At 69.0% G+C, this 56,346-nt stretch carries 44 protein-coding genes (1 of these 44 running past the window's edge); 20 read left to right on the top strand and 24 right to left on the bottom strand.

The features are described 5' to 3' along the window. Positions 1-316: 316 nt before the first annotated feature. The gene (gene scpA / locus AC1U89_RS11645; RefSeq protein WP_479899859.1) at positions 317-2,467 is read right to left on the bottom strand and encodes a methylmalonyl-CoA mutase; all 2,151 of its coding nucleotides are present in this window, start codon (positions 2,465-2,467) and stop codon (positions 317-319) included. Next, on the bottom strand, positions 2,464-3,861 hold the full coding sequence (locus AC1U89_RS11640) for a methylmalonyl-CoA mutase family protein (protein WP_479899862.1): 1,398 nt from the start codon (positions 3,859-3,861) through the stop codon (positions 2,464-2,466). Before AC1U89_RS11640 ends, scpA begins: the two co-directional genes overlap by 4 nt. 220 nt (positions 3,862-4,081) lie before the next feature. Between AC1U89_RS11640 and AC1U89_RS11635 the strand changes: the two genes are divergently transcribed. The 5 genes from AC1U89_RS11635 to AC1U89_RS11615 all read left to right on the top strand — a co-directional run bounded on the left by AC1U89_RS11635 (position 4,082) and on the right by AC1U89_RS11615 (position 11,187). Then, positions 4,082-5,089 (top strand): NAD(P)H-dependent flavin oxidoreductase, encoded by a 1,008-nt coding sequence (locus AC1U89_RS11635; protein ID WP_029906998.1) that lies wholly within the window; start codon positions 4,082-4,084, stop codon positions 5,087-5,089. A gap of 91 nt (positions 5,090-5,180) precedes the next feature. Further along, positions 5,181-5,918, top strand: a complete 738-nt coding sequence (locus AC1U89_RS11630) for a DUF2793 domain-containing protein (protein ID WP_479899858.1) — start codon at positions 5,181-5,183, stop codon at positions 5,916-5,918. 252 nt (positions 5,919-6,170) lie between these two features. Continuing rightward, complete coding sequence (locus AC1U89_RS11625; protein ID WP_479899857.1) at positions 6,171-6,740, top strand: TMEM165/GDT1 family protein; 570 nt, start codon at positions 6,171-6,173, stop codon at positions 6,738-6,740. A 55-nt stretch (positions 6,741-6,795) separates the two neighbouring features. Further along, positions 6,796-7,422, top strand: coding sequence for a hypothetical protein (locus AC1U89_RS11620; protein WP_479899856.1), 627 nt, complete (start codon positions 6,796-6,798; stop codon positions 7,420-7,422). Positions 7,423-7,587: 165 nt separating this feature from the next. After that, positions 7,588-11,187 carry a hydantoinase B/oxoprolinase family protein gene (locus AC1U89_RS11615; protein WP_479899855.1) on the top strand — a complete coding sequence of 1,200 codons (3,600 nt, stop codon included), beginning with the start codon at positions 7,588-7,590 and terminating at the stop codon, positions 11,185-11,187. Positions 11,188-11,243: 56 nt separating this feature from the next. Here the strand turns inward: AC1U89_RS11615 and AC1U89_RS11610 are convergent, their stop codons facing one another. Continuing rightward, entirely contained in the window at positions 11,244-12,821 is a 1,578-nt protein-coding gene (locus AC1U89_RS11610; RefSeq protein ID WP_479899854.1) for an aldehyde dehydrogenase (NADP(+)), read from the bottom strand. 148 nt (positions 12,822-12,969) lie between these two features. Here AC1U89_RS11610 and AC1U89_RS11605 point away from each other — a divergent pair, with 148 nt between their 5' ends. Further along, positions 12,970-14,022, top strand: coding sequence for a LacI family DNA-binding transcriptional regulator (locus AC1U89_RS11605; protein WP_479899853.1), 1,053 nt, complete (start codon positions 12,970-12,972; stop codon positions 14,020-14,022). Positions 14,023-14,066: 44 nt separating this feature from the next. Here AC1U89_RS11605 and AC1U89_RS11600 read toward each other — a convergent pair whose 3' ends face one another. After that, positions 14,067-16,316 carry a beta-glucosidase gene (locus AC1U89_RS11600; protein WP_479899852.1) on the bottom strand — a complete coding sequence of 750 codons (2,250 nt, stop codon included), beginning with the start codon at positions 16,314-16,316 and terminating at the stop codon, positions 14,067-14,069. A 212-nt stretch (positions 16,317-16,528) separates the two neighbouring features. Between AC1U89_RS11600 and AC1U89_RS11595 the strand changes: the two genes are divergently transcribed. From AC1U89_RS11595 to AC1U89_RS11565, 7 genes are all read left to right on the top strand, one after another. Beyond that, positions 16,529-18,916, top strand: coding sequence for a TonB-dependent receptor (locus tag AC1U89_RS11595; protein ID WP_479899851.1), 2,388 nt, complete (start codon positions 16,529-16,531; stop codon positions 18,914-18,916). A gap of 285 nt (positions 18,917-19,201) precedes the next feature. Beyond that, positions 19,202-20,740: a tryptophan halogenase family protein gene (locus AC1U89_RS11590; protein WP_479899850.1), complete on the top strand. Its 1,539-nt coding sequence runs from the start codon at positions 19,202-19,204 to the stop codon at positions 20,738-20,740. 795 nt (positions 20,741-21,535) lie between these two features. Then, entirely contained in the window at positions 21,536-21,859 is a 324-nt protein-coding gene (locus AC1U89_RS11585; protein ID WP_479899849.1) for an ArsR/SmtB family transcription factor, read from the top strand. Then, positions 21,856-22,287, top strand: coding sequence for an SRPBCC family protein (locus AC1U89_RS11580; protein WP_479899848.1), 432 nt, complete (start codon positions 21,856-21,858; stop codon positions 22,285-22,287). The genes AC1U89_RS11585 and AC1U89_RS11580 overlap by 4 nt, the downstream gene beginning before the upstream one ends. A gap of 254 nt (positions 22,288-22,541) precedes the next feature. Then, complete coding sequence (locus tag AC1U89_RS11575) at positions 22,542-22,757, top strand: hypothetical protein (RefSeq protein ID WP_479899847.1); 216 nt, start codon at positions 22,542-22,544, stop codon at positions 22,755-22,757. 12 nt (positions 22,758-22,769) lie between these two features. Then, the gene (locus tag AC1U89_RS11570) at positions 22,770-23,177 is read left to right on the top strand and encodes a DUF1801 domain-containing protein (protein ID WP_479899846.1); all 408 of its coding nucleotides are present in this window, start codon (positions 22,770-22,772) and stop codon (positions 23,175-23,177) included. 20 nt (positions 23,178-23,197) lie between these two features. Next, positions 23,198-23,620, top strand: a complete 423-nt coding sequence (locus tag AC1U89_RS11565) for a DUF1801 domain-containing protein (RefSeq protein ID WP_479899845.1) — start codon at positions 23,198-23,200, stop codon at positions 23,618-23,620. A 77-nt stretch (positions 23,621-23,697) separates the two neighbouring features. On the opposite strand, the gene AC1U89_RS11560 is transcribed toward AC1U89_RS11565, so the two are convergent. Then, positions 23,698-24,093 carry an Ohr family peroxiredoxin gene (locus AC1U89_RS11560; protein ID WP_479899844.1) on the bottom strand — a complete coding sequence of 132 codons (396 nt, stop codon included), beginning with the start codon at positions 24,091-24,093 and terminating at the stop codon, positions 23,698-23,700. Between the two features lie 147 nt (positions 24,094-24,240). Here AC1U89_RS11560 and AC1U89_RS11555 point away from each other — a divergent pair, with 147 nt between their 5' ends. Next, positions 24,241-24,708, top strand: a complete 468-nt coding sequence (locus AC1U89_RS11555; protein ID WP_479899843.1) for a MarR family winged helix-turn-helix transcriptional regulator — start codon at positions 24,241-24,243, stop codon at positions 24,706-24,708. A gap of 206 nt (positions 24,709-24,914) precedes the next feature. Here AC1U89_RS11555 and AC1U89_RS11550 read toward each other — a convergent pair whose 3' ends face one another. The 16 genes from AC1U89_RS11550 to araD1 form a co-directional block, all read right to left on the bottom strand. Further along, entirely contained in the window at positions 24,915-26,162 is a 1,248-nt protein-coding gene (locus AC1U89_RS11550; protein WP_479899842.1) for an acetyl-CoA C-acetyltransferase, read from the bottom strand. 78 nt (positions 26,163-26,240) lie between these two features. Continuing rightward, positions 26,241-26,687 (bottom strand): helix-turn-helix domain-containing protein, encoded by a 447-nt coding sequence (locus tag AC1U89_RS11545; RefSeq protein ID WP_479899841.1) that lies wholly within the window; start codon positions 26,685-26,687, stop codon positions 26,241-26,243. Positions 26,688-26,803: 116 nt separating this feature from the next. Then, positions 26,804-27,727: a LysR family transcriptional regulator gene (locus AC1U89_RS11540; protein ID WP_479899840.1), complete on the bottom strand. Its 924-nt coding sequence runs from the start codon at positions 27,725-27,727 to the stop codon at positions 26,804-26,806. A gap of 83 nt (positions 27,728-27,810) precedes the next feature. Further along, on the bottom strand, positions 27,811-28,230 hold the full coding sequence (locus AC1U89_RS11535; RefSeq protein ID WP_479899839.1) for an Ohr family peroxiredoxin: 420 nt from the start codon (positions 28,228-28,230) through the stop codon (positions 27,811-27,813). A gap of 118 nt (positions 28,231-28,348) precedes the next feature. Then, entirely contained in the window at positions 28,349-28,825 is a 477-nt protein-coding gene (locus AC1U89_RS11530; protein ID WP_479899838.1) for a GNAT family N-acetyltransferase, read from the bottom strand. Positions 28,826-29,024: 199 nt separating this feature from the next. After that, the gene (locus tag AC1U89_RS11525; RefSeq protein ID WP_479899837.1) at positions 29,025-30,176 is read right to left on the bottom strand and encodes an aldose epimerase family protein; all 1,152 of its coding nucleotides are present in this window, start codon (positions 30,174-30,176) and stop codon (positions 29,025-29,027) included. 177 nt (positions 30,177-30,353) lie between these two features. After that, the gene (locus AC1U89_RS11520; protein ID WP_479899836.1) at positions 30,354-31,373 is read right to left on the bottom strand and encodes an arabinan endo-1,5-alpha-L-arabinosidase; all 1,020 of its coding nucleotides are present in this window, start codon (positions 31,371-31,373) and stop codon (positions 30,354-30,356) included. A 59-nt stretch (positions 31,374-31,432) separates the two neighbouring features. Beyond that, on the bottom strand, positions 31,433-34,180 hold the full coding sequence (locus tag AC1U89_RS11515) for a TonB-dependent receptor (RefSeq protein ID WP_479899835.1): 2,748 nt from the start codon (positions 34,178-34,180) through the stop codon (positions 31,433-31,435). A gap of 302 nt (positions 34,181-34,482) precedes the next feature. Further along, positions 34,483-35,991, bottom strand: coding sequence for an arabinosylfuranosidase ArfA (gene arfA / locus AC1U89_RS11510; protein WP_479899834.1), 1,509 nt, complete (start codon positions 35,989-35,991; stop codon positions 34,483-34,485). Positions 35,992-36,006: 15 nt separating this feature from the next. Continuing rightward, the gene (locus AC1U89_RS11505) at positions 36,007-37,320 is read right to left on the bottom strand and encodes an extracellular solute-binding protein (protein ID WP_479899833.1); all 1,314 of its coding nucleotides are present in this window, start codon (positions 37,318-37,320) and stop codon (positions 36,007-36,009) included. Beyond that, a complete protein-coding gene (locus AC1U89_RS11500) occupies positions 37,317-38,165 on the bottom strand; it encodes a carbohydrate ABC transporter permease (RefSeq protein ID WP_479899832.1) in 849 nt (282 codons plus the stop codon). Before AC1U89_RS11500 ends, AC1U89_RS11505 begins: the two co-directional genes overlap by 4 nt. Next, entirely contained in the window at positions 38,162-39,043 is an 882-nt protein-coding gene (locus tag AC1U89_RS11495; RefSeq protein WP_479899831.1) for a carbohydrate ABC transporter permease, read from the bottom strand. The genes AC1U89_RS11500 and AC1U89_RS11495 overlap by 4 nt, the downstream gene beginning before the upstream one ends. Then, positions 39,040-40,137, bottom strand: coding sequence for an ABC transporter ATP-binding protein (locus AC1U89_RS11490; protein ID WP_479899830.1), 1,098 nt, complete (start codon positions 40,135-40,137; stop codon positions 39,040-39,042). The genes AC1U89_RS11495 and AC1U89_RS11490 overlap by 4 nt, the downstream gene beginning before the upstream one ends. A 312-nt stretch (positions 40,138-40,449) precedes the next feature. Then, positions 40,450-41,988, bottom strand: a complete 1,539-nt coding sequence (locus AC1U89_RS11485) for an aldehyde dehydrogenase (NADP(+)) (RefSeq protein WP_479899829.1) — start codon at positions 41,986-41,988, stop codon at positions 40,450-40,452. A 10-nt stretch (positions 41,989-41,998) separates the two neighbouring features. Further along, positions 41,999-42,955, bottom strand: coding sequence for a Gfo/Idh/MocA family protein (locus AC1U89_RS11480; RefSeq protein WP_479899828.1), 957 nt, complete (start codon positions 42,953-42,955; stop codon positions 41,999-42,001). Continuing rightward, positions 42,952-43,947 (bottom strand): AraD1 family protein, encoded by a 996-nt coding sequence (gene araD1 / locus AC1U89_RS11475; RefSeq protein ID WP_479899827.1) that lies wholly within the window; start codon positions 43,945-43,947, stop codon positions 42,952-42,954. The genes AC1U89_RS11480 and araD1 overlap by 4 nt, the downstream gene beginning before the upstream one ends. Before the next feature lie 377 nt (positions 43,948-44,324). Here araD1 and AC1U89_RS11470 point away from each other — a divergent pair, with 377 nt between their 5' ends. Continuing rightward, positions 44,325-45,023, top strand: coding sequence for a FadR/GntR family transcriptional regulator (locus AC1U89_RS11470; RefSeq protein ID WP_479899861.1), 699 nt, complete (start codon positions 44,325-44,327; stop codon positions 45,021-45,023). A gap of 140 nt (positions 45,024-45,163) precedes the next feature. On the opposite strand, the gene AC1U89_RS11465 is transcribed toward AC1U89_RS11470, so the two are convergent. Continuing rightward, complete coding sequence (locus tag AC1U89_RS11465; protein ID WP_479899826.1) at positions 45,164-46,534, bottom strand: glycoside hydrolase family 27 protein; 1,371 nt, start codon at positions 46,532-46,534, stop codon at positions 45,164-45,166. A gap of 286 nt (positions 46,535-46,820) precedes the next feature. Between AC1U89_RS11465 and AC1U89_RS11460 the strand changes: the two genes are divergently transcribed. The 3 genes from AC1U89_RS11460 (at position 46,821) to AC1U89_RS11450 (ending at position 52,419) form a co-directional block, all read left to right on the top strand. Further along, positions 46,821-48,623: an IlvD/Edd family dehydratase gene (locus AC1U89_RS11460; protein WP_479899825.1), complete on the top strand. Its 1,803-nt coding sequence runs from the start codon at positions 46,821-46,823 to the stop codon at positions 48,621-48,623. A 67-nt stretch (positions 48,624-48,690) separates the two neighbouring features. After that, on the top strand, positions 48,691-50,268 hold the full coding sequence (locus AC1U89_RS11455) for an alpha-N-arabinofuranosidase (protein ID WP_479899824.1): 1,578 nt from the start codon (positions 48,691-48,693) through the stop codon (positions 50,266-50,268). Between the two features lie 78 nt (positions 50,269-50,346). Further along, positions 50,347-52,419, top strand: a complete 2,073-nt coding sequence (locus tag AC1U89_RS11450) for a family 43 glycosylhydrolase (RefSeq protein ID WP_479899823.1) — start codon at positions 50,347-50,349, stop codon at positions 52,417-52,419. A 48-nt stretch (positions 52,420-52,467) separates the two neighbouring features. On the opposite strand, the gene AC1U89_RS11445 is transcribed toward AC1U89_RS11450, so the two are convergent. Beyond that, complete coding sequence (locus tag AC1U89_RS11445) at positions 52,468-54,492, bottom strand: MGH1-like glycoside hydrolase domain-containing protein (RefSeq protein ID WP_479899822.1); 2,025 nt, start codon at positions 54,490-54,492, stop codon at positions 52,468-52,470. Positions 54,493-54,800: 308 nt separating this feature from the next. Here AC1U89_RS11445 and AC1U89_RS11440 point away from each other — a divergent pair, with 308 nt between their 5' ends. Next, positions 54,801-55,850: an aspartate-semialdehyde dehydrogenase gene (locus tag AC1U89_RS11440; RefSeq protein ID WP_479899821.1), complete on the top strand. Its 1,050-nt coding sequence runs from the start codon at positions 54,801-54,803 to the stop codon at positions 55,848-55,850. Between the two features lie 64 nt (positions 55,851-55,914). After that, on the top strand, positions 55,915-56,253 hold the full coding sequence (locus AC1U89_RS11435) for a YciI family protein (RefSeq protein WP_479899820.1): 339 nt from the start codon (positions 55,915-55,917) through the stop codon (positions 56,251-56,253). A 10-nt stretch (positions 56,254-56,263) separates the two neighbouring features. Here the strand turns inward: AC1U89_RS11435 and AC1U89_RS11430 are convergent, their stop codons facing one another. After that, positions 56,264-56,346 carry the end of an MFS transporter gene (locus AC1U89_RS11430; protein WP_479899819.1) on the bottom strand. Its footprint extends 1,495 nt past the window's final position, so only the last 83 of its 1,578 coding nucleotides appear in the window; its start codon lies beyond the right edge, outside the window; it ends in the stop codon at positions 56,264-56,266.

Here is a 56,346-nt window from a genome sequence, read left to right as displayed (position 1 = left end):
GGATCGGCGGACGCGGCAGGCCCGGGCTGAAATCGCCCGGGCGGTCCGGAAGGGGCGTCAACCTTCCGCCCGTCGGGGGCCTCCATCGGAGCGGGTTAAAAATCCGCGATCCGAAGGCTTCCGGAAAACGATCCGCGCGGAGCGTCCAGACCCTGTCGAAACGGTACTCTCCACAATCCTACGCCGGGCATGGCCCGGACGCTCCGCCGCCTCCCACCCGCCGGGCTCCCCGGTCGGGGACATGCGCTCGCGCGCGTCCCCAGGTCTTGGCGCCGTGGATGCTGTCGGGGACACGCCCAAGGGCATGTCCCCGGTCCTACGCCGCCTCTTGGGTGTAGCCCAACTGCTTGTTCAGCTTGTCCAGCAGCTCGATCACAGCTTCGGCGATCACCGTGCCGGGCGGGAAGATCGCGGCGGCGCCGGCGTCGCGCAGGGCCTGGAAGTCCTGGGGCGGGATCACGCCGCCGACCACCATCATGATGTCGCCGCGACCTTGCTTGGCCAGTTCGGCCTTCAGTTCGGGGGCCAGGGTCAGGTGTCCGGCCGCCAGGGACGACGCCCCGACGATGTGGACGTCGTTCTCGACCGCCTGCTTGGCGGCCTCGGCCGGGGTCTGGAACAGTGGGCCGATGTCGACGTCGAAGCCGAGGTCGGCGAAGGCAGTGGCGATCACCTTCTGACCGCGGTCGTGGCCGTCCTGGCCCATCTTGGCGACCAGGATGCGCGGCCGGCGGCCGTCGGCCTGCTCGAACGCCTCGACCATGGCCTTGGCCCGGGCGGCGGCGGGATCGGCGCCGGCTTCCTTCATATAGACCCCCTGGATCGACTGGATCGTGGCGCGGTGGCGGCCGAAGACGTTCTCCATCGCCAGGCTGATCTCGCCGACCGTGGCGTGGGCGCGGGCCGCGTCGACGGCCAGGGCCAGCAGGTTGCCGGTCCCCCGGGCGCCGTCCTCCAGCGCCTTCAGCGCCGCCGCCGTCTTCGCCGGATCGCGCTCGGCCTTCAACCGGGCCAGCTTCTCCAACTGCTGGTTGCGCACGGAGGTGTTGTCGACCTTCAGCACCGGGATGTCGTCGGCGATCTCGGGCTTGTAGCGGTTGACGCCCACCACGCTCTGCTTGCCGCTGTCGATGCGGGCCTGGGTCTTTGCGGCCGACTCCTCGATGCGCAGCTTGGGCAGGCCCTGCTCGATGGCCTTGGCCATGCCGCCCAGGGCCTCGACCTCCTCGATGTGGGCCAGGGCCTTCACGGCCAGGTCGTGGGTCAGCTTTTCGACGTAGTAGCTGCCGCCCCAGGGGTCGGCGACCCGGGTCGTGCCGCTCTCCATCTGCAGGAACAGCTGGGTGTTGCGGCTGATCCGGGCCGAGAAGTCGGTGGGCAGGGCCAGGGCCTCGTCCAGGCTGTTGGTGTGCAGGCTCTGGGTCTGACCGTTGACGGCGGCCATCGCCTCGACGCAGGTGCGGGCCACGTTGTTGAACACGTCCTGGGCCGCCAACGACCAGCCCGAGGTCTGGCTGTGGGTGCGCAGCGAGAGGCTGCGGTCGTCCTTGGGGTCGAACTCTCGCTTCATCAGCCGCGCCCAGAGCAGGCGGGCGGCGCGCATCTTGGCCACTTCCATGAAGTAGTTCATCCCGATCGCCCAGAAGAACGACAGGCGCGGGGCGAAGGCGTCGATGCTCATGCCCGCCGCCACGCCGGCCCGGGCGTATTCGACGCCGTCGGCCAGGGTGTAGGCCAGCTCCAGATCGGCCGAGGCCCCGGCCTCCTGCATGTGGTAGCCGCTGATCGAGATCGAGTTGAACTTGGGCATCTTCTCCGACGTGAAGGCGAAGATGTCCGAGATGATCCGCATCGAGGGGCCGGGCGGGTAGATGTAGGTGTTGCGGACMATGAACTCCTTGAGGATGTCGTTCTGGATGGTCCCGGACAGCTTGTCGGGGCTGACGCCCTGTTCCTCGGCGGCGACGATGTAGAGCGCGAGGATCGGCAGCACCGCGCCGTTCATGGTCATCGACACGCTCATCTTGTCGAGCGGGATGCCGCTGAACAGCGTGCGCATGTCGAGGATGGAGTCGATGGCCACGCCGGCCATGCCGACGTCGCCCTTCACCCGCTCGTGGTCGCTGTCGTAGCCGCGGTGGGTGGCCAGATCGAAGGCCACCGACAGGCCCATCTGACCGGCCGCGAGGTTGCGGCGGTAGAAGGCGTTGCTGTCCTCGGCGGTCGAGAAGCCGGCGTACTGCMGCACCGTCCACGGGTTGGTCACGTACATGGTCGGATAGGGGCCGCGCAGATAGGGCGCGACGCCGGGATAGCCGCCGGTGAAGTCCAGGCCCGCCGTGTCGTCGGCGGTGAAGGCCGGCGGCACGTCGACGCCCTCGGGCGTGTGCCAGATCGCGCCTTCGGGAGCCGCCGCGGTCATGCCGGCCGCGAAGTCGACGGCGGTGAAGTCGGGGAACTTGCTCATGCTTGCGTTCCCTCAAAGGCGGCGGCGAACCGGATGGCTGTCAGGGGCGGGCAACGGGAGTCCGGTCCGGGGGCGCGGGCGCTGGGCGGATCGACGGCGAAGTCGGCGGCCTTGGGCGTGGCCACCTCCACCGGCTTGTCGTCGGCGTTGGGGAAGGCGGTGACGCCCAGGATTTTGCGGCTTTTGTCGGCGAAGGCGGCCTCCTGCGCCGCGCGGGTGGCGCCGACGATGTCGGAGATCAGGCCGCTCTCCAGCGCCTTGACGATCCCGCCGGCCGCCTCGATGGCCTGGAAGCCGCCCCAGGCGGCGCGGGCCAGCTGGTCGGTCAGGCTGTCCAGGTACCAGGAGCCGCCGGCCGGGTCGGCGACGCGGCCCAGATGGCTCTCCTCCATCAGCACCAGCTGGGTGTTGCGGGCCTGGCGGCGACCGAAGGCGGTGGGCAGGCCGACGGCGTCGGTGAAGGCCCCCAGCACGATCGAGTCCGCCCCGCCGACCGCGCCGGCGAAGCCCGCCGAGGTCAGGCGCAGCAGGTTGGTCCAGGCGTCGGCTCGGGTCAGCATGCGCTGCGACGAGCGGGCCTCGATCACGGCGGGGACCGACACGCCGCAGGCGTCGGTGATCCGCGCCCACAGGGCCCGGGCGGCCCGGATCTTGGCCACGCCGGTGAAGTATTCGGCGTCCAGGCTGACGCCCAGGACGATGCGCGAGAACGCCTCTTCCATCGAGAGGCCCGCGCGGACCAGGGCCTTGGCATAGGCGAGGGCGCAGGCGGCCATCGTCGCCAGCTCTTCGGTGTTGGAGCCGCCTGCCTCGTGCACGGCGCGCCCCGTGGCCAGCATCAGGCTGGCCTTGGCGTAGGTTTGGGCCAGGCGGGTCCCCACCGTCGCGGCCGAGATCAGGTGGCCCTCGATCGGGCCGGGGCTGGTTCCCGCCTGGGCGAAGGCGGTCAGCGGGTCCATGTGGAAGGCCAGGGGCGCGTTCGGCGCGGCCTTGGCCAGACCGCCCAGCCAGTCGGCGGCCTTGGGGCCCAGGAAGCCGGCGTCCAGGGCGACGGGAGCCAGGTCCAGCAGCACGCCGTTCAGAGCCTGGGCCAGGTCCTGCAGCGAGCCGACGGCGACGCCGTTCACCCCGGTGGGGTCGATGGCCAGCAGCACCGAGGCCGCGCCGCCCTCCAGGTCCTTCATGATCTCGGCGGCGGTCTGGCGGGGATCGGGATGGGCGGCGCGCATGCGCAGGTCCCAGGGCCGGTCGGCGTCGCGGGCCCGCAGGTCGCGCGCCACCACCACGCCGTCCTCGACGGTGTAGAGCGGCCGGATGGCGATTCCGTCGGGGGTCTGGGTGATCAGGGCGTCGTCGAACGCCTGGCCCTTCAAGGTCTTCTCGACCAGGGCCATCCACTTGGACCGATCCGGGGCGCCAAAATCCTCGGCCAACGGGGTGGGCGGGTGATTCACGACGTCTCTCTCCTGCACCGCAGCATTTTCTTGTTTTGGCCAGCAGATGCGCCTCTGCCCTAAGGTAGGTCAAGCGCTTGCGTGCGGTGCGAACACGCGTTTAAGCTAACAGTGTTTACATGAGCGGCCCGGAGCGGCCGCCCCAAAGGAGACGTCTTCCATGGCCTTGCCGCCGATCCTGCGCGACCGCCTGCGCCTGCCCGTCATCGCGTCTCCGCTGTTCATCATCAGCAATCCGGACCTGGTGATCGCCCAGTGCAAGGCCGGCATCGTCGGCTCGTTCCCGGCGCTGAACGCCCGGCCGATCTCGCAGCTGGACGAGTGGCTGGCGCGGATCACCGAGGAGCTGGCGGCCTACGACAAGGCCAATCCCGACGCGCCCTCGGCCCCGTTCGCGGTGAACCAGATCGTCCACAAGACCAACAACCGCCTGGAGGAGGACGTCGCCCTCTGCGTGAAATACAAGGTCCCCGTGGTGATCACCTCGCTGGGCGCCCGCGAGGACCTGAACGGCGCGATCCACAGCTACGGCGGAATCACCCTGCACGACGTGATCAACGACAAGCACGCCCACAAGGCGATCGAGAAGGGCGCGGACGGCCTGATCCCGGTCGCGGCCGGGGCGGGCGGCCACGCCGGCGCCCTGTCGCCGTTCGCCCTGGTCCAGGAGATCCGCCAGTGGTTCGACGGGCCGGTGGCGCTGTCGGGCTCGATCGCCTCGGGCCGCTCGATCCTGGCCGCCCAAGCCATGGGCGCGGACCTKGCCTATATCGGCTCGGCCTTCATCGCCACGAAGGAGGCCAACGCGCCCCAGGGCTACAAGGACACCATCGTCGAGGCCCGGGCCAACGACATCGTCTATTCCAACCTCTTCACCGGCGTGCACGGCAACTATCTGCGCCAGTCGATCGTCCGGGCGGGCCTGGATCCCGAGAACCTGCCGGTCAGCGACCCGTCGGCCATGAACTTCGGCTCGGGCGGCAATCAGGAGGCCAAGGCCTGGCGCGACATCTGGGGCTCGGGCCAGGGCGTCGGCGCCATCGACGCGGTGCTGTCGGCCGGCGAACTGGTCGCCAAGTTCGCGGAGCAGTACGAGGACGCGAAGGCGGAGCTGGCGGCCAAGACGGCCCTGACTTCGGGAAACCGCTTGGCTTTCGCGGCCCAGTAGGCGGGGACGCCGCGGGGACCGACGCGCGTCGGTCCTCCAGGACTCCCGGCGGGGCGACACTGGAAGGCGTTGAAACCTTTCAGGAGCTCCCATGTCCAACGACGTCACGCCCCGCCTATCGCTGCCCTTCGTGGCCGCGGGCCAGGCCCAGAAGCACATCACCGTCAACGAGGCCTTCGGCAGGCTGGACGGCCTGGTCCAACTGGCCGTCCAGAGCCGCACGACCGCCGCCCAGCCGGCCTCGCCCGCCGACGGGGCGATGCACATCCTGCCCAGCGGGGCGACCGGCGCGGCGTGGCTCGGGACCGCCGCCGGCCTCCTGGCCCGCTACGCCGACGGAATCTGGGAAACCCTGACGCCCAAGGCCGGCTGGCTGGCCTGGATCATCGACGAGGGCCTAGCCCTGATCCACGACGGCGATGCCTGGACCCCGCTGTCCTCGACCTTCAAGGCCCTGACCGCCGCGCGCTCGCCGTTCCTGGCCGCCACCCGCTTCGAAATCCTCGAACAGGAGCTGACCCTGTCGGGCGCTTCGGTGGCGACCACGGTCACGATCCCCAACCGCGCCATCGTGCTGGGCGTGTCGACCCGCACCAGCGTGGCGATCACCGGGGCCACCTCGTACAGCTGCGGCGTGTCGGGCGACGCGGCCAAGTTCGGCTCGTCGCTGGGCGTGGCCAAGAACGCCAGCAATGTCGGGATCATCGGCCCGACGGCCTACTACGCCGACACCCCGGTGGTGATCACCGCCGCGGGCGGCGCCTTCACCGGCGGCAAGGTGCGGGTGTCGATCCACGCGATGCGGTTCGACGCCCCGGCCGCCGTTTAGGGGCTGCGGTCTAGGGCCGCACCGAGGTTGACCCCGCTCGCCCGGGCGTCTAGGTAGCCGTCACCTTTGGGGAGTAGCCGCCCGCGCCTATCAGCGGGGCCCGTCGTCAACACACTTGTCTTTCGAGACATGGCGCGGGTGAAGGAAGCACCAGCTTCCGCGGCGAGACCAATGGCGTCGGTTTCCGTTCCGGGCTGGGCGGGGTCTCCGATGCTATTGGCGTGCGCTCGGCCCGGATGGTGTTTTTAGATCATGGAATCCCTGCTCGTTTCGGCCCTCGTGGTGGCCATCGCCGAGATCGGCGACAAGACCCAGCTGCTGGCCATCATCCTGGCCACCCGCTTCAAGAAGCCCGTGCCGATCATCCTGGGCATCCTGGTCGCCACCCTGGCCAACCACGCCCTGGCGGCCCTGGCCGGCTCGCTGGCCTCCGACTTCTTTGGCGGCGTCTGGTTCAAGTGGGCCATCGCCATCTCGTTCATCGCCATGGCCGCCTGGGCCCTGATTCCCGACAAGGCCGACGACGACATGCCCGGCGGCAAGGGCCGCTACGGCGTCTTCCTGACCACCACCATCGCCTTCTTCCTGGTCGAGATGGGCGACAAGACCCAGATCGCCACGGTGGCCCTGGGCGCGCGCTTCCACGACGTGCTGTGGGTCGCGGCCGGCACCACCCTGGGCATGATGGCGGCCAACATCCCGGCCGTGTACCTGGGCGAGGCGGCGACCAAGATCGTGCCGCTGAAATATGTCCGCCTGGGCGCGGCCCTGATCTTCCTGGGTCTGGGTCTCTGGGCCGGGATCGAGGCCTTCAAGGGCTAAGGCAACGAAAGTCCGTCCGCTCCGTTCTTCCGCATCTGAACTGGGAGGACTGAAGATGAGCGACCTATCGCCATCGGAGTTTCACGAAGACGTCTATGCGCACCCGCTGATCTCGTGGGGCGCGGTGTTCGCGGGTGTGGCGGTGGCCATCGCGCTGGGGGCCTTGCTMAACCTGCTGGGCCTGGCCATCGGCGCGACCGCCGCCAACCCGTGGACCATGGACAGCGGCGACGCCAAGGCCCTGACGGTGGGCGGCGGCCTGTGGGTGGCGTTCTCCAACGCCGTAGCCCTGCAGGTCGGCGCCTTCATCGCCGCGCGCGCCGCCAAGTATCCGGACCACCACCGGGGCCTGTTCCAGGGCCTGGCGGTCTGGGGCGTGGCCTTCGTCCTGGCCTTCGCGGGCCTGGGCACCAGCGTAGGCGGCCTGCTGCACGGCGGTGACGCCGCGGTCACGGCCTACGCCACGGCGGCCGACGACGCCTCGGGCCCGGACGACCGGGTCAGTGACGCCGACGCCAAGGTCGCAGCCGAAAAGGCCGCCGACGTCACCGCCAGCCTGGCCTGGTGGGGCGTGGCGACCATGGTCCTGGGCGCGATCGGCGCCGTCGCCGGCGGTCGCCTCGGCGCCCGCCATCCCGTCTGGCATCGACGCGCCCGCGTCGTCATCACCCCCAGCGTCTAGGAGGCTTCGATGAAGGGCATTTTCCTCTGGCTGCTGGGCATCCCGCTGCCGATCATCCTGCTGCTGTACCTGTTCCACGTGCTTTGACGTGACGAGGCCCGCCCGCCCTTGATGCGGGCGGGCCTCAGCGCCAAAAGGGTTCCCGCAAGTGGGAGCCTTCGAGACATGACCGACCGCGGCTGGGAGTTCTGGATCGACCGCGGCGGCACCTTCACCGACGTCGTCGCGCGGCGTCCGGACGGGACCCTGCTCACCCACAAGCTGCTGTCGGAGAACCCCGAGCAATACGCCGACGCGGCCGTGGCCGGGGTACACGCCCTGCTGGAGGGCGAGGCCGGGATCGACGCGGTCAAGATGGGCACCACCGTGGCGACCAACGCCCTGCTCGAACGCCAGGGCGAGCCGACCGTCCTGGCCATCACCCGGGGCCACGCCGACGCCCTGCGCATCGGCTACCAGGCCCGGCCCAAGCTGTTCGACCGCCGCATCGTCAAGCCCGAGGCCCTCTACACCCGTGTGGTCGAGATCGACGAGCGGATCAGCGTTGAGGGGCAGGTGCTGCGCCCGCTGGACGAGACGGCCGCCCGCGCCGATCTGCGCGCGGCGTTCGGCGCCGGCTTCCGCGCCGTGGCGATCGTGCTGCTGCACGGCTTCCGCTTCACCGACCACGAGGCCCGCGTCGCGGCGATCGCCCGCGAGGTCGGCTTCACCCAGGTTTCGGTCAGCCATGAGGTCAGCCCGCTGATGAAGCTGGTCGGGCGCGGCGACACGACGGTGGTCGACGCCTATCTGTCGCCGATCCTGCGGCGCTACGTGGACCAGGTGGCCGGCGCCCTCCAAGCGAAGGAAGAGGGGGGCCAGGACACCCGGCTGCTGTTCATGCAGTCCAACGGCGGCCTCACCGACGCCCGGGCCTTCCGGGGCAAGGACGCGATCCTGTCAGGTCCGGCCGGCGGCGTGGTCGGCATGGCCAAGACCGCCGCCCAGGCCGGGTTCGAACGGGTGATCGGCTTCGACATGGGCGGCACATCGACCGACGTCTGCCACTTCGCCGGCGAGTACGAGCGGGCCTACGAGACGGTGGTGGCCGGGGTGCGGATGCGCGCGCCGATGATGAACATCCACACCGTGGCGGCCGGCGGCGGTTCGATCTGTTCGTTCGACGGGGCGCGGTTCCGGGTGGGACCGGCCTCGGCCGGGGCCAATCCGGGGCCCGCCTGCTACCGGCGCGGCGGGCCGCTGACCGTGACCGACTGCAACGTGATGCTGGGAAAGCTGTCGCCCGACTTCTTCCCGGCGGTGTTCGGTCCCAACGCCGACCAGCCGCTGGACCGCGACGTGGTGGTCGAAAAGTTCAAGGTCCTGTCCGGCGAGATCCTGGCGGCGACCGGCAAGGCGATGACGCCGGCCGAGATCGCCGAGGGCTTCGTGACCATCGCCGTCGAGAACATGGCCAAGGCCGTTCGGCAGATCTCGATCCAGCGCGGGTACGACGTCACCCGCTATGTCCTGGCCTGCTTCGGCGGGGCGGGCGGCCAGCACGCCTGCCTGGTGGCCGACGCCCTGGGCATGACCAAGGTGATGATCCACCCGTTCGCCGGGGTGCTCAGCGCCTACGGCATGGGCCTGGCCGACCTGCGCCTGATGCGCGAGGAGACGATCGAGCGGCCGCTAGATACGGCAGAAGACCTCGGCGGTCGCGCMCAGGCTCTCGGGCGCAAGGCCTGGGCGGCGCTCGAGGACCAGGGCGTGCCKATCGTTTCGGGCGATGTCGTGTCGAGCCTGCGGGTGAAATACGCGGGCACGGATACGCCGCTGCTGGTCCCGCTGGGCGACAGGGCGTCCGTCCGCGCCGCGTTCGAAGACCTGCACCAGCGCCGCTTCGGCTTCATCTCGCCGACCACCCCGCTGGTGGTGGAGACGCTGGTGGTCGAGGTCATCGGGCATGCCGACGCCGGCGCTTCGCCCKATCTGGGCTCCGGCGCCCAGGCCGAGCCCGAGCCGCTGGCGACCCTGACCGTTCGCATGGCCGGCGCCGAGCACGCCGCGCCGGTGTTCGACCGCGCCGCCCTGCCGATTGGCGGCGAGGTGGCGGGCCCGGCCATCGTCCGCGAGGCCACCGGCACCACCGTGATCGAGCCCGGCTGGCGCGCCGTGGTCGACCCGCATCTGAACCTGGTCCTCGAGCGCGTCGTGGCCCTGCCCAGGCGCCAGGCCGCCGGGACCAAGGCCGATCCGGTGATGCTGGAGGTGTTCAACAACCTCTTCATGGCCGTGGCCGAGGAGATGGGTTTCGCCCTGCAGAACACCGCCTATTCGGTCAACATCAAGGAGCGGCTGGACTTCTCCTGCGCCCTGTTCGACCGCGACGGCAACCTGATCGCCAACGCCCCGCACATGCCCGTGCACCTGGGCTCGATGGGCGACAGCGTGCGGGCCATCCGCGACGGGCGGCTGCACGACGGCCGGGGCCTTAAGCCCGGCGACGTCTACATGCTGAACGCCCCCTACAACGGCGGCACCCATCTGCCGGACGTGACGGTGGTGATGCCGGTGTTCGACGCGGCGGGCGACCTGACCTTCTACGTCGCCGCGCGCGGCCACCAGGGCGACATCGGCGGGATCACCCCCGGCTCGATGCCGCCGAACAGCCGCACGGTCGAGGAGGAGGGGGTGCTGATCGAGAACTTCCTGCTGGTCGAGGGCGGGCGGTTCCTGGAGGCCGAGGTCCGGGCCCTGCTGGCCTCGGGCGCGTGGCCGGCTCGCAATCCGGACCAAAACATCGGCGATCTCAAGGCCCAGGTGGCCGCCTGCGCCCGCGGGGCCGAGGCCCTGACCGGCATGGTCGCCGAGTTCGGCCAGGACGTCGTGGAGGCCTATATGGCCCACGTCCAGGACAACGCCGAGGAGGCCGTGCGGCGGGTGCTGGCGACCTTGGCGGACGGCGATTTCGTCTATGAGCTGGACGACGGCTCGGTGGTGAAGGTGGCGATCACGGTCGATCGCGCCGCCCGCACGGCGCGAGTCGATTTCACGGGCACCAGCAACCAGGTCCCGACCAATTTCAACGCCCCGGCCTCGATCTGCCGGGCGGCGGCGCTGTACGTGTTCCGCACCCTGGTCGACGACGAGATCCCGATGAACGACGGCTGCCTGCGGCCGGTCGAGCTGGTCATTCCCGAGGGCTCGATGCTGCGGCCGCGCTATCCGGCGGCGGTGGTGGCGGGCAATGTCGAGACCAGCCAGGTCGTGGTCGACGCCCTCTACGGCGCGCTGGGCGTGATGGCGGCCGCCCAGGGGACGATGAACAACTTCACCTTCGGCGACGACCGGCGGCAGTACTACGAAACCATCTGCGGCGGGGCCGGGGCGGGGCCGGACTTCGACGGCGCCGACGCGGTCCAGACCCACATGACCAACAGCCGCCTGACCGACCCCGAGGTGCTGGAAAGCCGCTATCCGGTGCTGGTCGAGGCGTTCCAGGTCCGGCGCGGCTCGGGCGGGGCAGGGGCGCATCGCGGCGGCGACGGCGTGGTGCGGCGGATCGGCTTCCGCGAGCCGATGACGGCGACCCTGCTGTCGAACCGCCGACGCGTGGCGCCGTTCGGGATGGCGAGCGGTGGTGAAGGCGCTCTGGGCAAGGCCCGGGTCGAGCGGGCGGACGGCTCAGTCGTCGTGCTGGGCGCGACGGACGCCGTCGAGGTCGCGGCCGGGGATGCGATCGTGATCGAGACGCCTGGGGGCGGGGGATACGGCCCGGGTTAGGCCGTGGAACGACCGGGGACAGGCGCATGCGCCTGTCCCCAACCCGTGCGTGAGGCTTAGGCCAGCTGAATTTTCCCATCCACCCGACGGGCGATGCCCAGCGGGTTTGCGTCCTGCAGTTCCGGCGGCAGCAGGGCGGCCGGCAGGTTCTGGTATGAGACCGGGCGCAGGAAGCGGAAGATGGCCAGCGAGCCGACCGAGGTCGAGCGGCTGTCCGAGGTCGACGGATACGGACCGCCGTGCACCATGGCGTGGCCCACCTCGACGCCGGTGCCGAAGCCGTTGACCAGCACGCGGCCGGCCTTCAGCTCCAGGGTCGGCAGCAGGGCGCGGGCCAGGTCGGTGTCGGCCTCGTCCATGTGCACGGCGATGGTCAGCTGACCTTCCAGGGCGGCCAGCACCTGGATCAGCTGGGCCAGGTCCGTGGCGCGGACCACCAGCGAGGCGGCGCCGAACACCTCGTCCTGCAGGTGCGGGGTGGTCAGGAAGGTGGCGGCGTCCACCGAGAACAGGGTCGCGCGACCCTGGCCGTGGCCGCCTTCAAGGCCGTGGGCCACCTGGGTGACGCCGGCGGTGTCGGCCAGCGCCTTCACGCCGCCGGTGTAGGCCTTGCAGATGCCAGGGGTCAGCATCTGGCCCGCCGGTGCCTTGGCGATCACCTCGGCGGTTGCCGTAAGGAAGCCGTCCAGCTCAGGGCCGTCGATGGCCAGGATCAGGCCGGGATTGGTGCAGAACTGGCCCGCGCCCTGGGTCAGGGCGGCGACGAACTCCGGCGCGATGGCCGCGCCGCGCGCCTTCAGGGCGTTGGGCAGGAGCAGGACCGGGTTGATGCTGCTCATCTCGGCGTAGAACGGGATCGGTTCGGGACGGCCCTGCGCGATGGCCGTCAGGGCCAGACCCGCGCGGCGCGAGCCGGTGAAGCCGGCGGCCCTGATGCGGTGGTCGGCGACCAGGCCCTGCGAGATCTCGATGCCGGCGTCGTGCAGCATGGCGAAGACGCCGGACGGCAGGCCGACTTCCTTCACCGCCGCCTGGACGGCGCGGCCGACCAGTTCCGAGGTGCCGGGGTGCGCCGGGTGGGCCTTGACCACCACCGGACAGCCGGCCGCCAGGGCCGAGGCGGTGTCGCCGCCGGCCACCGAGAAGGCCAGGGGGAAGTTCGACGCGCCGAACACGGCCACCGGGCCCAGCGGCACGTTGCGCAGGCGCAGGTCAGGACGGGGCAGGGGCGCGCGGTCGGGCTGGGCCGGGTCGATTCGGGCTTCCAGCCAGCCGCCGTCGCGCAGCACGCCGGCGAACATCTTCAGCTGGCCCATGGTGCGGCCGCGTTCGCCTTCGAGGCGGGCGCGGGGCAGGCCGGTCTCGGCCATGGCGCGGACGATCAGCGCGTCACCGATCGCCTCGATCTTGGCCGCCACGGTCTCCAGGAACACGGCGCGCTGCTCGGGCGAGGTGGCGCGGTAGGGACCGAAGGCCGCCGCCGCCAGGGCGCAGGCCTCGTCCAGATCGGCCTTGGTCGCGCCGCCGAAGGTGACATCCAGGGCGTTCCCCGTGCTGGGATCGACCGCCAGGATCGGGCCGCCGGCTCCGGGGCGGGCGCCGCCGTCGATCAGAAGTTCACCGGTGATGGTCAAGGCGCGTTCCTCGTGGTGTCGAAATGGGTTTGAATTGGCCGTGGCTCTTAAATGATACCGCTCCCATCGTCGTCAAGCGGGGTGGGGGCAGACAGACTGTTTCACGGAAGCTACGTTCGGCGCGAACCTTGGGGGGAACGGATTCTGAATGGCGAAGCGGCCGGCCACGATCATCCATGTCGCCGAAAAGGCGCGCGTGTCGGTCAAGACGGTGTCGCGGGTGCTCAACGATGAGCCCAACGTAACCCCGGACCTGAAGGCGCGCGTGCTCGCGGCCGTCGAGAAGCTGGGCTACAGCCCCAGCAAGGCCGCGCGGACCATGGCCGGGTCGCGTTCGTACCTGCTGGTCGCCTTCAACGACCGCCGCCTGACGCTGGACAACTGGCGCAGCGAGCGCGGCAACGAGTGGATCGACCAGATGCTGTACGGCGCCATGCTGCGCTGCGAGCAGTCTGGCTACCACCTGATGTTCGAGCTGGTGGACCGCGAATCGGACCAGCTGGAAAAGCAGATCACCGCCGTGCTGTCGTCGCTGCAACCCGACGGCGTGATCCTGACGCCGCCCAACTGCGAGAACCCGGTAGTGCTGGGGGCGCTGAAGAAGCGCAACATCCCGTTCGTGCGCCTGAACACCCCGGTGCGCGGGCAGGGGCCGCGGGTCTACATGGACGACCGCGCCGCCGCCCGCCAGGCGACCAAGCACCTGCTGGGCCTGGGCCACACGCGCATCGCCATGATCGCCGGCGACTACAAGTTCTCGTCCTCGATCCTGCGGGTCGAGACGTTCCAGGCGACCATGGAGGCGGCGGGTCATCCCGTGCCGGACGCGCGGATCTACAAGGGCGACTTCACCTTTGAGGCCGGGGTGGCGGGGGCGCAGGCCCTGCTGGACCTGCCCGATCCGCCGACCGCGATCATGGCGTCGAACGACCAGATGGCGCTGGGCGTGGTCAGCGTGGCCCAGGCGCGCGGCCTGGCCGTGCCGGGCGACCTGTCGATCCTCAGCTATGACGACACGATCGGCGTGCGCCTCAGCGCCCCGTCCCTGACGGCGGTGCGCCAGCCGGTGGCGAAGATGGCGGAGAAAGCCGCCGACATGCTGATCACGGCCAGCGCGGCGGGCGAGAAGCAGATCGCCGGCAACACCCTGGTGCCGTTCGAACTGATGGTGCGGGCCTCGACCGGGCCGGCGCCGAAATAGCGGGATCGGGGACAGGCGCAGGCGCCTGTCCCCGGCCGTAGGTCCTACTTGCCGTCGTACGACACCGGCAGCGTCTTGGCAGCCAGGGTCACGTCGGCCTTGGCGCCCAGGTCTCGGGACGAGGCGCCCAGCGACACCTCATAGGCGCCGGCGGCGATGTTCCAGGTCTTGGCCTTGGAATCKAACGTCKCCAGCAGGCGCGGATCGACGGCGACGCTGACCGTGGTGCTGGCGCCGGGCGCCAGGTCGACCTTCTTGAAGCCGCCCAGGCGACGCGGGGCCTCCCAGGTGGAAGCGCCCTTCGGCCCGACATAGACCTGGGGCACGTCCTTGCCCGCGGCCTTGCCGGTGTTGGTGACCTTGAAGCTGACGGTCAACTTGTCGCCGACGACGCTGGTCTTCAGGTCGCTATAGCCGAAGGTCGAGTACGACAGGCCATGGCCGAAGGCGAACAGCGGCTGGTGGCCCTTCTTGTCGAACCACTTGTAGCCGACCGCCGCGCCCTCGATGTCGTAGTTGGCGTCGACCATCAGCTCGGGCTTGCTGTTGTCGCCGTCGATGACGGGACGCGGCAGCTGGTCGGCGCTGGCGGGGAAGGTCACCGGCAGGCGGCCTGACGGGTTGACCTCGCCGGTCAGGACGCGGGCGACGGCCTCACCGCCGTTGGTGCCCGGGAACCAGGCCTCGACCACGGCGCCCACCTTGGGGAGCCACGGCATCAGCACGGCGCCGCCGGTTTCCAGCACGACGGCGGTCTTGGCGTTGGCCGAGGCCACCGCGTCGATCACCGCGTCCTGGTTGTCGGCCAGGGTGAGGGAATAGTCCTGCGACTCGGCGGCCCACTGGTGGGCGAAGACGATGACCAGGTCGGCGCCGGCGGCGGCCTTGGCGGCGGCGGCCGGGTCGGAACCGTCGTCATAGACGAACTGGGCGCCGGGATTGCGGGCCTGCAGCGCCTTCAGCGGCGAGTTGGGGTGGTAGACGATCGGGCCGGGGAAGCCCTTGGGGCCCAGGCCCTTCACCGCCATGCCGCCGATCGGGAAGACCTGCGACGAGCCGCCGCCCGACAGCACGCCGACGTCGGAATGCGAGCCGATCACGACGATCTTCTTGGCGCTCTTGGCGATCGGCAGCAGGCCGCCGTCGTTCTTCAGCAGGACGATGGCCTCTTCCGCGTCGGCCTGGGTGACCTTGGCGTGGGCGGCGAAGTCGATCGGGCCCTTGACCACCGGATGGTCGAACAGGCCGTGGGCGAACATCGAGCGGGTGATGCGCTTGGCCATGTCGTCCAGCCGGGCCTGCGGCACCGAGCCGTCGGCCACGGCGGCCTTCAGCGGCGCGCCGAAGAAGGGCTGCTTGTCGAAGGTGTAGGCCGACTCCTGGTCCAGGCCCGCATTGGCGGCCTTGGCGGTCGAATGGGTCGCGCCCCAGTCCGACATCACATAGCCCTTATAGCCCCAGTCCTTCTTCAGGACCTCGTTCATCAGCCAGTCGCTCTCACAGGCGTAGACGCTGTTGATGCGGTTGTAGGCGCACATCACCGAGCCCGGCTGCGACTGCTCGATGGCGATCTCAAACGCCAGGAAGTCGGACTGGCGGGCCGCGGCGTCGCCGATGTTGGAGCTGACCGTCATGCGGTTCGTCTCCTGGCCGTTCAGCGCCCAGTGCTTGATCGTCGAGATGATGTTGTTGGACTGGATGCCCTTGATCTGAGCCCCGACCATCGTGCCGGCCAGCAGCGGGTCCTCGCCGCCATATTCGAAGTTGCGGCCGTTGCGCGGGTCGCGGGCCAGGTTGACGCCGCCGGCCAGCTGGACGTTGAAGCCCGAGGAGCGGGCCTCCGAACCGATCATCGCGCCGCCCTTGAAGGCCAGTTCCGGGTTCCAGGTGGCGGCGGTGGCGATTCCCGAGGGCAGGGAGGTGCGCTCCAGATAGGGATCGCTCGACTCACGCTGGGTGGCCACGCCGACGCCGGCGTCGGTTTCCCACTGCGGGGGCACGCCCAGGCGGGCGATTCCGGGGATATAGCCGGCCGAACCCATGCGGGCCTCGGCGTGCGGCGTGAACTTGGGTTTCTCCTGGTTCGAACCGAAATAGCCGAACACCAGGGTCAATTTCTCGTCCTGCGTCATTTGCGCAACGATCAGGTCGGCGCGCTGATCGGCGCTCAGCTTGGGGTTCATCCAAGGTTTCGAGGCGCTCGCGGCCGCGGCCTGAGCGTGAGCGGCGGCCGTCGGCAGCGCCGTGCTCAGCATCAGAGCCATCACCAGGCTGCGCATTTGCTGTCGCTTCATTCTTTTTCCTCCCATTTACGTCTTAAGCTATACGCGTGGCGTTCTTTGTCAAATCTTGCCGTGCGGCGACTATTTTCAACTAATCACGACGAACGAAACGACGCTTTCAACTAAGTCGTAAATAGATAGCTGATTGACAACGTTGTCGTACTGTAGCTATTCACAAGACGCAAGTCGCGACCACAAAGGATCGCGCGCAGGGAGGGATGAAGATGAAGCTCCGCAAAACCCTATTGGCCGGCTCGTCGGCCGTGGCGGCGATGATCGCCGCGACCGCCGTCCAGGCTCAGACCGCTCCGGCGGCGGCCGACAACACCCAACTCGAAGAGATCACGGTCACCGCCACCAAGCGGGAGACCAATCTGCAGGACACCCCGATCGCCATCAGCGCGTTCGGCCAGTCCGCGCTTGACCGGCAACAGGTCAAGGACGTCACCGACCTGGCCAAGTTCGTGCCGTCGATGGCCATCAACCAGCAGGGCGACCAGGGCGCGATCCTGATCACCATGCGCGGCATCGGCAACGACACCGCCTTCACCGAAGTGGCCGACCCCGAAGTCGCCATCTATGTGGACGGCATCTACTCGCCGCGCGCCCAGGGCGCGGCCGTGCTGATGTACGACGTGGACGCCGTCGAAGTGGCGCGCGGTCCGCAGGGCACGCTGTTCGGCCGGAACGCCACCGTCGGCGCCGTGAGCATCCGCACCGCCAAGCCGACGCTGGGCGACTACTACGGCAACGCCGAGATCGTCGGCGGTTCGTACAACCGCCTGGGCGCCCGCGTGGCGGTCAACATGCCGGTGTCGGACACCTTCGCCCTGCGCGTGGCGGCGATCACCGAGCGCCACGACGGCTACGCCGACTTCCAGCGTCCGCCGAACGTCGTGGGCGTCAACCCGTCGGCCTTCGTCACCCAGGGCAAGAAGTACTACGCCCAGGACCAGCGCTCGGCCCGCCTGAGCGCCCTGTGGAAGCCGAACGACAACTTCACCTGGAACGTCAATGTCGAGGGCTACCAGGACACCGGCGCCCCGATCATCGCCCTGGCCCAGACCCCGCGCGCCGGCCAGAAGAAGTGGTCGGCCCTGATCGACACCGCTCCGGAAAGCGACCGCTTCTCGTACGGCGTGCGCAGCACGATGGACTATTCCATCAATGAGAAGGTCGGCCTGACCTACATCACCGGCTGGCAACGCGTGGGCGGCAGCGCCAACAGCGACGCCGACGCCGGCATCCTGGGCGTCACCCAGGGCGGCGTCCTGAGCAAGGGCGGCTTCGGCGAGAACCACACCGTCTGGTCGCGCAACGACGCCTGGAGCCATGAAGTCCAGCTGAAGTCGCAGGGCGACAACGTCGTCGACTGGATCATCGGCGGCTTCTACAGCCACGAAGACAACTCGATCCGCTTCGACATCGACCAGCGTGACGGCTATCGCGACGGTCCGATGAGCTGGTCGGGCAGCTTCATCCAGGCCAAGCGCACCGTGGAATCGAAGGCCGCCTTCGGCCAGGCGACCTGGCACGTGACCGACGCGATCCGCCTGACCGGCGGCGTGCGCTACACCGACGACACCAAGCAGGACCAGGGCGGCCGGAACGTCACGTTCAAGGGCTACAACGACTGTCTGGCCGCTGAAGCCGCTCTTCCGGGCGGCGGCGTCCCCTCGCGTTGCGACACCGGCATCTTCGGTCGCGACCGCGGCGCCACGGCCGACCAGCTGCTGGCCCTGCTGGGCCCCGGCTACAGCATCAGCAACAACGACGTGAAGGGCAGCTGGGACAAGTTCACCTGGCTCGGCCGCGCCGACATGGACGTGAGCGACGACGTGCTGGTCTACGGCAGCGTCAGCACCGGCTTCAAGTCGGGCAACATCGAGGACGGCGGCCTGCTGGCCAATCCGGAAACCCTGACCAACTACGAAGTCGGTTCGAAGATCCGCTTCATGGACGGCCGGGCGACCCTGAACCTCGCGGCCTACTACGAGGACTTCAAGGGCTACCAGGTCAACCAGGTGGTCACGACGTTCAAGCCGGACGGCACGGTCGACAAGTCGCAGGTCGTCACGACCAACGCCAAGGGCGCCCAGGCCTACGGCATCGAGGCCGAACTGACCGCCAACCTGACGGCCAACGACCGCCTGCAGATCTCGGCGACCGCCCAGGACACCAAGATGGACGAGCTGATGGCCGCCGACGGCCGCATCGGCCCGAACGACGCGGCCCACGCGGTCCAGCTGAAGGGCAACGAGCTGCCCCACGCCCCGCACTTCTCGGGCACGGTGGCTTACGAGCACACCTTCGAACTGGAGAACGGCCGGATCATCCCGCGGATCGCCACGCACTTCGAAAGCAAGAGCTGGCTGTCGTACTTCAACCAAGGCAAGCCGGACCAACAGGGCAGCTATACCCGTACGGACGTGACCCTGCGTTACGAACCGGCGGAAGCCCCCTGGTCGGCCGAGGTGTTCGTCCAGAACCTCGAGGACAAGAACATCAAGACCGGAGCCGGCGCCGCCGGCGTGCCGAACTACGATCCGATCTGGACGGCGGTCTACCAGCCGCCGCGCACCTGGGGTGTTCGTCTGAAGACGAAGTTCTAGGCCGATCCCAAGTCCCCGTCCGGCCCAGCCGGGCGGGGATGACCGCTTGAAGCCCGGTCCTCCCCCCGGACCCCGCTTCAGGAGCGGCGTGTCCTTTCTCGAGAGGGGCGCGCCGCTCCCCCCTATCTTTGAGCGTATTGCCTCCCAGACTGCGCTCTGACCCGGGTGACGGCGCTCCTGACCGTCACCCGGGATTTTTCTTTTCCAGGCCGCCCCGTCGGGGGCCGACTCGGGCTTTCGTCCCATCTTCCAGACGTCTCCCCAGGCGTCTCCAAGGAGCCGCTCATGACCGGGAACCGCATCGTCATCGTCGGCGGCGGCACGGCCGGATGGCTGACCGCCGCCTATCTGGCCAAGCGCCTTGGCGCCGACCGGCCGGACGGCGCCAGGATCACCCTGATCGAGGCTCCGGACATCGCCACMATCGGGGTGGGCGAGGGCACGTTCCCCACCATCCGCTCGACCCTGGCCGAGCTGGGCGTCAGCGAAGCGCGGTTCCTGCGCGAGAGTTCGGCGACMTTCAAACAGGGCGTCCGGTTCGTGGATTGGGAGCAGCGTTCGGAACGTGGGAAATCTTCCGAATACTTTCACCCGTTCAACCTGCCGCTCCGGCCCAACGGTCGCGATCTGTCGCCGTATTGGCTGCTGGACCACCAGGCCGGCGCAACCTTGCCGTTCGCCGACGCGGTGACCACGCAGGGCGCGATCATCGGCGAGGGGCGGGCGCCCAAGCGGCTGGAGGACCCCGACTTCCAGGGGCCGATGAACTACGCCTACCACTTCGACGCCGCGCGCTTCGCCGACTTCCTGCGCGGGGTGGCGGTCGAGGCGGGCGTCACGCACCTGAAGGGAAAGGTCGACGGGGTGACCCGCGACATGACCGGCGACATCGCCTCGATCCGGGCGGGCGAGCTGGGGACGATCGAGGGCGACCTGTTCGTCGACTGCTCGGGCTTCCGCGCCCTGCTGATCGGCGAGGCCCTGGGCGCGCCGTTCAAGCGGGTCGACGACGTGCTGTTCAACGACCGGGCCCTGGCGATCCAGGTCCCATACGAAACGCCGGACGCGCCGATCAATCCCTACACCCTGGCCACCGCCCACGAGGCCGGCTGGACCTGGGACATCGGCCTGGATAGCCGCCGGGGCGTCGGCTACGTCTTCTCCAGCCGGCATACCGACGAGGCGCGGGCCGAGGCGGTTCTGCGCGGCTATGTCGGCAAGGCCGGCGACGGGCTGAACGCCCGCCTGCTGAAGTTCCAGACCGGCTATCGCGAGCGCCAGTGGATCGGCAACTGCGTGGCCGTGGGCTTGTCGGCGGGCTTCTTCGAGCCGCTGGAATCGACCGGCATCATGCTGATCGAGGTGGCCGCGACGATGATCGCCGAGGTCTTCCCGCTGCGCGACCGCGCCGCCCGCGACGCCGCCGCCCGCACCTTCAACGCCGCCATGGTCGGCCGCTTCGAGCGGATCGTCTCGTTCCTCAAGCTGCACTACTGCCTGACCAAGCGCGACGAGCCGTATTGGCGCGACAACGCCGATCCGGCCACTTGGCCCGAGGCCCTGCGCGACCTGCTGGCCCAGTGGAAGCATCGCCCGGTGTCGCGGTTCGACTTCCTGGTCGACCTCGAGACCTTCCTGCCCTCCAGCTACCAGTACATCCTGTACGGCATGAACGCGGTCACCGACTTCGCGCCCGTCGAGGGGCGCTACGACGAGGGCGCGATGGCAAAGCAGAACTTCGCCAAGGTCGCCGAGGCGTCCCGCGAGGCGCTCAAGCACCTGCCGCCGCACCGGCAACTGGTCGAGGCGTACTACGCGCGTTAGCCGGGGACATGCCCTCGCGGCGTGTCCCCAACAGCCTCCACGGCGCCAAGACCTGGGGACACGCGCGAGCGCATGTCCCCGACCGGGAAACCCGGCGGGTGGGAGGCGGCGGAGCGTCCGGGCCATGCCCGGAGGAGTGTGTTTGCAGAGTACCGTTTCGACAGGGTCTGGTCGCTCCGCGCGGATCGTTTTCCGGAAGCCTTCGGATCGCGGATTTTTAACCCGCTCCGATGGAGGCCCCCGACGGGCGGAAGGTTGACGCCCCTTCCGGACCGCCCGGGCGATTTCAGCCCGGGCCTGCCGCGCCCGCCGATCCTTCGCCGCCAGGGCTTCGTCCCGACTGAGGGGAGCCTGCCCTGGACCGCCGCGAAGGCGTTCACTCAAGAACCACCGACGAGCGCTTCCCGCTCGACCGCCCCTGTCGCACGTATCGGTCGCCGGCCGGACGTCCTCCCCACGACAGGGCGAGGATCAGTATGCGGGCGGTTTGAACGCGGCGGCGGATGTGACGCTGCTTTTCTTGCAGGGCGTTGAATGGGTTGGGATTTGCCCCGGCGTTCGCGGGGATTGAGCGCGCTGTATCCCCCTAACCCCCGCTCATCCCGGCGAATGCCGGGACCCAGATCCTAAAGCCGGGTGGCTGATCGGATTGGCTCAGCGTTCTTGGCGTCAGCCGCACCGTCATTCCATCTGGGTCCCGGCTTTCGCCGGGATGAGCGGATTTCTAGAAGGCCCTTGACGAACCCATAACTCGCCAGTTATGCATAACTCATAGCCAACGAGTTATCAGTTCCCATGACCGACGCTCACGACATCCTCTTCCGGACGCTCGCCGATCCCACCCGACGGGGGATCTTCGAGCGGCTGTGCCTGGGCGGCGAGCAGACGGTCGGGGCKCTGACGGCCCTGGCGGGGGTCTCGCAGCCGGCGGTGTCCAAGCACCTGGGCGTGCTGAAACAGGCCGGGCTGGTGAGCGACCGCCATGAGGGCCGCCAGACGCACTACAGCGCCCAGCTGAACGCCCTGGCCCCGTTGGTCGACTGGACAAGCCGCATGGCCGGGTTCTGGGAAGCCCGGTTCGACAACCTCGAAGACCTGCTCAACAGGATGGATCAATGACCAGCACCGAGACCGAGACGCGCACCGTCGTCGTCGAGCGCGACATCGCGCATCCCCCCGAGAAGCTCTGGCGCGCGCTGACCCAGCCGCACCTGATGGAGGAATGGCTGATGAAGAACGACTTCAAGCCCCAGGTGGGCCACGGCTTCCAGCTGCGCGGCGAGTGGGGCGGGGTGCTGGACTGCGAGGTCCTGGCGATCGAGCCGAACAAGACCCTGGCCTACACCTGGAACCACGAGCATCCCGATCCGGCCTATGCGCTGCAGAGCGTGGTGACCTTCACCCTGACCCCGACGCCCACGGGCACGCATCTGCGCGTGGAGCAGGCGGGCTTCAGCCCCACCCAGAAGCAGGCCTATGGCGGCGCCCACGCCGGCTGGAAGTCGTTCCTGGGCAATCTGGACCAGCTGCTGGACCGGCTGGACTAGGGGCATCCTCGCGGAGCTTGGAGGTGGCGGCCGCCTTCAAGTCCCCCTCTCATTCGCCATTCCCGCCCTTGTGGCGGGAACCCCTTTATCCGCCGCAGGTGCGGAGGTGTGGCGCGCCAGCGCGCCAAGGCATCTCGCCGTCAGCTGAACCAGGGGTTCCCGCCACAAGGGCGGGAATGACGGCAGCAGGGGTGGTGATGTCGAGCTTAGTCATCCCCCTTCCGCTTTTGACCTCGCCCTCAAAGGAGAACCCCGTGAACCTCAACACCCTCATCCGCCAGACCCACCGCTGGCTGTCGATCGCCTTCACGGCCGGCGTCATCGGCTACATGATCGTCATGATGAAGGGGCAGCCCCCGGCCTGGGTCGGGCTGTTCGCCCTGGTCCCGCTGATCTTGCTGCTGGTCAGCGGCCTGTACATGTTCGTGCTGCCGTATGTCGCCAAGGGACGACGACGCGCGGAAGGATAGGGAATCGGCGCCATGACCGAGCCCAAACTGCTGTCGGGCGGCAATCCGCAGATCGCCAAGGGCGACGGCGAGGCGCCGATCCAGGCCTATATCGCGGCCATGCCGGGCTGGAAGAGCGCGGTCGGGCGCAAGCTGGACGGGCTGATCACGGCGGCCGTCCCCGACGTGCGCAAGGCGGTCAAATGGAACTCGCCCTTCTACGGCCTCGGCGACGGAAGCTGGTTCCTGGCCGTCCATTGCTACGCGAAATACGTCAAGGTGGCCTTCTTCCGCGGCGCGGCGCTGAGCCCGCCGCCGCCGGTCGCCTCCAAGCAGCCGGACGTGCGCTATTTCCACGTCCTTGAGGATGAACCGCTCGACGAGGCCCAGTTCAGCGACTGGGTCCTCCAAGCCAGCCAATTGCCCGGCGAGCGCCTGTAAGCCCGCCAACACGAGGTGAGATGATGAAGAAGCAGATGGGCGGACCGGTGGAAGGCCCGCCGTCGGAACTGATCGACAAGGCCATCGCGGCGCTGGACGGCGACTGGCGCGGCCAGACCCTGGCCAAGATCCGCAAGCTGATCCACGAGGCCGATCCCGACGTGATCGAGGAATGGAAGTGGGGGATCCCCGTGTGGTCGCACGATGGGATCATCTGCACCGGCGAGACCTACAAGGCCGCCGTGAAGACCACCTTCGCCAAGGGCGCGTCGGTGGAGGACCCCTCGGGCCTGTTCAATTCCAGCCTGGAGGGCGCCACGCGGCGGGCGATCGATTTCCGCCAGGGCGAGGCGATCGACGAGGCGGCGTTCAAGGCGCTGATCCGCGCCGCCGTGGCGCTGAACGCGTCCAAGCCGCCAAAGGCGGCGAAGAAGCGCGGCTAGAGTCGGGGATTTCCGGAAAGAACTTGGGCCCGCCGGTCGTCCGCGCGGGCCCAAGTCGTTTTCGTCAGATCAGGCGCTTAGGCCAGGGTGGTGACGACGTCGACATTGCCGTGAACCGCCTTCGAATACGGGCAGACGGCGTGGGCGGCGTCGACCAGCTCTTGCGCCACATCGCGGTCGAGGCCCGGCAGGCTGACGGCGAGGCGCGCTTGCAGGAAGAAGGCGCCGGCCCCGTTGACCAGGTCGATCTCAGCGTCGACCGCGGCGTCGGCCGGCAGGGCGACCTTGCGTTGGCCGGCGACCAGGCCAAGGGCGCCCAGATAGCAGGCCGACCAGGCCGCGCCGAACAGGTTCTCGGCGGCGGGGTGGGGCTGGGGCAGCTTGATGTCCAGGAAGCCGTCGGCGCTGACGGCCGCGCCGTTGGCGCCAGCGGTGGTGTGGGTCTTGCCGGTGAAAAGAACCTTGGCGGTCATGGGAGAGTTCCTTCTGGGTTAGATTGATCGTATCCGCTTCAATCGGATGCGATGTAACTAGTCGCGCCTCCGATGTGAGTCAAGCACTTCCGATTTAATCGGATACGATTTATATAGGAGGGCAACGAACCCGTTCTGGAGACGCCCATGTCCCCGACCACCAAGACCCCGCCGCTCGCCGGCGCCGACGGCCGCAGGCTGCCGACGTTCCTGTGTTTCGCGGTCTATTCGGCGAACCTGGCCTTCGGCCGCGCCTACAAGCCCCTGCTGGACGCGCTGGGCCTGACCTACACCCAGTACATCGCCCTGGTGGCCCTGGCCGACGAGGACGGCCAGACCGTGGGCGCGCTGGGCGAGAAGCTGTTCCTGGAGTCCAACACCCTGACGCCCATCCTCAAGAAGATGGAGACGATGGGCTTCGTCGAACGGCGGCGCGATCCCGCCGACGAGCGCCAGGTGCGGCTGAGCCTGACGCCGGCCGGCCGCCGCGTGGTCGAGGCCAATCCCGGCGACGCGCTGATGGACGCCACGGGGCTGGACGAGGAGACGTTTCCAGTGCTCCAGGCCTCGGTGGCCCGGCTGCGCGACAACCTGATGAGCGCGACGAAGGGGTAGGGGACGTCTCGAGCGTTCGACGCTTCAGACACTCCTTATCCGTCCGTCATTCCCGCCCTTGTGGCGGGAACCCCTGGTTCAGCCGATGGTGAAATGCCTTGGCGCGCCGGCGCGCCACTCGCCCGCACCTGCGGCTGAGAGAGGGGTTCCCGCCACAAGGGCGGGAATGACGAGCGTTTGGGGAAGTGGTCGAACTTCAGTAGCCGTTAGGCGGCCTGCACCCTTTCGATGATCACCGCCGGGGCCATGCCGCCGGCCGCGCACATGGTCACCAGGCCGTAGCGGCCGCCGGTCCGTTCCAGCTCGTCCAGGATTGTGCCGACCAGGATCGAGCCGGTGGCGCCGATCGGGTGGCCCAGGGCCATGGCCCCGCCGTTGACGTTGACCTTGCTGCGGTCGAGGGCGAGGTCGCGGATGAACTTCTCGGCCACCACGGCGAAGGCCTCGTTGATCTCCCACAGGTCGATGTCGTCGACGGTCAGCCCGGCCTTGGCCAGCACCTTGCGGGCGGCGGGGACGGGGGCGTTCAGCATCAGGGTCGGGCTGTCGCCCATATTGGCCATGGCCACGATGCGGGCACGGGCCTTCAGCCCATGCTTGGCCGCATAGGCCGGCGAGGCCAGCAGCACGGCGGCCGCGCCGTCGACCACGCCCGACGAATTGCCGGCATGGTGGACGTGCTCGATCTTCAGGTCCGGATAGACCGAGGTGATCAGCCCGCCCAGGGTCATGCCGGCCTCGTCGATCGGCGCGGCCGCGAAGGGGGCGAACGAGGCCTTCAGCGAAGCCAGGCCTTCCAGGGTGGTCTCGGGGCGGGGGAACTCCTCGCGGTCCAGGGCCAGGGTCCCGTCGTCGTGGAACACCGGCACCAGGGCGCGGTCGAAGCGGCCCTCGCGGATCGCCTGGTCGGCGCGCTGCTGGCTGACCAGGGCCAGCTCGTCCAGGGCCTGGCGCGAAATGCCCTCCAGCGTGGCGATGGCGTCGGCGCAGACGCCCTGGTGGCTCTGCGGATGCTTGGCGCGCAGGCGGGTGTTGCCGCTGTCCAGCAGGCCCGGCGAGCTGCGATCGGCCGTCGCGGCGGTGTAGGACATCATCTCGGTCCCGCCGGCGATGACCAGGTCCTCCATGCCCGACATGATCGAGGCCGCCGCCAGGTTCACCGTGGTGATGCCCGAGCCGCAGAAGCGGTCCAGGGTCATGCCGCTGGCCCGGATGTCGTAGCCGGCGTCCAGGGCAGCCATGCGGCCCAGGTCGCCGCCCTGCTTGCCGCGCTGGGTGCTGGTGCCCCAGATGATGTCGTCGACCTCGGCGGTGTTGAGATTATTCCGCTCGGCCAGGGCCTTCAGCACCGTGGCGGCCAGGTGCTGGGGGTGGAAGTCGGCCAGGGCGCCCTTGCCGACCTTGCCGATGCCGCGCGGCGTGCGGCAGGCGTCGATGATCAGGGCTTCGGGCATGGCGTCCTCCTCCGGAACGATTGTTTGAACCGATCCCACACCCGGCGCCCTTGGGTCAGTCCAGCGTCTTTTTCGCGGTCATTGGACGGTCACGCCGGCGCCGGCGGGCGTCCAGCGGGCGCGGCGCCAGGCGAAGGGCGTGTCCCCGGTCGCCTGACGGAAAAGGCGCGACAGGTGGCTCTGGTCGGACAGGCCGACGTCGAGGGCGATCTGGGCCAGGGGCTCGGCGGTCTCCAGCATCAGCACCTGGGCGCGGGCGATACGTTCGGCTATGACGTGGGCGTGGGGCGAGCGGCCAAAGCTCTGCTTGAAGGCCCGGCCGAAGTGGCTGACGCTGAGCCGGACCAGGCCGGCCAGGTCCTCGACCCGGATGTCGCCGTCGAGATTGGCGTCGATATGGGCGTTCAGCGTGCGCACCTGCCAGGGCGCCAGGCCGCCGCGCGCCAGGTCCTTGGCCGGCGCCCGCGAGGCGCTATCCCAATCGCCCGCCAGCACGCCGCTCGCCGAAATCTTGAACCCGTCCATGTCCCTACTCCCGATCGGCTTGATTGCCTGGAGACAGGGATAGGCGGACCGGCGTTCGGCGATAATCGACCCAAGCGGCGCTTCACTGTTGCCCAAAGCGGACTAATCGGCCGCCCCTAGGTCTCGATGCCGTGCGCCCAGGGTTGCTTGGCGAAGTGCTCGCGCAGGAACTCGATCAGCACCCGCACGCGCGCCGGCCGCGCGCGTCCCGGCGGGGTGAGGATATGGACGGGCACGGGCACCAGGCTCCAGTCGGTCAGCACCTCCTCGAGCCGACCTTCCCTGAGCTCGTCCCAGATATAGACCTCCGGCTGGAGCGTCGCGGCCAGGCCCGCCAGCAGGATCGGCACGCCCGCCAGGCCGTTGTTCACCCGGATCGCCCCGTCCACCATCACCAGGTGCTCGCCATGGACGGGATGGAAGAAGCGCCACTCCTGGGCTTCCCGCACGTGAGTGTAGATCATCAACGGCATCTTCAGCAGGTCGCTGGGATGCGAGGGGCGGCCGTACCGGTCGAACAAGGCCGGCGCGCCCACCACCGGCAGCCGGTGCGAGAACAGGCGGCTGGCGCGCAGCGACGAGTCGGCGAGCTGGCCGATCGTGATCATCAGGTCATAGCCGTCGTCGATCAGGTCGACCTTGTTGTCGGTGATGTGGAAGTCGAGCTCGATCTCCGGATAGCGCTTCAGGAACTCGGGGATCAGCGGGGCCAGGGTCCGTACGCCGAAGGCGCCGGTCGAGGCGAAGCGCACCAGGCCGCGCGGAATCGCGGCCTCCTCCAAGATCTCGGCTTCGATCGCCTCGCCGTCGTTGAGGATGCGCAGGGCGCGTTCCAGGCAGGAGCGGCCGCTCTCGGTCAGCGACAGCTTGCGGGTCGTGCGGTGCAGCAGCGTCGTGCGCAGCCGCTCCTCCAGCCGCGTGACGGCCTTGGAGACGGTGGTCTTGGCCAGGCCCAATTCCTCGGCGGCCAGCGAGAACGAGCCCTTGTCGGCCACCTTGGCGAAGATCGCCCAGGCCTCGAAGTCCGGCATATGCGGCATGGACGGTCCCCTGGCCCTGAGTCGCGGGGCGCTCCATCGAAGCGCCTTGTGGCGTTGGGCTCAAGGTCCGGAGCGCGGCAAAGTCAGGCGATCGAGACCCGGGGCTCGAGACGGTCGCGCAGGGCGCGGGAATAGGGGCAAAGCTCGTGGGCGCGACGGGCCAGGGCCTGGGCGGTCTCGCGGTCGATGTCGGGCAGGTCGAGGGCCAGGGACACGTCCAACGCCAGGCCGTCCTCGCCTTCGGGCGGGCCGACGCCGACGGTCACCGTGACGTTGGCGTCGTCGGTGATCACGGAGCCGGTCTCGGACGCGGCGGCGCGCAGGGCTTCCAGGAAGGAGGCGGCGTAGGCGGCGGCGAACAGGTGCTCGGGCGTGGCGCCGCCGCCCATGCCGTCCAGCGCTCGGGGCTTGGCCAGCTTGACCTTCACCACCCCGTCGACGCTGGCGGCCCAGCCGGCGCGTCCGCCCAGGGCGGTGGCCTGTGTGGCGTAGAGGACGTTCATGCTCGGCGCTCCGTGGCGCGACGGACGGTCCGCCGCAGCCCACCGGTAGGCGGGATACGCCGCCAGGATTATCCGCCTGGAGGTCGCTTCACTGGTGGCGAAAAGGGCCTAATCGTCGTCAGAGCTGCAGCCGCATGAACACCGTGCCGTCGGGCGTCGGGGCGTAGTAGGGGGCGGTGCGCTCGAAGCCCAAGGCGTCGTAGAGCCGCATCGCGGTGGTCATGCTGGGCAGGGTGTCGAGCCGCAGCTCGTCGTAGCCGAGGGCGCGGGCGGTCTCGATCACCGCCTCGGTCATGGCCTTGCCCAGGCCCAGCCCGCGCGCCGCMGGCAGCAGGTAGAGGCGCTTCATCTCGCAGCAATCGTCGGAAAGGGGGCGCAGGCCGACGCAACCAAGCGGCGCCCCCGCCGCGTCGCGGGCCAGCAGTAGCTCACCCCTCGGCGGGGCGTACTTGCCGGGCAGCCCGGCTAACTCGCCGCTGAAGTCCTGGTAGCTCAGGTCGACGGTCAGGCCGGCGACATAGTCCTGGAACAGCGCGACGACCGCCGCCAGGTCGTCATCGGAGCGGACGGGGCGGATGGCGAAGGCGGCGAGCATGCCGTGAGGAGAGCAGAAACTCGACCACGTTCGCAATGGTCGACCAATCCTTCTCCCCTTGCGGGAGAAGGTGTCGGCGAAGCCGACGGATGAGGGGTTTCTCAGACCGATCCGCCGTGCGCGGTTGCGCTGACGATCAACCCCTCACCCGACCCGCTTCGCGGGCCACCCTCTCCCGCAAGGGGAGAGGGGTCTTGGTCTACTTTTCCGTCGTCAGCCTGAACACCATGGTGTTGCTGTAGGTCTGGCCCGGGTCCAGCCGCACCGAGGCGAAGGCCGGCTTGTTGGGGGCGTCGGGGAAGTGCTGCGGCTCCAGCGCGATGCCGTCGCCCTGGCGATAGATCTTGCCGCTCTTGCCCACCATCGTGCCGTCGATGAAGTTGCCGGTGTAGAACTGGATGCCCGGCTGGTCGCTGAGGATTTCCAGCACGCGGCCGCTCTTCGGATCGGCCAGGCGGGCGGCCAGGCGCGGGGCGCCGCCCGACTTGCCCGTCAGCACCATGTTGTGGTCGTAGCCGCGGCCGACGACGATCTGCGGGTCGCGGGCGTCGCGGATGCGCTGGCCCACCACGGTGGGCTTGCGGAAGTCGAAGGGCGTGCCGGCCACCGGGATGATCTCGCCGGTGGGGATCAGCTCGGCGTCGACCGGGGTGTAGCCGTCCGAGGCCAGGGTCAGGACATTGCCCATCGCTCCGTCGGCCGAGCCTTCGCCCGCCAGGTTGAACAGGGCGTGGTTGGTCAGGTTGACGATGGTCGGCTTGTCGGTCGTGGCGCCGTAGGTGATCGTCAGGTTGTTGTTCTCGTCCAGGGCGTAGGTCGCCGTGGCGGTCAGGGTCCCGGGATAACCTTCCTCGCCGTCGGGGCTGACATGGGTGAAGGTCACCGAGGCGACCGGGCCGCGCTTGATGTCGCTGACCTTCCACACCTGCTTGTCGAAGCCCTTCACCCCGCCGTGCAGGGCGGCGACGCCGTTGTTGTTCAGGGCCAGCTGGTAGGTCTTGCCGTCCAGTGCGAACCTGCCCTTGCCGATGCGGTTGGCGAAGCGGCCGACCGAGGCGCCGAAGTAGCTGGCGTTCTTCACGTAGGCCTCGGCGTCCTTGAAGCCCAGGGCGATGTCGGCCTTGGTCCCGTCGCGGCCGGGCGCGACCAGCGACTGCAGGGTAGCGCCGTAGGTGATCACGGTGGCGCTGACGCCCTTGCCGTTTGTCAGGGTTATGGCCTCGACCTCGACGCCGTCGGGCGTCTTGCCGAACGAGGCGCGGGCGTAGTCGGCCGCGAAGGCTGCACCCGGGAGGGCGATGGCGGTGGCGGCCAGGAGGGCGCCGGTCAGCTTGCGGCCTGAAGTCTTCATGGGGGTTCCTCGTTCCAACGGTCGGAGCGGCTCTGATGGCGGCTTGGCGACCATATAGTCTGACAAATTCAACCGGTGCAATCGAGGTTGGGCCGAGCCCCGGCGGAAAGAAAAGGCGCCGTTCCGGAGCGGGTCCGGAACGGCGCAGTCGAGGCCGGCCTTGGGCGGGGAAAAGCGCTAAACGGCCACGGGCCAGCCGTCTTCGGTCCAGGCCAGGCGCTGGATGCGAAGGGTGGGGACGCCGCCCTTCCGGGCGTCGTAGGCGTGGTAGACGATGTCGTCGCGGGGGCCGTCGCGCAGCACGGCCACGTGGCCGGGACCCTTGAAGCGCTTGGCCGGATCCAGGTCGGCGTGCAGCACGATGAAGCCACCGCCCTTCAGCATCGGCTTGCCCTCGCGGTCGACATAGGGGCCGGCCACGGCCTTCGAACGCCCCACCACCGTGTAGTAGCTGCTGTCGGCGCCGCGGCAGCAGAAGTCGAACGAGGCGAACAGGTAGAACCAGCCGTCGCGCTGGACGATGTACGGCGCCTCGATGGCGTCGGGATGGGGGCGGGCGGCGATCGAGGTCAGCGTCGCGCCAGCCTTGGGTTTCCCGGTCGCCGGGTCGATCTCGATCAGCTTCAGTCCGGTCCAGAAACTGCCCAGGCTCATCCACACGCGGCCGTCCGGGGCGGTGACGATGTTGGCGTCGATGGCGTTGAAGTCGTCGCCCGACTTCGAACCCAGCACCACGCCCTCGTCGCGCCAACCGAAGGCCGGATCGGATCGGTCCAGCGTCGCGGTGGTCTGCAGGGCGATGACCGAGCGGTTCTTCCCGAAGGTCGAGAGCGCGTAATAGAGGTGGTAGCGGCCGTTGATCAGGCTGATGTCGGGGGCCCAGGCGCCGCGCGTGCCGGGCACCTCCTTCTGCGCCCAGTCGGGCAGGGCGGGCATCACGGCCCCGACCAGGGTCCAGGTGACCAGGTCCGGCGAGGTGCGCCAGTGGATCAGGCCGGGCGGCTGGTTGGCCTGGCTGGTGCAGAACAGGTGATAGGTCGCGCCCTGCTTGATGATGCAGGGGTCGTGGACGGGCGAGAGGTCGCCGGTCATCCGGTCGTTGAGGCTTGCGGTGGTTGGGGCCGAGGACTGGGCGGCGGCGATCCCGGGAACGGTCGCGCTCAGGGCTCCGGCCAGGGCGTGTCTGCGGGTCAGCATCACGAACTCCGACGCGAAAGCGGACCCGCCCGGCTCCTGAGGGGCCGGGCGGGCGGGTCTTACATCTTCCAGCGGAAGCCGAGCAGGACCTGGCGGTCGTAGCGACGGGTGTCGCGCGGATACAGGTGCTTGTCGGTGAAGTAGTCCTTGAACTCGGTGTCCAGCAGGTTCACGCCCTCGAGCGTCAGGGTGATCTTGTCGCCGATCTTGTACGACAGGCTGCCGTCCAGCTGGGCGGTGTCGTCGGCGATCAGGTCGAAGCCGCTGTTCTCGAAGTTGGGCGTGTCGAGGAAGTGCTGGCGCCAGTTGTAGGCCAGGCGACCCGAGATCGGACCCTTCTCGTAGAGGACGGCCACGTTGTACGACCACTTCGACAGGCCCCGGAAGTCGGTCTTCACGCCGGTGACGCCGTTCTCCATCGAGCCGTCCATGAAGGTGACGTTGGCCTGCAGGCCTAGACCGCCGAGCGGGCCGGGCAGGAAGTCGTAGAACTGCTGGTAGCCCACCTCGACGCCGTCCAGCTTGTCCTTCCCGGAGTTGCTGGGCCGGGTCATGATGTAGGTGGTGCCGTTGATCACCTCGTTGGCCGAGGTGGTCTCCACATAGCCGTCGATGTTGCGGTGGAAGTAGGCGACCGTCAGGAAGCCGTCCGGCGCGAAGTACCATTCCAATGAGGTGTCGAGGCTGTCGGACGTCACCGGCTTGAGGTTCGGGTTGCCGCCCGAGCCCGACAGGAAGGTCGTGTTCGAGACCACCGTCGACAGCGAGACGCCCGGGTTTAGCTGGGCGAAGTCCGGCCGGGTGACCGTGCGGCCCAGCGACAGGCGCGCCACCAGGTCGGGCCGGATGTCGAACCGCAGGTTGGCGCTGGGCAGCAGGTCGACCGACGAATTCTTCTTGGTGGTCGGCGTGTATTTCAGCACCGAGGTGGCGGTGTCGACGTTGTTGCCGCCAAGGGTCTGTTCGGTGCGCACCAGGCGCAGGCCGACCACGCCGCTCCAGGGGACGCTGCCCATGTCGCCGCCGATCTTGGACTGCACGTAGCCGGCATAGGTCTTCTCGACGTCCGAGAAGAACATGCCCGGGTCGATCCGGCGCTTGCCCGTGACCGGGTCGTTGCGCAGGGCGAACTCGGCGGCGGTGGTGACGTTGCGGTCGTAGAGCAGCGCCGTCTGGGCCCGCACCTTGTTGGTGTTGCTCAGCAGGTAAGAGGCGCTGGGCGTGTACCACTGGGTGGTGATGTAATCGGGGCCGCCGCCCGCCATCGGCTCGGACACGCCGTTCAGGCCCGGCAGGGTGCTGACCGAGGTGTGGGTGAACGGATAGGCCGCGCCGCCGTACGACTGGTTGGATTCGGCGCTGCGGTCGGCGTAGCGGGCGCCGGCGCTGATCTCGCGGACGAACTCGTCGGAGGRCGCGGTGTAGACGACGTCGGCGCGCCAATCGACCGAGCCGCCGGTCTGCTTGCCGTAGTTGTCGAACCAGTTCTCGATCGTATAGGCCGACGGATTGGTGATGTCGTAGCCCGGGCTGTTGTAGTTCAGCTGGGCGGTGCCGTCGTGGCTGGTATCGACCTGCACCAGGGGCACGATGGTCGAGGTGTCCATGATCGGGTTCTCGTACTTGAAGAACGAGTTGGTCACCGACAGGTCGGTCGACAGCTTGAAGTCGCCGATACGCTTGTAGCCGCCGGCCGAGAACTGGTTGGTGTTGGAGTGCTGGTCGTTGGCCTGGGTCGACATGATCGTGAAGACGTTGTGGTTGGTCAGCGTCTTCAGCTGGTTGGTGCCCGGGAACACCGTGGCCGACAGGTTGCCGTCGCCCAGCCAGGGCAGGCCCACCAGGAAGTCCAGTTCGAACACGTTCTTGTAGTCGGTGACGAAGCCCTCGAAGTAGAGCTCGCTGGTGTCGTCCGGACGCCATTGCAGGGCGAAGTTGGCCGCCTGGCGCTTGCRGTCGCCGGCGATCGGGATGTAGCCCATCACGAACGGGCCCTGGACGTCGTCCTGCGGCGCGGGGTGGGCGGCGTTGAACGAGCCGCAGGTCTTGCTCTTTGTGCCGTTGCCGCAGTCCGTCTTGGGATCGGGGCGGACGTTGAACGCCCGCTCCTCGTGGTAGTCGCGCTCCATGAACGACACGCCCAGCAGGGCGCCGAACTCGCCGGCGCCGGTCTCCCAGCGGTTCGAGGCGGTGGCGCCGAAGTCGGGGTTCCACTTCTCGGCCTTGTCGGAATAGACCGCGTGGCCGAAGGCGTTGAACTGGGCGCCCGAGAAGTCGAACGGCCGGCGGGTGCGCACGTCGATCGCGCCGGCGATGCCGCCCTCGATCTGGTCGGCGGCGGCGCTCTTATAGACGTCGACCCGCTGCAGCATGTTGGCGGGGATGTCGGCCAGGGCGATGTAGCGGCCGGTGGTGGTGAACACCTCGCGGCCGTTCAGCAGGGTGACCAGGTTGGGCAGGCCGCGGATCAGCACCGAATTGGCCTCGCCGGAGTCGCGGCGGACCTGGATGCCGGTGACGCGGGCCAGGGCGTCGGCGACGTTGTTGTCGGGCAGCTTGCCCACGTCCTCGGCGACGATCGAGTCGACGACCAGGTCGTTGTTCTTCTTGATCTGCTGGGCGCTCTGGGCGGCCTGGCGCTGGCCGGTGACGACGATCTCGTCGACCGTCTGGTCGTCCTTCTGTGCGGCCGTCTGGGCCAGGGCGGGCGCGGCGCCCAGCAGGGTCAGGGCCGAGGCCGCGGATATCAGCAGAGTTCTGTGCGCGCCGTGCGCGCGCCGCACGGGATTCCGGGCGCCGGTTGTCATGATCATTCCCTCCCAAGTCATCACGCCCCTTCGTCGTCGCGAAGGGTTCTGGATAACGGTGATCTTGTCTGACAAATAAACGGCGCGCAAGGGTAACTGTCGTTTTAGTCGTACAAAAGCCGCAGGCATGAAGCGCGTCCGGATGGCCTCCGGTTTCGGCCTCAATCGTCGTTCGGAGAGGCGAAAACGACAACGGCCGCTCCGGGTGAGGAGCGGCCGCGGGGTAATCCGGTGGAGGCTTGGCTTAAATTGTCCGTCTTAAGTGGTCTGACAAATATAGTGGAAATGTCCTGACGGCCTGATCACGCGCGGGCCAGGGCCACCACGTTCCAGGATTGCCGCTTCAGCACGCCGGTCAGGCGGCCGTCCGCCAGACGGACCGTGTCGTTGGGCTTGGGCGACACCGCGTCGGGCTGGTCCTTGGTGTTGGTTCGCTTCAGGTCCGGATCGTGCAACTGGCTGGCCGAGGCCAGGGCCAGGTCGCCGACGCCGCGCAGGTCGACCGACAGTTCCAGGTCTTCGGTCGTGCTGCGGTTCAGGGCGAACACGGTCACCGCGCCGGTTTCCGGATCGTGGACGATCGTCGACAGCAGGGTGGGGACCTCGCCATGGGCCTTGGTCGGGAACGTGCCCGTCTCGACCTTCAGCTTCAGCACCTGGCCGCGGCCGTGGCGGGCGGCCTCGGCGAAGGGGTGGAAGATGGTCTGGCGCCAGGCCGGGCCGCCGGTCTGCGTCATGATCGGCCCGATCACATTGACCAGTTGGGCCAGGCAGCCGGCCTTCAGCCGGTCGGCGTTGTTCATCATCACGATCAGGCAGCCGCCGACCACGAGGGCGTCCTCGTGATTGTAGACCTCCTCGATCAGCGGCGGCGCCTCGGGCCAGCCCGGCTTCTTCAGGTCGTCGGGGCCGCTGGCCTTGTACCAGACGTTCCATTCGTCCAGCGACAGCATGATCCGCTTCTTGGACCGGCGGTTGGCGGCCACGGCGTCGGCGATCGCGGCCACCTCGCGGATGAAGTGGTCCAGGTCGTCGATCGTGGCCAGGAACTCGTGGATGTCGTCGGCGTCGTTGCGGCAGTAGTGGTGCAGCGAGATGTAGTCGACCTGGTCGAAGCACTGGTTCAGCACCTCGTACTCCCACTTGCCGTAGGTGGGCATGGCGCGCTGGGACGAGCCGCAGGCGGTCAGCTCGATGGTGGGGTCGACCCACTTCATGACCTTGCCGGTCTCCTGGGCGATCCGCCCGTACTCGGCCGAGGTCTTGGCGCAGATCTGCCAGGGACCGTCCATCTCGTTGCCGATGCACCAGAACTTGATCCCGTGCGGCTGCTCGTAGCCGTGCGACTTGCGCAGGTCCGAATAGTAGGTGCCGCCCGGATGGTTGCAGTATTCGAGGAAATGACGGGCCTCGTCGGCGCCGCGCGTGCCGGTGTTCACGGCGAACATCGGCTCGAGGTCCGCCTTCTTGCACCAGGTGATGAACTCGTTGGTCCCGAACTGGTTGGTCTCGGTGGAGTGCCAGGCCAGGTCCAGGCGGACGGGGCGATCCTCCTTGGGGCCCACGCCGTCTTCCCAGTTGTAGCCCGACAGGAAGTTGCCGCCCGGATAGCGGACGATGGTGACGCCCAGCTCCTTGGTCAGGTCCAGCACGTCCTGGCGGAAGCCTTCCGGCGTGGCCGTGGGATGGCCCGGCTCGTAGATGCCGCCATAGACACACCGGCCCATGTGCTCGACGAAGGTGCCGAAGATCCGGCGGTCCAGCGGGGCCACCACGAAGTCGGCGTCGGCGATGATCTTGGCGGTCAGCATGGTCGGCTCACGGATCTAGAGAAGGTGGAACAGCAGGTCGTTGACGCGGTGCTCGGCGTCGGCGAGGGCGGTGTCGATGGGCTTGCGGCCGGTGATGGCGCTGGCCATCTCGTCGCCGATGATGTCCTGGATCGCGAACTGGCGCTGCACCTGCGGCGGCAGGGTCTGGCCGATGGTCGCCAGCGGGGCGATGGCCTGGCGGTGGGGCAGGGCCTTGAAGCGCGGGCTGTCGATCACCGCCTGCATCGACGGCAGGTGGCCGGTGCGCGACCAGTCGTAGTCGTGGTCGGCCAGGAACTTCACCAGGCGATAGACGGCCGCGCGCTGCCCGGGCGTCCGGTCGCGATGGGGCACGACCCAGGCGTGGCCGTCGACGAAGGCGGCGTCCTTGGTCCCGAACAGGCGCGGATAGGGCACGACCGCGTAGCCGTCGGCCAGGGGGCGGCCGGGCGTGTGCGACTCCGCCTCGAACGTGCCGATCATCCAGGTGCCGACCAGATAGACCCCGCCGTCGCCGTTCATGAAGCCGCTGGTGGCGGCCGGATAGTCCTGGTCCCTGGTGGTCAGGCCCTCGTCGTACAGGGTCTTGAACAGCGCCACGATCCGGTGGGCTTCCGGCGTCGTCAGCTTGATGTGCTTGGGATCGGTGAAGAACACCGCGTCCTGGGTCATCAGCCAGGTGTAGAGGTTGCGGGTGTAGCTGGCCGTCTCGTTGGCCATGGCCTGGACCAGGTAGGGCTTGCCGGTGGCGGCCTTGAACTGGCGGGCCTGGGCCAGCAGTTCGTCGGCGCTGGTGGGCAGGACCGGCTGGCCGTCGCGCACGAGGCCCGCCTGGCGGAACTGGCCCATATTGATGTGCCAGAGCGGCGCCCAGTTGTCGAAGGGCAGGCCCCAGACCTGGCCGTTCTTGGTCACGCCCTCGCGCGCGGCGCGGGTGAAGGCGGCCGGGTCGACGCCAACGCTTTCCAGCCCGGGGCCCATGGGCTCGATCAGGCCGCGCGACTGGTAGTCCGAGATGGCCGACATGTGCATGGTCACCAGGTCGGGCGGATCGCCAGCCGCGAACTGGGCCGACAGCTGGTCGTAGCCGGGCCAGGCGGCGATGTTGACCTTCAGCCTGATGTCGGGGTTCTCGCGCTGGAACTGGTCCAGCAGGCCGGTAATGATCTCGCACTCGCCGTCGGGATTGCGCGCGCCCGCCCCGGCCGAGCGGCACTCGCCGAAGATGCGCTGGACGGTGATCTGGGTGACGTCGTCGCGGGGCTTGGCGCAGCCGAACAGGCTGAGCGCGGCGGCGGCGATCAGGGCTAGGCGGGGGAGGGCCTTCATCGCACCGCCGCTCCCGACACCGCCCGCACGATGTACTTCTGGAAGAAGACGTAGACCACCAGGATGGGCGCGCTGGCGAACACCGCCTGGGCCATCAGGAAGCCCAGGCCGCTGGTCTGGGCGAAGTTGATCTGCGAACTGGCGACGCCCACCGTCAGGGTGAACATCTCCGACCGCGTCGCCGAGATCAGCGGCCACCAGTAGTCGTTCCACGACGACAGGAAGGTGAAGATGCCCAGGGTGGCCTGGGCGGGCAGGGTCAGGGGCAGCAGCACCTTCCAGAACACCTGCCGGCGCGAGGCCCCGTCCAGCATCGCCGCCTCGTCCAGCTCGACCGGGATGGCCTTGAAGTACTGGGTCATCAGGAACACCCCGAACGGCGCGGCCAGGCCGGGCAGGATCAGGCCGGGATAGGTGTTGTGCAGGTGCAGGGCGGAAAACAGCTGGTGGCGGGTGATGATCACCGACTGCTCGGGCACGGCCAGGCCGAACAGCACCAGGGCGAACAGCCACTTGCGGCCGGGAAACTCCAGCCGCGCGAAACCGTAGCCGGCCAGGGACGACAGGGCCAGCACCCCGGCGGTGGTGCACAGCGAGACCAGCAGGCTGTTGGCCAGCCAGCGGAACGCCGCCGGCCGGGCCAAGATCGAGCCGTAGTTCTCCAGGGTGTAGGGCCCGCGGAACACCGAGGCGGTGTCGCGCAGCAGCTCGCCGTTGGCCTTCAGCGACAGGCCCACGGTCCACAGCAGCGGGGCGACCATGACCAGGGCGGCCAGGGTCAGGGCGGCCCAGCCCAGGCGGTCGATCCAGGGATTGCGCCCGGCGGCGCGGTCCAGCGCGCTCATCGGACCGCCTCCTTCTCGCGCGTGGTCACGTACTGCAGCACGGTGGCGACCAGGATCAGGCCGAACAGGATCTCGGACGCGGCGGCGGCGTACCCGATGTCCCAGCGCCGGAAGCCGACCTCGTAGATGAACAGCACGATCGGCCGCGAGGCGCCGTTGGGGCCGCCCTGGGTGAGCAGCTGGGCCTGGCCGAACAGCTGGAACTGCAGCACGCACTGGATGATCACCACCAGCACCAGGGTCCGGCGGATCGAGGGCAGGGTGATGCGGGTCAGGGTCTTCCACCGGCTGGCGCGGTCGAGGGCGGCGGCCTCGTAGAGCTCGGCCGGCACCTGCTGCAGGGCGGCCAGGTACAGCATCATCGGCAGGCCCAGGCACCACCAGACGGTGGTCAGGGCGATGGCCGGCAGCACCAGGTCGGGATGGCTGAGCAGCGGGATCGGCGGCTTGCCGGCCAGGTGCAGGACATTGGCGATCAGACCGCCGTCGGGGATCAGCACCAGCCGCCAGATCAGCGTCACGATCGTCACCGACAGCACCGACGAGCTGAAGAACACGCCCCGGAAGAACGCCGCCGCGCGGGTGGGGCGGTTCAGGGCGATGGCCAGGCCCAGGGCGATGACCGCCAGCGGCGGCACGGTCAGCAGCACGAAGTAGAAGGTGTTGCGCACCGCCTGAAGGAAGACGGTGTCGCGCAGCAGCCGGCCGAAGTTCTCGAGCCCGACGAACGCCTCGCCGCCGAACAGGTCGGCCTTGTGCAGGCTCAGCCATACGCCGGCCAGCAGCGGATACAGCAGCAGGACCAGGTAGACGACCAGGTAGGGCGTCACGAACAGCCCGTTGGTCCAGGTGCTCCTGCGGGGCGAGTCGGCGGTCATGCGCCCATCCCAACAGATATTGGCCCATAGTGGGCGCGGTCGTCGGCGTCGAACAGGTGGACGGGACCGTCCAGGGCCAGGCCGACCGCGTCGCCCATGGCCGCGCGGCTGGTCCCGGCGTCCTCGGCGGTGATCGCCGATCCGTCGGCCAGGCGGAGATAGACCAGGGTGCGGTCGCCCAGCCGCTCGACGAACTCGACCTTGGCGTCGACCAGGCCCGCGCCGGGGGCGACCACCTTCACGGCTTCGGCGCGCAGGCCCAGCCGCCAGGCCGCGCTGGCGGGCAGGGCGGTCAGCGGGACCTCGGTGGCGACGGTCGCGCCGCCGGGCAAGGTGGCGCGGGCCGCGCCGCCGGCGCCTTCGCCCAGTGTCACGTCCAGGAAGCTCATCGGCGGCGAGCCGACGAAGGTGGCCACGAACTTGTTGGCGGGGCGGGCGTAGATCTCCATCGGCGTCCCGACCTGCTGGATCTTGCGGTCGCTCATCACCACGATGCGGTCGGCCAGGGTCATGGCCTCGACCTGGTCGTGCGTGACCAGGATCATGGTCGCCTGGACCCGGCGGCGCAGCTGGGCCAGCTCCAGCCGGGTGCGCATGCGCAGGGCCGCGTCCAGGTTCGACAGCGGCTCGTCGAACAGGAACAGGTCCGGCTTCTTGACGATGGCCCGGCCGATGGCGACCCGCTGGCGCTGGCCGCCCGACAGCTGGCCGGGCTTCTGCTGCAGGAAGCGCTCGATCTCCAGGATGCGGGCCGCCTCGGCCACGCGGGTCTCGATCTCGGCCTGGGGGACCTTCGCGTTGCGCAGGCCGAACGCCATGTTCTCGAAGATCGTCATGTGCGGGTAGAGGGCGTAGTGCTGGAACACCATGGCCACGCCGCGATCGCCCGGGGCCAGGGCGTCGACCCGGCGCTCGCCGATGTGGATCTGGCCGGTCTCCACCGTCTCTAGCCCGGCGATCATCCGCAGCAGGGTGGACTTGCCGCAGCCCGACGGGCCCAGGAAGGCGATGAACTCGCCAGAGGCGATGTCGAGCGACACGTCGTCGAGCACGGCGGTCGCGCCGAAGCTCTTGCTGAGATGATCAAGCCGCACGCGCGCCACGCATCCACTCCCCGGTCGGCCCGCGACGCGTGACGGAAGGGTGGCGCGAAGCCGTCGTCTCTCCCGATCACGGCGCCTGGGCGCTCTTGTTTCCGCCCGTCTTTGGTGGGGGCTGGTTTTGTCTGAGTTATTTACTCAGACAAAAGCGGGATAACGGCGATTTCGCCGGTGCGCAAGGCGAAAGATGGGGTCGTAGAGGAATCGAAACGCCCTGCCGCACGGTAAGCGCGGCAGGGCGTCCATAATTGTCGGACTAAAGATGTGCTGGGGACAGGCGCATGCGCCTGTCCCCAATTGCAGCCTCTAGAGCACCCCGTCCAGCGCGCGGCGCACGCCCAGCGGATTGGCGGCCTGCAGGGCCGGCGGCAGCAGGGCGTCGGKGATGTCCTGGTAGCAGACCGGGCGCAGGAAGCGCTCGATGGCGCGGGTGCCCACCGAGGTGCCGCGCGGGTCGGAGGTGGCCGGATACGGACCGCCGTGGACCATGGCGTTGGAGACCTCCACGCCCGTCGGCCAGCCGTTGGCCAGGATGCGGCCGGCCTTGCGTTCCAGGATCGGCAGCAGGCGGCGGGCGGCCTCGATGTCGCCGGGGTTGGAGGCGTCCATCTGCAGGGTGGCGGTCAGCTGGCCCTCCAGCCCTTCCAGGGCCGTGGCCAGTTGCACGACGTCCGAGAACCGCACGATCAGCGACGACGAGCCGAACACCTCGTGGCTCAGCACCGGATCGCGCAGGAAGGTCTCGGCGTCGGTCGAGAACAGCGCCCCGACCGCCTGGTTGACGCCGTCGCCGACGCAGCCGCGGGCCAGCAGCTTGACGCCCGGATGGTCGACCAGCGCGTCAACGCCCTGCTCGTAGGCCCCGAAGATGCCCGGGGTCAGCATGACGTGCGGCTGGGCGCCCTTGAGCGCCTCGACGGCGGCGGTCTCGAACCGGTCGGCGTCCGGACCGGCCAGGACGAAGACCAGGCCGGGATTGGTGCAGAACTGGCCGGCGCCCATGGTCAGCGAGCCGATGAAGGCCGCGCCCAGGGCCTCGGCGCGGGCCGACAGGGCGGCGGGCAGCAGCAGCACCGGGTTGACGCTGCTCATCTCGGCGAAGACCGGGATCGGTTCGGGGCGGTTGGCGGCGATCCGCATGAAGGCCGTGCCGCCGGCGCGCGAGCCGGTGAAGCCCACGGCCTTGACGCGCGGGTCGGCGACCAGGCCGGCGCCCAGGGTGCGCTGCTGGCCGATCAGCATGGCGAAGACGCCGGCGGGCAGGCCTGCGGCCTTGACCGCCTTCTCGACCGCGGTGCCGACCAGGAAGCCGGTGTTGGGGTGGGCCGAGTGGCCCTTGACGATCACCGGGCAACCGGCCGCGAGGGCCGAGGCGGTGTCGCCGCCGGCCGTCGAGAAGGCCAGGGGGAAGTTGCTGGCGCCGAACACCACCACCGGGCCCAGCGGGATGAAGCGCTGGCGCAGGTCGGCGCGGGGCAGGGGCGTGCGGTCCGGCATGGCCGGGTCGATCCGGGCGCCGATCCAGTCGCCGCGGCGGACGACCTGGGCGAACAGCCGCAGCTGGCCGCAGGTGCGGCCGCGCTCGCCGGTGATGCGGGCCGCGGGCAGGCCGGTCTCGGCCACTGCGGTCTCGATCAGCTCGTCGCCCAGCGCCTCGATCTCGGCGGCGATTCCCTCGAGGAACGCGGCGCGGGTTTCCAGGTCGGTCTCGCGATAGATGTCGAAGGCGGCGGCGGCGGCGGCGGCGACGGCTTCGATCTGCTCCGCGCTGGGCTCTGGGAAGCTGCGGCCGAAGTGTTCGTTGGTGGCGGGGTTCAGGGCCCGCAAGGCAGCGGCTTCGGCCATGTCGATCTCTCTATTCAATGAACGCCGGAGCGACGACCCGTCGGCCCAGCAGGAAGGCGTCGGCGACATGGCGTAACGGGCTGACGTCGACGTCGCTGGCGGCGTCGACCACCAAGCGCGCGAAAGCGTCATAGAGGCCGGCATATTCGGCGTCCGGCCCCTCGCGAAGCAGCACGTCGTCGAGCCACAACTTGGCGCCCCCGTGCGACAGCTTCAACACTTTGTTACCGGTATCTTCGCTTTCAACCTCGACTTGGATGTCCCAATTTTGCGGGCCGGTCTGCAGGAAGTCGAACTCGGCATGGATCGATGCTCCGGCCGCATCAGCGAAGTCCAATTCGGCCTGGATCGGCGACTGGCAGTTCTCCGGCACATGCAACGTCGCGCCGGTCAGGAAGAACGGTCGGGGCAGGATGGCGGTGGCGATCGACAGGGCGTTGATCCCCGGATCGAAGACGCCCAGGCCGCCGGCCTCCCAGATCCAGGTCTGACCCGGATGCCAGACGCGGACGTCCTCGCGCCAGTCGATGCGGACCGACTTGATGGTCTTGTCGGCCAGCCATTCGCGGGCGGGCGCCACGCCCTGGGCGTAGCGCGAGTGCCAGGTGGTCTGCAGGGTCAGGCCGCGCTCGGCGGCGGCCAGGCGCAGATCCTCGACCTCGCTCAGCGTCGCGCCCGGCGGCTTCTCCAGCATCACGTGCTTGCCGGCCGCCAGGGCCAGGTGGGCCAGGGCGTGGCGCGGCTGGGGCGGGGTGCACAGCGACACCGCGTCGAACGCCACGTCGCTGGCCAGCAGCTCGGCCAGGGTGGTGAAGTGCGGGACGCCGTCGAGGTCGGCGTTGCGGCTGACCACGGCGGCCAGCTCGAAACGGTCGTCGGCGGCGATGGCGGGCAGGTGCTGGTCGCGGGCGATCTTGCCCAGGCCGACCAAGGCCAGGCGAATGGGGGCCAGGCGGATCGGCTTCACAGCTGGCGCACCGTCACCGGCTTGTCCTCGGCCTGGGCCAGGGGATTGCTGACGGGGTAGAGGAACGGCGCGGCACCGATCTCGAACACGTCGCCGACCTTCGTCTGGAAGCCTTCCGAGAACGACAGGGTGGCCGTGCCGAAGAAGTGCACGTGCACGTCGCCCGGCTTGCGGAAGATGTCGTACTTGAAGTGGTGATGCTCGAGATTGGCGATCGTGTGGGACATGTTCGCCTCGCCCGACAGGAAGGGCTTCTCCCAGACCACCTGGCCGTTCCGCAGGATCTTGCTGGCGCCGCGCACGTCGGCGGGCAGCTCGCCGGTCAGCAGCTCGGGACCCAAGGCCGCCTGGCGCAGCTTGGAGTGGGCCAGCCACAGATAGTTGCCGCGCTCKATCACGTGGTCCGAGAACTCGTTGGCCAGGCAGAAGCCCAGGCGGTGCGGGTTTCCGTCCTTGTCGATGATGTAGACGCCGGCGATCTCGGGCTCCTCGCCGCCGTCCTTGGCGAAGGCGGGCGAGGTGAGGGGCGCGCCGTGGCCGACCACATGCGAGCCGTCGCCCTTGTAGAACCATTCCGGCTGGGCCCCGACCTGGCCGGCGGCGGGCTTGCCGCCCTCGACGCCCATCAGGAACATCCGCATGGAGTCGGTCAGTTGCTCGCCGGCCTGGGCGGCCTTGTGCATCTTGTCGCGGCCCTCGGCCGAGCCGAGGTGGGTCAGGCCGGTGCCGGTCAGGACCAGGTGGGCGGGGTCGGGATGGTCGATCGGGGCCAGCACCCGGCCCTCGGCCAGGGCGGCGGGGATGTCGATCTCGGCCCCGAGCGGGCTGGACTGGGCGGTTTCCGCCAGGGTGGCGCCGACCTTCAGCGCCGCCTGGGCCAGGTCGAGCAGGGTGTCGGCCACCTCGACCCTGCGGGCCAGGCCAGCGTCGTTGATCGCCGCGAGGATTCGCGTCCCGCCCTGTTCCTTCAGTTGCACGAACCGCAGCACCATGGCTGTCGTTACCTCCCAGCGGGTTTGGCTATTTAGTCAGACAAATAGCGATCTGCGAGACGCTGTCAAACGCGGATCGAGGGCTTCCCGGCCGTGATCCGAACCGGCCGGCGCGCTGTCTGGGCGCGAGAACCGGCGCAAACCCGCATCGCAACGGCGTTTGCCAATCATCATACTTTTGACGGCGGAAATCGGACTCCGATGATCGGTGAAGCCGCTGCGAAATCCCTTGTCGGCGCACAAACTGTCTCGCTAGTGTCGCGCTGCGTCGAGATCGGCGGGCGGAGGGGGCTTCGTTCGTCGGCTGGACAGGGAGCGAAGCGCGCGTGCGGAAGAAGACGGACAAGGCCGGGGACGGCGATTTCGCGCGGGACAGCCTGGCGGCCACCAGCCGGATCCACGGCTCGATCGCCCGCACCCTGGGGGTGGCCATCGTCTCGGGCCAGTACCAGCCGGGCGACATCCTCAACAACGAGATCGATTCCAGCGAGCAGCTGCAGGTCTCGCGCAGCGCCTATCGCGAGGCCATCCGCATCCTGTCGGCCAAGGGTCTGGTCGAGAGCCGCCCCAAGACCGGCACGCGGGTCACCGAGCGCAACCGCTGGAGCTTGCTGGACCCCGAGGTCCTGGCCTGGTTCTTCGAATCCGAGCCCAGCGAGGAGTTCCTCAAGGGCCTGTACGAGCTGCGGATGATCGTCGAGCCGGCCGCCGCGGCCCTGGCCGCCGAGCGCCGCGACGACGGCCAGCTGGAGCGCATGCGCAAGGCGCTGATCCAGATGGAAAGCCAGACCCTGGCCACCGAGGCCGGCCAGGCCGCCGACCGCGATTTCCACGACACCGTGCTGGAGGCCACCGGCAACGCGCCGCTGTTCACCCTGTCGAGCAGCATCGGCGCGGCCGTCCGCTGGACCACGATCTTCAAGCAGCGCAAGCGCGAGCTGCCCCGCGACCCGATGCCCGACCACTGGAAGGTGTTCGACGCCATCGCCGCCAGCCGTCCGGACCAGGCGCGGCAAGCGATGGAGCGGCTGGTGGGCCTGGCGCTGGAGGACACGCGGGCCTCCATCGCGGATTGAGGGCGTCCTTCTCCCCTTGCGGGAGAAGGTGTCGGCGAAGCCGACGGATGAGGGGTTGAAGGCCCTGTCCGGAAAGTTCTGAGAGACCCCTCACCCGACCTCGCTTCGCGAGGCCACCCTCTCCCGCAAGGGGAGAGGGATCAGGCTAAGCGATAAAGCCCCGAGCCGTGCGCCGGCAGCGTCCGCTCCAGTCGGCGCTCCGCCACGCCGTCGGCCTTCCGCCCCCAGAGGTCCCGCACCGTCGCGCGGCCTTTCAGGCCCAGCGCCGCCAGGTCGACGCCGACCGCCGCTTCGCTGTCCGCCTTGTTGAACAGCGCCACGTAGCGCGCCTTCGAACCCGGCGCCTCCGCCGTCCACACCGCCCGTTGCGGGTCGTTGACCACCGGCCGGTTCCCCGCGCTCCGCTGGTTCACCGCCAGCACCTCGTCATTGGTCAGCAGGGCCGTCGTCGCCGGGTCCAGCTTGCGCAGGTCGCCGCCCATGATCAGCGGCGAGCGGGCGATCGACCATAGGGTCATCATCGTGCGCTGCTCGTCGGGGGTGAAGCGCGTCGTGCGCTTGCCCAGGTCCAGCACGCCCAGCGGCAGCATGTCGGCGTCCGGCCAGCAGCCGGGAATGCGGTAGGAGTTCCAGCGCTCCAGCCGGCCGAACTGCTCCAGCAGCAGCGGCCACTGGTCCCAGAAGTCGTCGCTGATCCGCCAGAGGTTGGCGTGGCGCTGGACGTGGGCGGCGGCGTCCAGCGGGGTCTCGCCGGGCGACAGGCTCAGCACCATCGGCCGGCCGCAGCCGTCGATGGCCTTGCGGACGGCTTCGATCTCGGGCGCGTGGTCGTGGTAGGGCCGGCTCATGTCGTCGACCTTGACGTAGTCGACGCCCCAGGCGGCCAGCAGCTTGAAGACGCTGTCGTAGTAGGCCTGGGCGCCGGGCTTCCTCATGTCGACGCCGTACATGTCCGGGTTCCAGGGGCAGGTGCTGGTGCGGTCGACGATGTCGCCGATCCGGACGTCGGTCCCCAGCACCGGCAGGTTGCGGTCCGCCGCCTGGCGGGGCGCGCCGCGCATCAGGTGGATGCCAAACTTCAGGCCCAGGGCGTGCAGGCGGTCGCCCAGCGGCTTGAACCCCGCGCCGTCCGCCGAGGACGGGAAGCGGTTGATCGCCGGCAGCAGGCGGCCCCACGGGTCCAGTTCCAGGTGGGCGTCCTGGCGGTAGTCGAAGCCGGTCGCGCCCGGCTCGTACCACTGGATGTCCACCGTGAAGACGTCGTAGCCGTGCGGCAGCAGCACCTTGGCCATGACCTGGGCGTTGGCGATCGCCTGCTCTTCGGTCAGGGTGGTGGCGAAGCTGTCCCAGCTGTTCCAGCCCATGGGCGGGGTCGGGGCCAGGGCGCGGAAAGCCAGGGAATCAGCCGCCCGCGCGGGTCCCGGAAGCCAGGGCGCGAGCGCCGAGACGGCGAGGAGAGCCCGGCGCGCGGCGCGGAATTCCGTCTTGGCGAGCGGATTTTTCGAGTGCATCGGCGCCTCCCCGCGCGCGCTATCGTCCGACAACTGTCAGCGAATGATTTTCGTGTGCGTTCAATTGGAAAACACGGCTTGCCGACCTTGTCGAGCGGCGGCGCTCTCACGTTGACGCCGCGTCGTGCTCGGTATAGTCAGACAAATAAACAGGGGTGAAACGAACGGGAATGTCGATCGCTCCGCCTAAGTGGCGGACAATCCGCATGGCAGCCCGCGAGGCCTTCCCGCTGACGCCGACCCAAGGCCCTCCTCGTCCACCCGGGGCCGCCTATCAAGGACTGTCATGAGCTCTGCCGCCGTTCCGCCCCGCGCCCTTCGTTCGCGCGCCTGGTTCGACAACCCCGACAACGCGGACATGACGGCGCTGTACCTCGAGCGCTACCTGAACTTCGGCCTGTCGCTGGACGAGCTGCAGTCGGGCAAGCCGATCATCGGCATCGCCCAGACCGGCAGCGACCTTTCGCCCTGCAACCGCCACCACCTGGTCCTGGCCGAGCGCATCCGCGAAGGCATCCGCACGGCCGGCGGCATCGCCCTGGAATTCCCGGTCCACCCGATCCAGGAGACCGGCAAGCGTCCGACCGCGGGCCTGGACCGCAACCTGTCGTACCTGGGCCTGGTGGAGACCCTGTACGGCTATCCGATCGACGGCGTGGTCCTGACCATCGGCTGCGACAAGACCACCCCGGCCTGCCTGATGGCGGCCGCCACCGTGAACATCCCGGCCATCGCCCTGTCGGTGGGGCCGATGCTGAACGGCTGGCACAAGGGCCAGCGCACCGGCTCGGGCACCATCGTCTGGAAGGCCCGCGAGATGCTGGCGGCCGGCGAGATCGACCGCGCCGGCTTCATCAAGCTGGTGGCCAGTTCGGCCCCGTCGACCGGCTACTGCAACACCATGGGCACGGCCACGACCATGAACTCGCTGACCGAGGCGCTGGGCATGTCGCTGACCGGCTCGGCGGCGATCCCGGCCCCGTACCGCGACCGGCAGCAGAACGCCTACGAGACCGGCCTGCGCATTGTCGAGCTGGTCGAGCAGGACATCAAGCCGTCCGATATCCTGACCCGCGACGCGTTCCTGAACGCCATCGTCGTCAACTCGGCCATCGGCGGCTCGACCAACGCCCCGATCCACCTGAACGGCCTGGCCCGCCACATGGGCGTCGAGCTCAGCGTCGACGACTGGCAGACCTATGGCGAGGAGGTGCCGCTGCTGGTCAACCTGCAGCCGGCCGGCGAATATCTGGGCGAGGACTACTACCGGGCCGGCGGCGTGCCGGCGGTGGTCAATCAGCTGATGGGCCAGGGCCTGATCCGCGAGGACGCCCTGACCGTGTCGGGCCAGACCCTGGGCGAGGCCTGCCGTGGCGCGGCGATCGAGGACGAGGCGGTGATCCGCCCGTTCGACAAGCCGCTGGTCGAGCGCGCCGGCTTCGTGGTCATGCGCGGCAACCTGTTCAATTCGGCGATCATGAAGACCAGCGTGATCACCGCCGAGTTCCGCGACCGCTACCTGTCGGACCCGAACGACCCTGACGCCTTCGAGGGCGACGCGGTGGTGTTCGACGGTCCCGAGGACTACCACCACCGGATCGACGACCCCTCGGTGGGCATCACCGAGCGCAGCGTGCTGTTCATGCGCGGGGCCGGGCCCATCGGCTATCCCGGCGCGGCCGAGGTCGTGAACATGCGGGCCCCCGACTACCTGATCAAGAAGGGCGTCCACCAGCTGCCGTGCATCGGCGACGGTCGCCAGTCGGGCACCTCAGGCTCGCCCTCGATCCTCAACGCCTCGCCGGAAGCGGCGGCCGGCGGCGGCCTGGCCCTGCTGAAGACCGGCGACCGGGTCCGGGTGGACCTGCGCAAGTCGCGCGTCGACGTGCTGGTCACGCCCGAGGAGATCGTCGCTCGGCGCAAGGCGCTCGAGGCCGAAGGCGGCTTCAAATATCCGGAAAGCCAGACGCCCTGGCAGGAGATCCAGCGGGCCATCGTCGGCCAGATGGAGACCGGCGCGGTCCTGGAGCCGGCGGTCAAGTACCAGCGCATCGCCCAGACCAAGGGCCTGCCCCGGGACAACCACTGACTTTCGGGCGCCAGCCCAAAACCATCGAAGACAAACGCCGGCCAACGGCGAGCCTAGGGAGAATATCGTGAAGCTGACTACGCTGAAGCACGCGCTCGTCGCAGGTCTCGCCACCGCCGTCCTGGTTGGGATTGGCGCGACCGCGGGCGGCGCGCTGGCCCAGACCGCCGTCACCGGCGCCCTGCGCGCCGACCAGCCCGGCCCGGTGATCCAGCCGGAGGTCTACGGCCAGTTCGCCGAGCATCTGGGCCGGGGTATCTACGAGGGCGTGTGGGTCGGCGAGGACAGCAAGATCCCCAACACCAGGGGCTACCGCAACGACGTGGTCGCGGCCCTGAAGGCCATCAAGGTGCCGCTGGTCCGCTGGCCGGGCGGCTGCTTCGCCGACGACTACCACTGGCGCGAGGGCATCGGCCCGCGCGACAAGCGCCCGGTCAAGGTCAACGTCGTCTGGGGCGGCGTCGAGGAGCCCAACAGCTTCGGCACCAACGAGTTCATGGAGTTCGCCGAGCTGATCGGCGCCAAGACCTACGTCGCCGGCAATGTCGGCACCGGCTCGCCGCAGGAAATGGCCGAGTGGGTCGAGTACATGGTCTCGCCGACCAGCTCGTCGATCGCCAACATGCGCCGCGCCAACGGCCGCGACAAACCCTGGAAGCTCGACTACTTCGGCGTCGGCAACGAGAACTGGGGCTGCGGCGGCCAGATGACGGCGGCCCACTACACCGACCTCTATCGCAACTTCGCCGAATTCATCCGGGTGCCGAAGGGCACGAAGACCGAGAAGATCGCCGGCGGCGCCAACGGCGACGACTACAGCTGGACCGAGACGGTGATGGCCGGCGCGGCCAAGAACATGGATMAGATCAGCGTCCACTACTACACGATCCCCAGCGGCAAGTGGGAGAAGAAGGGCTCGGCCACCGAGTTCGACGAGCAGACCTGGGCCGACACCATGTTCCAGGCCCTGCGCATGGACGAGCTGATCACCAAGCACACCGCCATCATGGACAAGTACGACCCGAAGAAGCGGGTGGGCCTGGCCGTCGACGAGTGGGGCATCTGGCACGACGTCGAGCCGGGCACGAACCCCGGCTTCCTCTACCAGCAGAACACCATGCGCGACGCGGTGGCGGCCGGCGCGACCCTGAACGTCTTCCACAAGCACGCCGACCGGGTGCGGCTGACCGCCATCGCCCAGATGGTCAACGTGCTGCAGGCGATGATCCTGACCGACAAGGACAAGATGGTCCTGACCCCGACCTACTGGGTCTACGACCTCTATAAGCCTTTCCAGGGGGCGACCTCGCTGCCGGTCGAGCTGAACAGCCCGGCCTACACGGTCGGCAAGACCAGCGTGCCGGCGGTCAGCGCCTCGGCCGGCAAGGACACCGCCGGCGTGGTCCACCTGGCGCTGGTGAACCTGGATCCGAACAAGTCGGCGACCGTGACCGTCAAGCTCTCGGGCGTGACCGGGAAGACCGCCAAGGGCCGGGTGCTGACGGCGTCGACCATGGCGGCGCACAACACGTTCGACGCCCCGAACGCGGTCAAGCCGGCGGCGTTCACGGCGGCCTCGATCAAGGGCGACACCCTGACCGCGACCCTGCCGAGCAAGTCGGTGGTGGTGCTGGACCTGAACTAGGAAGCCACGACCCGCTCATCCCTCGCCGAGGCGGTGGGATGAGCGGGCGCCTTCCGGCTCGAGATCTGGAGCAAGCCCATGACGAAGGCCTCCGCGGTCGCCCGCGTTTCCAGCCTGGTGGCCTTGCTGTCCGGCGCGGCGCTGCTCGCCTTCGCCGTTCCCGCCATGAGCCAGGCCACCTGGACGGCCGACAACGGCGACGGGACCTTCACCAACCCGATCTTCTACGACGAGTTCTCCGACCCCGACCTGATCCGCGTCGGGGACGAGTTCTACCTGACCGGCACGACCATGCACGCCATGCCGGGCCTGCCCGTCCTGCGGTCCAAGGACCTAGTGAACTGGGAGTTCCTGTCCTACGCCGTCGACAAGCTGGACCTCGGGCCGGCCTATCGCCTGGAGGGCGGAAACGTCTACGGGCGCGGGATCTGGGCGCCCAGCTTCCGCTATCACGACGGCGTCTTCTACATCTTCTCCAACGTCAACGGCGAGACGACCCAGGTCTTCACCGCCACCGACCCGCGCGGTCCGTGGACCCACCGCCAGATGAAGCGGTCGTTCCACGACCTGTCGGTGCTGTTCGACGATGACGGAAAGGCGTGGGTCGTCTGGGGCTATCGCGACCTCAAGATCGGCCAGCTGAACGCCGACCTGACCGACATCGTCGCGGGCACGGAGCGGACCCTGTTCGATCGCGACGCGGGCTTGGGCGAGGGCTCGCACCTCTACAAGATCGACGGGCGCTACTTCATCATCAGCGCCTGGTGGGACGGCCGCATGCGCATGCCCGCCGCCCGCGCCGACAGCCTCGCCGGCCCCTGGGAGGTCAACAAGGCCATCAGCATCGACGAGGACTTCGGGCTGGCCGAGGGCTACCGGCTGAAGGATCCGAACGGACCCGGCTTCGATCTCGTCGCGCCCAATCCCGAACCCCGCGGTCGCATGTCGCTACACCAGGGCGGGTTGGTGCGGACGCCGAAGGGCGAGTGGTGGGGCTTCTCCATGCTCGACTACAATTCGGTCGGCCGCCTGGTCTCGCTTTCGCCGATCACCTGGAAGGACGGCTGGCCCTATTTCGGCCTGCCGGGAAACCTGGGGCGGACGCCTCGGACCTGGGTCAAGCCCAAGACCGACGTGGGCTGGCCGATCCGAGCTCCTTACGAGCGCAGCGACACGTTCGACGGGGCGCGGCTGAAGCCGGTCTGGCAGTGGAACCACGTCCCCGACGACACGCACTGGTCGCTCACGGAGCGGCCCGGCTTCCTGCGCCTTCGCACCCTGCCGGCGGCTTCGTTCTGGGAAGCCCGCGACAGCCTGACCCAGAGGGCGATCGGCCCGCGCTCGCAGCCGACCGTCGTCCTGGACGCCGCGGGCCTGAAGGACGGCGACGTCGCGGGCCTGGCGCTGCTGGACATGCCCTATGCCTGGATCGGCGTGGAGCGCGCGGGACAGGACCTGGCGCTCGTCCAGTTCGATAAGTCGACCGGGACGAAGGTATCGACGCCGCTGGCGGGCAGTCGCGTGTGGCTGCGCGCCGACTGCGATTTCCTGACGGAAAAGGCGCAGCTGAGCTATTCGACCGACGGCGTGGCCTTCACACCGGTCGGCGCGGTCTTCACGACGGTCTTCTCGCTGCGCACCTTCCAGGGGGTGCGCTATGCGCTGTTCGCCTACAACGCCAAGGGCGTGGAAGGCGGTCATGCCGACTTCGACAGCGTCACGGTCCATGAGCCGAACCCCAAGGGGCTGATGAGGTCCATTCCCTTCGGCGGCTCCATTCGGTTCACGGCGCAGGGTTCTTCACTGGGCTTGAGCGTCGTCGACGGGCGGCTGGCCGTCGGTCCCCCTTCTGCCTTCTCGGTCGTCGACCTGGGCTTGGGCCGGGTAGCGTTGAAGGCCGGGGCGGACTTCGTCTCGGTCGATCCCGACGGCGCGGTGAGGTTGGATCGCCGGCCGAGCCTCCAGGCGCGGTCGTTCCAATGGATCGAGACGCCGACCGGGGACCTCGTGCTGATGTCCCTCGAGACCAACCGGTTCCTGACGCTCGACCTGAAGCAGGGGGCGATCACCAGCTTGAGCCCGGGGCCGCGATCGGACGGCGCCGACGGCGCGCGGCTGAGCTGGTCCGCTGCGCTCACGCCGTCACCCTAACTCCGCTCATCCCGGCATTCGCCGGGATGAGCGGGTGGAAGGTGTGGTTCAGAACACCTTCATCTCGACCAGTCGCATGTCCTTGCCGGGCGCGAGATTGAACACCGCCCGCAGCTTTGAAGCCGTGACCGAGGTCCAGGCGGTGCGCTCGACCCCGTTGGCCGGCGGCGCACCGGATTTGGCGACCTCCACCCACCGGCCATCCTTCCAGGCCTCCAGCCGGTAGCGGGCCGGGGCGGCGAAGGCCTTGTCGTCGGCGAAGAAGCTGAGCTCGGCGGCGGCCACCGGCGTCGGCTTGCCGAAGTCGACCTCGAACCACGCCTTGCCGATCCCGGCCCCCGGCGACCAGCCGTTGGCCATCTCCGGGAAGAACCACACCCGCCCGTCCAGGGCCTGGTGCACGGTCTTGGGATCGGCGCCGGACGAGGCCGCGCCGCGCGGATAGTCCGAGCGCACCAGGTTGACCGCCAGATCGATCTGGCGGGCGATGGGGGCGGGGGCCTCGCGCGCCAACGGAACGGTGAGCTTTCCCAGGGCCGGGCCGGCGGCGACCTCCTGGCCGTCGACGCTGACCACCAGCCCCTGGCGGCCATAGCGCGAGCCGTCGGCGTCCCAGGCGATGGTCACGAGACGGCCGTGATAGGCCACGTCCTGCAGGCGGAAATACTTCAGGAAGTGCGGATCGGCCGGGTCAGACGGGGCCAGCGGATTGACCTCCAGCATGTCGTCGGCGCGAGGACGCAGGCCGACCAGGCCGGCGATCACCAGGTCCACGAAGCCGGAGTGGTTGTAGTGGTGGCTGCGGGCCAGGCCGACGATGGGCTTGCCGGTGGCGGGGTCGTAGTCCTCCTCCAGATCCGGCTTGCCGTCCTGGTAGTGCAGGGCGGTGTACTGGGCCAGCAGGCGGGCGTAGTCGGCGCGGGTGACGACCTCCTGCTTGTAGTCGTTCAGCAGGTTGGCCAGGCCCGTCAGCACCTGGGTGGTCTGGAAGGGCCAGACCGGCCCGTTCCACTGGCACTCCGGCGCGGTCCCCTCGTAGCGGTACTGGCGCATGTAGTGCTCGTACGACGGCTCGACCGTGCGCAGGCCGAAGGGCGCGGCCAGCTCCTTCGGATCGACCGCGTGCTTCCAGGCCTGGGCGAAGGCGGGCGTGTCGTCGGGCAGGCCGAAGGTCCAGGGCACGTAGCCGACCAGTTCGCGGCCGCGGATCGGGTCCCAGTACTTCACATGAGCGTTGTTGACCCGATAGCGGTCGATGAAGTGGGCGAAGTCCGCGCTCCACAGGCTCTTCTGCACCTCGGTCTTCAGCGACTGGGCGCGGGCCTCGTAGTCGGCGGCGGCGGCCGTGTCGCCGGTCAGGGCCGCGAGCCGGCTGATCGCCTTGGCGTTGGCGTACATGTAGCTGTTGATCGAGGGGCGGAAGGCGTGGCCGCCGGTGAAGCCGTCCTTGCCGCCCGAGGCGTCGATCGAGCTGATCGTGTACTCCGTGGCGTCCAGCAGCGGCTCGATCCAGTACAGCTTCTTGTCGAAGTCGTAGTGGTCGTCCCACAGGGCGTAGATGTGCTTCATCGCCGCCAGGTGGCGCGTCGCGGCCGCCTGGTCGCCGTCGACCAGATAGCGGGCCCAGGTGGCGTCGGCGATGGCCTCGGCGAAGTGGCGGTCGTTGCCGCCGCCCTCGTACATGAAGTCGATATAGTCGCCGGCGTAGCGGCGGTCGCGCAGCCAGCGCCCCTCCTGGATGTGGAAGCCGGTGGCGTCGTTGAGGCTGGCGTAGGGCCAGCGCTGCCAGCCGACGTCGTCGAGGAACTCTGTGGTGATGTAACCGCGCGGGCCCAGGTCGCGCTGGTGGGCGCGGAAGACGCTCCAGCGGTAGTAGTAGATCTCGTCCAGCCTCTGGTCCGAGGATTCGAACAGCGGGATGTTGTCCTCGTACCAGGTCGCGTCGGCGCCGAAGCGGGCCGTGGTGACGGCGTGGGCGTCGAGACGGGGCGAGGGGGCGGCGCGTGTCGCTCGGGGCGACAGGGCGGTGATCGCCAGCAAGGCCGCCGCCAGGCACAGTCCCGCCATCCGCATCGCCCGTTCTCCCCGTCTCGTTATTTTGTCTGAGTATTTATGCGGGTTTTGGCGCGCGTCGCCAGTCCCCATGAGCGCGACGATCCAGACGGTTTACATCGGCGCCGTTCGCCCCTAGAGAGCTGCGCCATGTCCGCGACCGCGACCAAAATCATTACCCGCAAAACGACCCGCCTCGGCGGGGCGTGTGCGGGTGTGTGCGCGGCCTAAGCAGCGACGCCCCGGACCAGCCCCGCCGATGCGCGGGGCCCCGTCTTTCCCAGACCGGCAGACACCCCCGCGCCTCCGCACCCTCAGGAGACGCATAAGTGAGCCAGACCTTCTCTTCCTCGAACCCGCCCGCCGTGGGCATCGTCGGCGCCACCGGCCTGGTCGGCGAGATGATGCGGGCCCTGCTGGCCGAGCGGGACTTCCCGATGAAGTCCCTGCGCCTGTTCGCCTCGGCCCGCTCGGCCGGGACCAGGCTGGCGTTCGGCGGGCAGGAGATCGTGGTCGAGGACGCGGCCGCCGCCGACTATGCCGGCCTGGACATCGTGTTCTTCTCGGCCGGCGGCGACACCTCGCGCGCCCTGGCGCCCAAGGTCGCCGCGGCGGGGGCGATCGTGATCGACAACTCCTCGGCGTTCCGCTCCGACCCCGAGGTGCCGCTGGTGGTGGCCGAGGTGAACCCCCACGCCCTGGACGTGATGCCCAAAGGCATCGTCGCCAATCCCAACTGCACCACCATGGCCGCCATGCCGGTGCTGCGGCCGCTGCACGAGGCCGCCGGCCTCAAGCGCTTGGTGGTCTCGACCTACCAGGCGGTGTCGGGCGGCGGCGTGGCCGGCATCGAGGAGCTGGAGGGCCAGATCCGCGCGGGGGCCGAGGACGGCGTCGCCCTGGCCCGCGACGGCCAGGCCGCCGACCTGCCCGCGCCCAAGAAGTGGGCCGTGCCGATCGCCTACAACGTGGTGGCGATGAACTACATGCTGGGCGAGGACGGCTACACCGAGGAGGAGGCCAAGCTGCGCGACGAGAGTCGCAAGATCCTCGAGATCCCCGGCCTGCCGGTCTCGGGCACCTGCGTGCGGGTGCCGGTCTATTCGGGCCACTCGCTGTCGATCAACGCCGAGTTCGAGCAGCCGCTGTCGCCGCAGGCGGCGGTCGAGCTGCTGGGCGCGGCGCCGGGCGTGGTGGTGACGGCCCTGCCGAACCCGCTGGAAGCCACCGGCCAGGACCCGGTGTTCGTGGGCCGCGTGCGGGTCGACCCGACCGTTCAGCACGGCCTGGCCCTGTTCGTCAGCGCCGACAACCTGCGCAAGGGCGCGGCCCTGAACGCGGTGCAGGTGGCCGAGGTGCTGCTCAACCGACGGGGCTAGCCCTGGCACGGGGGCGGGCTATGCTCGCCCCCGTGCCGATGGCGGCCATGATGGAGAGACGGCGATGGCGATCTTTCTGGCCCTCTACATGGGCTCCGACACCCCGATGGACCCGAGCGCGATGGACCCGGCCGACATCGAAAAGGGCATGGCCGCCTGGGGCCAGTGGATGACCGACCACGCCGAGTCCGTGCTGGTGACCGGCGGCCCGCTGGGCAAGACCAAGAAGACCGGCAAGGACGGCGTGACCGACATCCGCAACAAGGTCGCCGGCTATGTGATCGTCGAGGCCGACTCCCACGAGGCCGCCGCGCAGATGTTCGAGAACCATCCCCACTTCGCCATCTTCCCGGGGGACTCGGTGGAGATCATGGAGCAGCTGCCGATCCCGGGGCAGGGCTAGGCGAGGCGGGTCAGCCCCGCCCCCACAGCCGCTCGAACTTCCACCCGGTCAGGTTCTCGACGATCGCCTTGGACTCCGGGCTCTCGGCTTCGG

This window comes from Caulobacter sp. 05T431 (assembly GCF_056665975.1).
The sequence above is the reverse complement of the archived record's forward strand: the minus strand, read 5'-3'. Positions and strand labels throughout refer to the sequence as shown.

What these genes read in the sequence shown, in the direction of transcription:
- AC1U89_RS11640 (WP_479899862.1), bottom strand. Translation starts at nt 3,861, where the DNA reads ATGGCCCTGGTCGAGAAGACCTTGAAGGGCCAGGCGTTCGACGACGCC.
- AC1U89_RS11630 (WP_479899858.1), top strand. Translation starts at nt 5,181, where the DNA reads ATGTCCAACGACGTCACGCCCCGCCTATCGCTGCCCTTCGTGGCCGCG.
- AC1U89_RS11625 (WP_479899857.1), top strand. Translation starts at nt 6,171, where the DNA reads ATGGAATCCCTGCTCGTTTCGGCCCTCGTGGTGGCCATCGCCGAGATC.
- AC1U89_RS11605 (WP_479899853.1), top strand. Translation starts at nt 12,970, where the DNA reads ATGGCGAAGCGGCCGGCCACGATCATCCATGTCGCCGAAAAGGCGCGC.
- AC1U89_RS11595 (WP_479899851.1), top strand. Translation starts at nt 16,529, where the DNA reads ATGAAGCTCCGCAAAACCCTATTGGCCGGCTCGTCGGCCGTGGCGGCG.
- AC1U89_RS11580 (WP_479899848.1), top strand. Translation starts at nt 21,856, where the DNA reads ATGACCAGCACCGAGACCGAGACGCGCACCGTCGTCGTCGAGCGCGAC.
- AC1U89_RS11570 (WP_479899846.1), top strand. Translation starts at nt 22,770, where the DNA reads ATGACCGAGCCCAAACTGCTGTCGGGCGGCAATCCGCAGATCGCCAAG.
- AC1U89_RS11565 (WP_479899845.1), top strand. Translation starts at nt 23,198, where the DNA reads ATGATGAAGAAGCAGATGGGCGGACCGGTGGAAGGCCCGCCGTCGGAA.
- AC1U89_RS11560 (WP_479899844.1), bottom strand. Translation starts at nt 24,093, where the DNA reads ATGACCGCCAAGGTTCTTTTCACCGGCAAGACCCACACCACCGCTGGC.
- AC1U89_RS11555 (WP_479899843.1), top strand. Translation starts at nt 24,241, where the DNA reads ATGTCCCCGACCACCAAGACCCCGCCGCTCGCCGGCGCCGACGGCCGC.
- AC1U89_RS11550 (WP_479899842.1), bottom strand. Translation starts at nt 26,162, where the DNA reads ATGCCCGAAGCCCTGATCATCGACGCCTGCCGCACGCCGCGCGGCATC.
- AC1U89_RS11545 (WP_479899841.1), bottom strand. Translation starts at nt 26,687, where the DNA reads ATGGACGGGTTCAAGATTTCGGCGAGCGGCGTGCTGGCGGGCGATTGG.
- AC1U89_RS11540 (WP_479899840.1), bottom strand. Translation starts at nt 27,727, where the DNA reads ATGCCGCATATGCCGGACTTCGAGGCCTGGGCGATCTTCGCCAAGGTG.
- AC1U89_RS11535 (WP_479899839.1), bottom strand. Translation starts at nt 28,230, where the DNA reads ATGAACGTCCTCTACGCCACACAGGCCACCGCCCTGGGCGGACGCGCC.
- AC1U89_RS11525 (WP_479899837.1), bottom strand. Translation starts at nt 30,176, where the DNA reads ATGAAGACTTCAGGCCGCAAGCTGACCGGCGCCCTCCTGGCCGCCACC.
- AC1U89_RS11520 (WP_479899836.1), bottom strand. Translation starts at nt 31,373, where the DNA reads ATGCTGACCCGCAGACACGCCCTGGCCGGAGCCCTGAGCGCGACCGTT.
- arfA (WP_479899834.1), bottom strand. Translation starts at nt 35,991, where the DNA reads ATGCTGACCGCCAAGATCATCGCCGACGCCGACTTCGTGGTGGCCCCG.
- AC1U89_RS11505 (WP_479899833.1), bottom strand. Translation starts at nt 37,320, where the DNA reads ATGAAGGCCCTCCCCCGCCTAGCCCTGATCGCCGCCGCCGCGCTCAGC.
- AC1U89_RS11500 (WP_479899832.1), bottom strand. Translation starts at nt 38,165, where the DNA reads ATGAGCGCGCTGGACCGCGCCGCCGGGCGCAATCCCTGGATCGACCGC.
- AC1U89_RS11495 (WP_479899831.1), bottom strand. Translation starts at nt 39,043, where the DNA reads ATGACCGCCGACTCGCCCCGCAGGAGCACCTGGACCAACGGGCTGTTC.
- AC1U89_RS11465 (WP_479899826.1), bottom strand. Translation starts at nt 46,534, where the DNA reads ATGCACTCGAAAAATCCGCTCGCCAAGACGGAATTCCGCGCCGCGCGC.
- AC1U89_RS11460 (WP_479899825.1), top strand. Translation starts at nt 46,821, where the DNA reads ATGAGCTCTGCCGCCGTTCCGCCCCGCGCCCTTCGTTCGCGCGCCTGG.
- AC1U89_RS11450 (WP_479899823.1), top strand. Translation starts at nt 50,347, where the DNA reads ATGACGAAGGCCTCCGCGGTCGCCCGCGTTTCCAGCCTGGTGGCCTTG.
- AC1U89_RS11445 (WP_479899822.1), bottom strand. Translation starts at nt 54,492, where the DNA reads ATGCGGATGGCGGGACTGTGCCTGGCGGCGGCCTTGCTGGCGATCACC.
- AC1U89_RS11435 (WP_479899820.1), top strand. Translation starts at nt 55,915, where the DNA reads ATGGCGATCTTTCTGGCCCTCTACATGGGCTCCGACACCCCGATGGAC.